Raw genomic sequence first — 44,790 nt, 5'->3', positions numbered from 1 at the left:
ACTACGGTGAAATTGAAAAAGATTTTGGGCGTAGGTTTGGCAGGCCAGATGCCAGATGCCAGATGCCATGCATGGTAGCGCATTTCGATAATCCTGTCAAGTAATTTATTGTTTTATTTTAATTTTTTATAATTATCCGCTCAACTAATGAGCTTTTCCTTGCTTTGAAAGCGCTTAAATTATAACCGATTGATTAATAATGCGCTAGTTTTTTGTTAAATATTTGTAAAGTTTTGCTAAGTTGATAAGGTTGAGCTTTTGGTGGCGTGTTTTGAGAAATGGTTTTGGTGGTGTTTTTGAATAAAAACCACCAAATAAAAACTTTAATAAAATCAATGCCTTTTCTGACAGATTTTTGGGTGGAAAATTAGGTCTTTTTTGTTCTGGTGCATAGAATGAATTAGGTGCAGAGGTTTCGGACGTTTGCCGTTTCGTGTTCAAAACAACTATCTTGACCACGTCCGAAATCTTGCCACATCAAAATAAACCACGAATTTAAACCACAACAACGCATCTGCAATAGTTTGCCCCAACTGCGCAGAGGTGCGGCTTTAATAACTTGGCCAACTATAGTCATATAAACACCACTGCGAACTTAGGATTAACAGCTAACAGTTAAGGAGTAGTACAAACAGCATAAAGCCCGCCGGCAGTAGCGTAAAGGACCGTACCGGTGTTCGCATTGGCAGCAAACAATCGGCCGGTAGCGGCAAAGTCAGGTGTCCAGTAAAAGTAGTTGGCAAAGCCAGCATCAACGTAACCATACATGGATCCCCACTCCGTAAAAAATCCAGCCCCTATTCGTCGTTGGTAATTATTACCAGGTGACGACGGCGTGGCGCTTGGGCAAGCATTACAATTGGCATTAGTCAAGTCCTTGAGCTTAGCAAGACGATAACCCGAGCTACTACTACACCAAGATGATTGGTTAGATGGGAGATCTCTTTTATTCCCTCTATTGACGAACCACTGCTTCAACTGAAATCCATATTTCACAACCACTCTACCACTACTATCCTTACCCTCTAATTCAAAGGTCTGCGGTAAAGATGGCGCACTTAAACTAGAACTACTTGAATTTATCTGATTATCATTTGCCCTTGGACCATTTAGCGTTACCCGAGTTACATATTGGGATTTATCACTAATCCAACTATCGGCCTCCATGGAACTTCCATTTGGGGGGGTGAATGTATCGGAGCGTGGCCTTGTCCAATTCACTGTAGCCGTTATTCCACCGCGAGAAACAGAAGACCACCTCAACTGACTTCCATCCACACCACCTATATCTAAATCAAAATACAAACCATCTGAACCTGTAGTGGGAAAATTAAGGCCGTAAGATGACGGATTTGTTGACTGAACCAAAAAGCCTTTATCAAGATTCCATATATCTGCTGGGGCACCTGAATTTTGAGCAAGATTTGGCCTTGCATAACAAGTCATAGCTTCAGTTGAATTCGGATTGATATAATACTCCACCGAATTACCACCGAAATTACTACTATTAGGAACACCATATTGTGTAATTAAACTACCACCGGTGCTACTTAATTTCACTTTATAAGGTGCTTTACAGATGTCTAATCTATCGTTACGACTTACTGTATTCCCATTCTTATCAGTAAAACTCACCGATAAGCTTCCTGTTGCCGTTATACCATTAGCTCCTACACCATCCCCATCATCATCATCCCAAAAGTAATAACGATGCACTAAATCATCTAGACTCACCGAAGTCACTGATGGTGGAATTATCATGCCTATATCACTAAGCGTACTTCCATTTATTAACTTTATTGGATTTGTGGCACTTGATGTATTGGTTGACGATGTGATGATTCTACCATCAGGCAATTTAATAGCCAATAACATGTCAGTAGTTGTCAACTTAGTTCGACCTCCATCAAATGTTAAATACGGAGCAGAACCTTCAATCACTCTTGAGGTATAAGCAGACAACGCCTGAGAACCTTGCGAATAAGACAATAATAACAATGGAACAAACACCAAGCACAACATCAATAAGAACTTCGGCTTCGATGACAACCTTGTCGATGAACGTGATGATAAAAATGAGAATTGAGTCTGTTTTAGACTACGGTGAAACTTAAAAAGATTTAGGGCGTAGGTTTGGCAGGCCAGATGCCAGATGCCAGATGCCAATTATGATAGCGCATTTCGATTAACCTGTCAAGTAATATTTTGTTTTATTTGAATTTTTATAATTATCCGCTCAGTTAATGAGCGTTCCCTTTGCTTTGAAAGCGGTGAAATTATAACCGGTTGATTAATAATGCGCTAGTTTTTTTGTTAAAATTTTTAAAGTTTTGTTAAAACCGGAGTCAACCTACGTTGGCGTACTTTGGTGAATGCTTTTTGCTGGTTGTTTTTTTAGTGCCTTTAAAAGTGCCGACAACTAAGTAAGGTTAGCACGTCAAAAAGGGATTTGTGGCTTGGCTTTATAGGATTTCGCATAAAAATCCTTGAACTCAGGCGTTGGCATAAATGCCATTTTTTAAAAGGCCAAAACGTCCTAAACCAAACCACTCCTAGCTATTCTATACTTTATATATGATAGTAGATATTAAAATGTTTTTACTATAATTTATCTAATTTGTTCAATATACCCTTTTACAATATTGACACTTTTTTCAAAGAGTTGTTTTTCATTTTCGGTAAAGTCAAGCTTGATCACTTTTTTGATTCCATGCTGATCTAAAATTGCAGGGACACCAATAGCAACATTTTTATAGCCATACTCTCCGTCTAAAATACAACTGAGCGCTAATGCTCGGTGGCTGTTGGTGAATATATGTTGGCATATTTCGGTGATAGTGCTGGCAATACCGTATTCGGTGCAGTGTTTTCGATTCGCTATTTCAAAGCCCATTTTTCGAGCTTGGCTACCCACTTCATCAAAATCTATTTTGTTTTTTTCTAAATCATTTAAATTAATACCATAGACTGATGAATGAGACCAAACTGGAAACTGCGAATCACCATGTTCGCCCACAATGAAGGCGTCAATGCTTTGTGGGCCTATGTCCATTTTTTCGCCTAACAATCGACGTAATCGTACCGTATCAAGCCATACCCCTGTACCAATTACGCGGTGACGAGGTAGCTTTGATAGTTTCCAGACTTGATATGTGATGGCGTCACAAGGGTTGGTTGCAATTAAGAAGATGCCTTTAAATCCATTACTCATCATGTTAGGTACAATGCTAGCAACAATTTTGGATGTGCCAGCAAGTTCTTCGGCTCGGCTTTTTTGGGCAATGCCTGATGTGACGGTGATAATGGCAATATCTATGTCTGCACAGTCAGTTGATTCACGCAAGCTAACTTTGACCATGTTTTGCCGATAAGCCGCAGCATCTAATAAATCTTGCGCATGTCCATAGGCTAGCTCTTTATTGAGGTCAACAAGTGCGATTTCTTCACAAATGCCTCGGTTAACCAATGTATAAGCTGTTGTTGATCCAACATTACCCACGCCAATAATCATCACTTTTCGTAATTTCATGTTAAGCCTCGCTTGATTTAAGAAATAGGTAAAACAGTAAAGATTATTTCAATAATATACCTTTAGTTATTATCAATAAAGGGACATTATTGCAACTCGGTTAATTGTTTGTTTTGTGCTAACTATTAGTTAAATAGACGGAATTACCTACTATTTAATTGAGTTTTATATACAATAAATTCAGGCTATCGTTATAGCAATAATGAAGCAAGAAACAGCAAGTTTTAAAAAGGATTTGACTTTATTGCATCAAATGATAACAATTCTCATTAATATTTAGTTTTATTGCTGTTCAACCGGTAATACTGTTTCATTATTATAACTAATTAAATAAAAGATATTTGCTAAATTGGTGTATCGTTATCACTGAATTTTGTTATTTGATTGTGTGTTGTTTGCAAGGAGTCGCTAATGAAGTTCATTTTTTTTAAAAACCGCAAAACGTTATTAAAGGTTATTTTAACTTCGTTAATTATTTTGGCGGGTCTTTCTGAATCTGCCCATGCGGTAGAAAAAAAATTTAAAGTGGTTACCACCTTTACCATTATTCAAGATATTGCGCAAAATGTTGCTGGTGATGCTGCTGAGGTTGAGTCAATTACCAAAGTCGGGGCTGAAATTCATGAGTACGATCCCACGCCGAAAGATATTACTAAAGTGCATTCAGCCGATTTGGTATTATGGAATGGCCTTAATTTAGAGCTTTGGTTTAAACGTTTTTTTGAAGACGTTAAAGATGTACCTTCGGTTGTGGTGACAGAGGGTATTGAGCCGATGCCAATTCAAGAAGGCAGCTATAAAGGTAACCCGAATCCGCATGCTTGGATGTCGCCAACGTTGGCTTTAACTTATGTTGAAAATATCCGTGCAGCGTTTGTCAAATATGATCCGCAAAATGCCGCGATTTATAATAAAAATGCAGCCGATTATATTGCTAAAATCAAAGCACTTGATGCACCATTACGTGAGCGTTTAGCTAAAATTCCTGAAGCCAAGCGTTGGTTAGTCACCAGTGAGGGCGCGTTTAGTTATTTGGCTCGTGACTATAATTTGAAAGAAGCTTATCTTTGGCCAATCAATGCCGAGCAACAAGGCACCCCTCAGCAAGTTAGGCATTTAATTGACTTAGTTAGAGCAAATGATATTCCTGTTATTTTTAGTGAGAGTACTATTTCAGATAAGCCCGCTAAACAAGTTAGTAAAGAAACCGATATTAAATATGGTGGCGTTTTATATGTCGATTCACTTTCAACTAAAGATGGCCCTGTACCCACTTATATTGATCTACTCAAAGTGACCGTCGAAACTATCGCTAAAGGATTTGAAAAATAATGACTCAAATTTGCTTGAATGTTGATGATATCACCGTGACTTATAATAATGGTCATACCGCAATTTATGATGCTAGCTTTCGATTAAATGGTGGCACTATTTGCGCATTAGTCGGCGTTAATGGTAGCGGTAAATCGACGTTATTTAAGAGCATTATGGGGATGGTTCGTCCAACTCGTGGTCATGTCACATTTAATGATATGTCAGTTAAGCAGACCTTAAAACAAAATATCATTGCCTATGTGCCACAAACCGAAGAAGTCGATTGGGATTTTCCTGTGCTCGTGTCAGATGTGGTCATGATGGGGCGATATGGGCATATGTCTTTTTTACGTATTCCAAGTAAAGAAGATAAAAAACAGGTCGATCTTGCCCTTGAACGCGTTAATATGCTCGATTTTAAGCATCGTCAAATTGGTGAACTGTCAGGTGGGCAAAAAAAACGGGTATTTTTAGCTCGAGCGTTAGCTCAGCAAGGTAAAGTGCTGTTGTTAGATGAACCCTTTACTGGGGTTGATGTTAAAACTGAAAATGCCATTATTGATCTGTTGAAAGATCTGCGTAAAGAAGGCCATTTAATTTTAGTTTCAACTCATAACTTAGGTAGTGTGCCTGAATTTTGCGATCAAGTGGTATTAATTAATCAAACTGTTTTGGCCTTTGGTCCAACTAAAACAACCTTTACACCACAAAATTTAATGACTACCTTTGGTGGTGCTCTGCGTTATCTGAGTTTGTCGGGCGAACAATTGCATGATGATGAAGATCCTCGTAAAGTATCGATCTTAACCGATGATGAACGTGCTGCAATTTTTTATGGGGAAGGTAAGCATGACTCACCTCATCGAGATTTGCTAGTTAACCATCACGATAATGAACCAAAAGGGTAATAATAAATGGAACTGTTACTTGAACCATTCACCTACGGTTTTATGTTAAAAGCAATTTGGGTAAGTAGTATTGTGGGTGCTGCCTGTGCTTTTTTATCGGCTTTTTTAATGTTAAAAGGTTGGTCACTCATGGGCGATGCGCTTTCGCATTCTGTTGTGCCGGGAGTTGCAGGAGCTTATGCGTTGGGGGTGCCTTATTCTGTTGGTGCTTTTTTTACCGGATTACTCGCTGCACTGGCAATTACGCTCGTACGTGCCTTTACGCGATTAAAAGCAGATGCCATTATCGGTTTTATCTTTTCAACCTTTTTTGCTGTCGGTTTGTTAATTATTTCGCTCAATCCAACATCAATCAATGCGCAAACCATTATATTTGGTAATATTCTAGGGATTGATGATAGTGATATGTGGCAAGTGCAAATCATTATTTTGGTGTCATTTATATTACTTTTCTTTTTTTGGAAGGATTTGTTAGTCGTTTTTTTTGATGAAACCCATGCCCGATCCATTGGATTAAAACCACTACCATTAAAAATCCTATTTTTTACCATTTTAAGCGCCTGTACTGTTGCGGCGCTGCAAACTGTTGGTGCTATTTTAGTAATTGCTATGGTTGTTACACCTGGTGCAACCGCTTACTTATTGACTAACCGATTTTCGCACTTATTGATTATTTCGGTGCTAATTGGCGCTATAACAAGTGCTATTGGCGCTTGGATCAGTTACTTTTTAAATGGTGAAACCGGTGGCGTTATTGTGACGTTGCAAACGCTAATATTTATTGCGGCATTCTTATTTGCTCCACAGCAAGGGTTAATTATAAATCGCCTTAGGATCCGCCAAAGCCGTTTAAATAAAGGGAGGCAGGTATGACAGAGTTTTGGGAATATATCTATTATCCGCTTACTCTTCCTCTTATTCAGCGCGCAATTTTAGCTTCGTTAGCAACCGGTATTGTGTGTGCCCTACTATCTTGTTTTTTAGTGTTAAAAGGCTGGTCGTTAATGGGCGATGCGATCTCGCATGCAGTTTTACCCGGCATTGTGCTGGCATATGTAGCAGGTATCCCGATTATCATTGGTGCTTTTGCTTCAGGTCTATTTTGCTCGGTTGCAACAGGTTATATTAAAGAAAACAGTCGCATTAAAGAAGATACGGTCATGGGGATTGTGTTTTCTGGGATGTTTGCTTTCGGTTTAGTATTATTTTCTAAGGTGGATACGTCGCAACATTTAAATCATATTCTATTTGGTAGTGTGCTTGGCACCAGTTATGACGATCTCAAACAGATCATATTCATTGCTATAATTGTGTCGCTTTTAATTATTATTAAACGCCGTGATCTGATGCTCTATTGCTTCGATCCTGTGCAGGCTAAAGTTGTAGGACTACCTGTTAAGTTACTACATTACGGTTTGTTGAGTGTTTTGGCTTTAACTATTGTAGGATCATTAAAAGTCGCTGGGATGATTTTAGTTATTGCGATGTTGATAGCACCGGGCATCACTGCTTTTTCGTTAAGCAAACGCTTTGAATGGATGTTGGTGATTGCCGTATTGGTTTCGACATTTTCAACGGTGATGGGAACCTTGATAAGTTATTATATAGATGCGTCAACCAGCTCCTGTATCGTTATTTTACAAGCAACTCTTTTTTTATTTGCCCAGACTTATCAGTTTGTTGCTCACAAAAAAGTGCACCGTTAAAGTGATTTTTGAAACTACTACTGTTGAAACCGCTTTTAAAACGACTTTTTAATGGCGATAAAAAAACAGCGTAAATAGAGTTATATCCCTATTTACGCTGTATCGATAATTATTATTTTTTACTCATCATCAAGAAATTTACTGTTATCTGCATAGTTATCAAAACGTGAAAACTGACCTTGGAATTTTAATCGTACTTTACCAATTGGACCGTTTCGTTGTTTTCCTAAAATAATTTCGGCAATACCTTTATGTTCAGAGGCTTCGTTATACACCTCGTCACGATAGATAAACATAATCACATCGGCATCTTGTTCGATAGATCCCGATTCACGTAAATCTGAGTTAACCGGTCTTTTATCAGCACGTTGCTCTAAGCTACGGTTAAGCTGTGAAAGTGCAACAACAGGAATTTGTAACTCTTTCGCCAAGGCTTTTAGTGATCGTGATATTTCGGCAATTTCTAATGTTCGGTTTTCAGAGATATTCGGCACCCGCATTAATTGTAAGTAATCGACCATAATCATACTTAACCCTTTATGCTCACGATAAATACGTCGGGCCCTTGAGCGTAACTCCATTGGCGTTAAGCCTGATGAATCATCAATATAGATATTTTTCTTTTCCAACAATAAGCCCATAGTGCTTGAAATTCTTGCCCAATCATCGTCTTGTAGTTGCCCTGTTCTAATTCGGGTTTGGTCAACACGCGAAAGTGACGCTAACATACGCATCATAATTTGTTCTGATGGCATTTCTAAGCTGAATATTAATACTGGCTTTTCTTGCTCTAGGGCAGCATTTTCACACAAATTCATGGCAAATGTGGTTTTACCCATTGATGGCCTTGCTGCAATAATAATTAAATCAGAACGCTGTAAACCAGCCGTTTTTTTATCTAAATCAATATAACCGGTTGAAACCCCTGTCACACCATCATGCGGGCGTTGGAACAATTCTTCAATCTTAGCTACCGTTGCTTCTAACACTTCGGTTATACTTTTTGGGCCTTCGCCTTGTTTAGTCCGGCTTTCAGCAATTTGGAAGATTTTACTTTCCGCCAAGTCTAAAATTTCGGTACTATCGCGCCCTTCGGTGGCATAACAGTTATCAGCAATATCATTTGATGCGCTAATTAATTCGCGCAAAATTGCTTGTTGGCGAATAATATCGCTATATGCAACAACATTAATCGCACTTGGCGTGTTTTTAGAAAGCTCCGCCAAATAAGCAAAACCACCTACATCGGCTAATAGGTCTTTACTTTCAAGACTTTCAGAAAGGGTAATTAAATCAATTGGTGTCCCTTTGCTGACCAAAGTATGCATTTCAGAAAAAATCAATTGATGATGACGAGAGTAAAAATCCCGCTCAGTGATCATTTCAGATACCGCATCCCAACGTTGATTATCAAGCATCAAGCTACCCAGCACTGCTTGTTCAGCTTCGATTGAGTGCGGTGGAAGCTTGATATTGTGCAGATTTGATTTTTCTGCTTCTTGATTTTTAGAATCTTTGTTTGCTCTTGTTCGATCAGTATTCATTACATTCATCTTTTGTTCTAAATTGAATTTATTGCTAAGCTATGTTGCTTATTTTAAAAATAATGGACCTAAACTAGGATCGGGTATTTGGTATTCAGATGGATAATCCACCTGAACTAAATATAATCCTTCCGGTTTTGCTGTTGCGGCGGCTTGCGTTCTGTCCTTAGCTTGCAAAAGTTCATAAATCCACTCTGGACGCTGATTACCCGCACCAACTTCAAGTAAACTGCCCACAATATTGCGTACCATATGGTGCACAAATGCATTGGCTTTAATATCAACAATAATATATGCACCTTGCCTTGTCACTTCAATATGATGAATATTACGCCAAGGCGTTCTTGATTGACATTGAGCTGCTCGAAATGATGAAAAGTCGTTTTCACCTAATAAATACTGCGCAGCTTGGTGCATTAATATTTCGTTTAATGGCACATAATAATGTGACACCCCTTTAGCTAAAATCGCAGGGCGATAGCGATGATTATAGATCACATAACGGTAACGTCGAGCTGTCGCACTAAACCTTGCATGAAAACTATCCTCAACTATTTGTGACCAGCGCACTGCAATATTATCAGGTAAATGCGAATTAACCCCCATTGTCCAAGCACTCGGTGAGCGCGCAGCTTGGGTTTCAAAATGCACTACTTGTCCTGTCGCATGCACGCCAGCATCGGTTCGACCTGCGCAAAATACGTTGATTGGCTCATTAGCAATAATGGATAAGGCAGATTCTAGCCGCTCTTGAATAGAATCGACAGATTGCTGGCGTTGCCAGCCAAAATAACCACTGCCATCATATTCAATACCTAGGGCAATTTTACAGGTAGTCATTAATCAGGATCTCAAGCGTCTCAATTAACATCAATGCCCCTAAATAACGGATATTATCGGCCACTGACCAAAATTGAATTTGTTCATAATGACCATAACTGTGTCTTAAATTCGCCAACTTTATAACCAAATTGTGTTCTGATTCAGTACTAACTTCGGTCACTGGCGTTGGCAAGTTATCGCCTTGCACTTCAACACCAAATTCACCAAAGCGTGCCATATCTAATTCAATTGGCAAACTACTTGATACATTAATGGCTTGTGACACGCCATAAAACACGGGCACAATCACTGACTCGATAGAAACTGGAAGTTCATAATTACTCAATACTTTACGGATTTGATCAACTTGGGATTTTTCTCCGAGTATTGCATCGTGATGTTCGTGCGATACCGGTAATAGATTAAAAGCTAATTGCTTATCAAACAGTTGATTATCAACCGGCATACCATTTAACAAGCAAGCACTTTGCCCTGCCAGTTCATCCACGCCAGATTTGCCATACAATGATGCTGGGATAAAACTAGTCGCATGTAAATTTGTTAATAATTCCATATCAGTTAACGAAGCAACACAACGCAACAACTGACATACAGTGGCACTAGCAACGGCGATAATGTTTTCATTACGGTATTCGGTCAATACGCTATTATTCACTTTAGGTACCACTAATGGAATATGATCTTGCTGAGCAAAATAACCACTTGCATCAATCACTATACACCCCGATTGTGCTGCGACTTGCGCATACTTTTCACTGGTTTTAGCACCAGCGACAAAAAAAGCAAAATGGCACTCGCTCCAATCCATTTGTGTACTGTCAATCACCGTTAAATTTTTGCCAGCAAAGCGAACTATTTCGCCAGCACTATTGTCGCTACCGACTAAATAAAGATTTTCAATTTTTAGACTACTGTCTTGTAAACTACGTTGCTGTAGCAACTCAACTAGCGCAGAACCAACTTGGCCTGTCGCTCCTACAATAGCAATATTCCATGCAGACATATTTATAAACCCAATAAAAAATTTAGCGGTAATTATATCACTATATTGTCAAAGATAGCGGAAAAAGATACATGACAATAGCATTAGATGAATAGATTTCAATTGACTGTGATTCTGAACATTAAAACGATAAGCCATCATTAAGATGGCTTTGTTGATACTGAGCTTTTGATAATACTCGAAAATGAATTTAGCAGTTTACTTTTTCACAGGTTATTTGACTATTCAAACAAATAAGATGATTTTTTAGTCTTCACCAATAATGAATTATCTTTTACTAATAAAATTTATACTTACTTATTATATTGATTGCTAAATAATACTAATTGGCTAACTCATCTTCCACGTGTTTGATTGCCTGCCGATGTTGATCAATTAAGCAAGTCAAAAGTTTATCTAAATAAGGTTCAATATCACTTTCATAAATCGGAGCTGGTGTAATTAAACACGCTGTATTTATATTTTTTCCCAATGCTAGCAATGAATCTTGCTGTGGTTTTTTATTATCAAGCTGCTTTACTTTCTCTTTTAGCTGATCTTGATAATAACGATAGATTCTAAAATCAAGACTATAATCAGAAGATCCATTTTTAGCTGATTGATTAAACAGTGCAATGGACTCTTCTAATGTTAAACCATACTCAACAGCGCCTTCGTGAAATTTAGTATTAAATTGGTTAGGATAGATAATTTGATAAGTTGCTTCTGGCATATTAATTTGCATCTCTTTAAGCCCAAATTTCATATTACTTGTGTCAATATTGTAATGCTTCCATAATGTAGGAAAAGTCCCAGACTCATCCTCAATTGGTTCTGATTTTATTGTCAATAATGTGTAAATATCGCCACTTGGAGCAATATAGTAATGCTGATAGCCATTCCAAAGGGTAGGATTATTAGAAAAAGAGTTATTTGCTAAAAAAAGCTTATCAATTACCTGATTTTTGCTAATTAAAAATAACGTAATATCTCGCCCAGAATTAGGTATATCTTTCTCGTTTTTGTTATTAGGATTAATTGGGTTAATGCTTAATTTTAGTTGAAAATCATTACCATTATAGACAATAGGATCATTATCGATTAATTTATCTAACTGTTTAAAATCAAATTTCAAATTGTTGAGTGGGCAACGGCTATCATATTTTATCTTTTCTTTTTTATCTAGTTGATTATATTCATCTTCGTTTCTAGCGCAATCTTGTTGCAATTGATGCATATCAACACTCATAAAAAATGGTTCACCACGATATTTAGAGTTAATATCAAGTAATTGACCACAGACACAATAACTAAACATAAATAAAATTGCGCCCAATAAAGGTTTTAGTTTCATATCAAATTCCTTTTGTTTACCTCATGTTAGCATACTTCCATTCTATTTTTTCTAATAGAAGAAAATACGAACTTTTATCTAAGTTTTTAATAATAATTTTTTCATTCAAGTATATTTTTCACATTATATATAACATGGTTATATTACTTATTCCATATTTTTGATAAAGCATACCTGTTTAAGCTGCTTAGATATCTGTGATAGATATTTTGGGACACAGATCGACAAAACAAAATTCTATCCCTTACAAAACAACTCAATATCAGTAAAGTGATAAGCCATTTTAATTAGTTTTATGCATTATTATGACAAAAATCACCCTATCAACAATTGCCAAAAAAGCCAACACGTCAGTCGCTTCAGTATCTAGAGTGTTAAAAAAACCACATTTGACATCCTCTCAAATACAACTACGCGTTTATAAAGCTATTGAGGAATTAAATATGGACACATCAAAAAATTTCAAACCCTATAAACCAATACATAACAGCGGCAAGATATTAATTATTGATAACCAACTTTTTTCAAAGAGCTTAATCAATATTGGTGTCGAGCAAGAACTAAAAGAAAAGCAGTATCAAGTGTTTTATTTGCAGTTTCCTTATAATAATAAAAGTGATATCCATCATATTATTCGTTATGTTGCTCAAAATGCCTTTGACGGAATTATCATTATTAATGATGCTCCCTATTTAAAAACGTTGGTTGCTTATAAAAATACATTACCACCTATTGTATTAGTTAATCACTTTTCGCTTGATTTTGTTTGCGTGCATTTTGATCATTTGTTGATTGGACATCAAATAACAAAATATTTGATTGATAAATCACATAGCAAAATTGCTATTTTGCTTAACGATGAAACACTAACCAGCTCCACGCTTCTGCTACAAGGTTATAAACAGGCTTTACTGCGCGCCAATATTGCTATTGAACCCCGATATATTATTCACGGCTGCTTTACCTATCAACATGCTAGATCGGCAGTAAATAAACTAATAAACAGTACCAAATCACCTACTGCAATTATTTGCACCGATCATTTTAGTTTAAATTGCTTGAATAAAAATAATTATAAAGAACAACACCACCAATCACCCGATAGCATGATTCTCGGCGCGTTGCACCAAGCCAATGAAAATAAAGCAAAACTGACTAAACCACTTACAATATCGTATTTTAGTGCCTCTAAGGAACTTAAATACAATGAATTAGATAGCCTGTACAGAATAAATAAACCATTGTTTAAAATGGGGCAAAAATCGGCGGCTTTACTTTGTGAGCTTATAGAAAACACAATAAAACCCATTAAGCGCTGTACAATCATTAGTGCTGAATCGATGTTTTATTAATGTTTGAGATGCTCGGTTTTTACTAAACTTATTTTGATTACGTCGATTGTGGAACTTACCTGGTACATTTACACTATGCAATTGAGCATGATTAACGTTTCATCCCCATTTTACTCACTAAATGCGTTTGATCGTCTTCACTGCAAATAACAATCGTGTCTTTTGATACCACATGTAAAAATAATTCAGGATTCTATACCGTTAAAATAAAAAATATTTATTTTTAAATGATTTATTGGTTGGATATGCAAAAGGAATGCAATTAATATCAGTATGAGGTTTTATGTTGTCGGTTACATAGCTCAGGAGAACAATCCTATCCCTAAACTACAATCGACTATAACAGGGTATGACTTACGAGTTTTTAAAGTGATAGATAAGATCTATAATGGTTGATAGGAAGAATAAAGGATATAAAACATGAACAATCAATTAAATAAAACGAGTAAATTTTTAAGTTATATTTTAAGACATCAACCAGAAGCTATCGGTATAACCTTAGATACTGAAGGATGGATCGATATTAATATATTGATCCTACAAGCTAATCGACATGGCGAATCACTTACCAAAGAGTTAATCAAAAAAGTTGTCAAAACAAGCGATAAAAGACGTTTTACTATTTCAGAAGATGGTTTAAAAATACGCGCAGCACAAGGACATTCAACTCAACAAGTTAAAATTAAGTATGTTGAACAGGTACCACCCGAATTTTTATATCATGGTACAGCAACGCGCTTTATTGATTCAATAAAAAAACAAGGATTAATTGCCGGTGATCGCCATTATGTCCATTTATCTATTGATGAACAGACAGCTAATGCGGTAGGGAAACGCTACGGTAAACCTATTGTATTAAAGGTAAAAGCCTTACTAATGCATCAACAAGGCTTTAAATTTTATCTAGCTGATAATGGAGTTTGGTTAACCAATAATGTTCATACTGACTTTTTAATATTTGACTAAACCTAATTTAGCCCTCTCAGCTTTATATTGGGCTAATTCTATTTTGGCTAGTTCTAGCTAAGTTAAAAAATTGTCTAAATGATATCGGTTTTCCCAAGAAGGTTCTTCCCCACTATAACCATAATCATGAAAATACACCTTCGGTCTCCACTTGTATCATTTCCATCAAAGCAGGCTAAAATAATGTATCCATCATTAAAAAACTCGATTGATCGTTAGCAATATCAAAAGGTATTAAAGGATGATTTGTATATTTTATTAGCATTGAGCTGTAACTATCCCCTAAAATACTACAAGAAGCAGAAGCCGACATTTCTGTTAAAGAGCTTTGCCATAAATAAAGTATGGGCAACTCCACTTTTTATAAATAGCGAGAGAAATAGGGTGGTATGGAAAGCTCAGATATAAAACGTCTAAAAGAACTAAAGATGGAAAGCGCTACAAGCGACTCATGCCATTCGTTTTCAGCCCAGTTTGTTTTTGTATTGCTGTAAACTTCTTTTCTGACACTTCCACAATACATTCAGCCACTTTTGTATCCTCTTTTACATGGATGATAGACACTCTTAAGTAATTACCAAAATCGGTTTTTAATAAACTCTCATAATAAATACCGACGCACTGATTATAAGGCCACTTGTCACCATTTTTACATCGTTCAGCAATACTTTCTCTTAGTTCTGATGCATCAAAATCAGGTTCTTCTACCACATTTGCTTGACATTGATTTGAGATGTATGTTGTTTTTGAAATTGAATAATACTATCACTAATATGGGATTTTACCTCACTTTTCATTCCTCTCTAGAATAGGTATAACATATAGTTGGTCATAATATTTACCATATCTGGTTCCATCAACAGGATCTGTATAGATAATGCTATAATCCTTATCATTGAGTAAATTGATATAAGGATATTCTGGAACAAAATATTCTTCATAGTTATCTAATCCTCCGCCAAACCAAGGATTAATATATGAGGGATTACCTTTTTGGGTAGCCAGCGCATAACTTAGTATGCTGTTATCTGGATTTTGGCAGCTTAAAATAATATACATTTGGTCGTTGGTAACAAAAGAGTGTTTAAATTTATAACAAATTGGTTTGTCATAATTGGCTTCGTAATAATAAAATTTTTTATCGGTTGTTGCATAGCCTTCAGCGAAATTCTCTCTTAGATTTTGAATCCGTCTTTCATCTGATGTCCCGGTATCTTGATAGAAAGGTTTTAAAGTATCACCAAGTAGTTTCTCTTTAAGAGTTTTTTTTTGCCGCAAATAATTTTGCGTTTTATTTTCTATGATTGAGTTATTTACCGGGATAAAAAAGATAATCACAAATAACATTGTAATTGTTATATAGTCACCTTTCTTTTTGTTGGATTTGATTAGTAAGTAACATACACCGACAAGAGAATTAAAAATAAATAAAACAATAATTAGAAACGTTGTTAATTTTTGATCACTAAGTATAAGATTACTATCTTGACCAAGTCGAGAAAAAATAATAAGGCATTCAATTGTGAGTAAAATCGTAACAAAAATTCGCATATTCTAATTTGTTTCAGCTATTACATATTTCCACACATTATAATGAAGATAATGATATTCACAAAATATAATGGAGTAACCGTAAAAATTGTGGTTAAACAAGGCACATTTTCTAAACTAGAAGAAATAGATACTGCAGCAAATTCTGCGGCAACAAAAATATTTCCTAATATGTCGATTAAAACTGAAAAATGGATGAAAACAAATACACGTTTTCAAGTTGAAGGATGGCAAATGACAACCCAACTTGAACAAAGCAAAGGAATAGATATTTTGAATGAAAATATTGCTCATTTTGAAAAAGTAAATGTAACTATCCTCTAAAATAGTACAGCAAAAAGTAGCAAATTCGCTTTGGTAAAAATAACTGAGTACCAAATCGTATTTATATTAAAATTATAGTTTAGGCAGAGATTTTCTGAACCTAGTTTACAATCACAACTTCTGCTGTACTATTTGCCCATTTCTTACATTGGTATTGCTTATTACTTGTAAAAAAGATTCAGGAGTCTATACCGTTTCATATCTAAACAAGTCGTTAAAAACCACTAGCTTGAAAAGCTTGTTTTTTTCAGCGGGATTTAAACCAAGCAAGACTAGTTGATGAATGTTGATATTAATCGTTTTGGCGATAATTTGTTACTTTGCATCACGCCGGCGCCAATAAATTGCTTGCCTTGATAAATTCGCACCAAGGTTTCAACTTGTGCAGCGCTTTCAAATTCAATGGTTCGCCCTAACAATATATCTTTACCTTGTGCATCAGTCAGCGTTATTTTTGGACGATCTTGTAACGGGCTATCAACAGGCATTAACAGTTCATCCTTTTCGGTCCTATTTTGTAATGCATCTAAACTGATCATTTTATCAATCGGATAATTAGATACTTGCAAACGCCTTAAATAAATAACATGTGCCCCACAACCCAGTAATTCGCCTAAATCATCAATAATAGTTCGAATATAGGTGCCTTTAGAGCAGTGTATTTCTAGCGTTAATTCGTTTTTTATAGCATCAAATTGGATAAATTGATTTTCGTAAACGGTAATAGGCCTAGCTTCACGTTCAATGACAATACCTTGGCGAGCATATTCGTAAAGTGGTTTACCTTGATATTTTAAAGCCGAAAACATGGTCGGTACTTGTAAAATATCACCTCGAAAATGCATTAAAGCTTGGTTAATTTGCGATTCGCTCACTTTAACAAGTTTGGTACAAATAATTTGGCCATCCGCATCTGAGGTATCTGTACGCTCACCAAGTTTGGCGATCACTCGATAACGTTTGTCTGAATCTAATAAATACTGTGAAAATTTGGTCGCTTCACCAAAACAGATAGGTAGCATACCTGTCGCTAATGGATCAAGTGCCCCTGTGTGCCCCGCTTTTTTAGCATTAAATAACCATTTCACTTTTTGCAGAGCATCGTTGGATGTCATGCCTTGTGGTTTGTCTAGTAACAAAACGCCGTGAAGATCACGGCGAGTTCTTTTTATATTCATCATTTATTTTATATTGAAATGCATAGTTATCTGAAATTTTTACAAAATTCAGGACTATTTTTTAATATTAATCTTTATGACGCTCGTTATCATGCTTGATAACATCCGCCACCAAGCTCGACATTTGCATACCTTTAACAAGCGACTCATCGTAAAAAAATTTGATCTCAGGAATGATTCGCAAACGCATAGCTTTACCAATCAAAGTGCGAATATAGCCTTTAGCATCATTAAGTACTGCTAAACCTTGTTCAATCACTTGCGGATCATCGTCATTTAAAAAAGTGACAAACACTTTAGCATAGGCAAGATCGCGCGAAATATCAACACCCGAAACAGTGACCATGCCAAGACGAGGATCTTTAATTTCTCGTTGTAAGATAATTGCAATTTCTTTTTGTAATTCATGCCCAACTCGAGATGAACGATTAAATGCTTTTGCCATATCTATTTTCCTTAAAAAATGAATAAGCAAGGCTAAACCTTGCTTATAACATTAATACGTTGTAATTAGATCGTACGTTTGATTTCGATAGTTTCAAAGACTTCAATCGTATCGCCAACACGAACATCGTTGTAGTTACGCACACCAATACCACATTCGGTTCCATTACGCACTTCGTTAACATCATCTTTAAAGCGACGTAATGATTCAAGTTCACCTTCATAGATAACTACGTTATCACGTAGAACACGAATTGGGTTGTGACGTTTAACCACACCTTCGGTTACCATACAACCAGCAATTGCACCAAATTTAGGTGATTTAAATACATCACGCACTTCAGCAAGACCAATGATTTCTTGTTTGTATTCTGGTGCAAGCATACCACTCATGGCTTGTTTAACTTCATCAATTAAGTCATAAATAACAGAATAGTAACGTAGATCTAAGTTTTCTGATTCGATCACTTTACGTGCTGATGCATCGGCACGAACGTTGAAACCTAAAATAATCGCATTCGATGCAGCTGCCAGTGATGCGTCAGTTTCAGTGATACCACCCACGCCTGATCCAATAATTTTAACTTTAACTTCGTCTGTTGACAGTTTAAGTAATGAATCAGAGATCGCTTCAGCCGAACCTTGAACATCCGCTTTTAATACGATATTAAGCTCAGAAACATCGCCTTCTGTCATATTAGTAAACATGTTTTCAAGTTTCGCTTTTTGCTGACGAGCAAGTTTCACATCACGGAATTTACCTTGTCGATAAAGGGCAACTTCACGCGCTTTCTTTTCATCACGCACAACAGTTGCTTCATCACCTGCTGATGGCACACCCGATAAGCCAAGGATTTCAACTGGTATAGAAGGACCCGCTTCTGTAACTTCTTTACCTAGTTCGTTACGCATTGCGCGAATACGTCCATATTCAAATCCACAAAGAACAATGTCGCCTTTACGCAGTGTACCTGATTGCACAAGAACAGTAGCTACCGAACCACGACCTTTATCAAGGAATGATTCAATCACCACACCACTTGCCATACCGGTTTCGTATGCGGTAAGTTCAAGCACTTCCGCTTGTAATAAAATAGCTTCAAGCAGTTGATCAATACCGGTTCCTGCTTTAGCCGAAACATGAACAAACTGTGTATCACCACCCCAATCTTCTGACATTACACCATATTGAGCAAGTTCACCTTTTACACGCTCAGGATCGGCTTCTGGTTTATCAATTTTGTTCACAGCAACAACAATTGGCACGTTTGCTGCTTTAGCATGTTGAATTGCTTCAATGGTTTGTGGCATCACACCATCATCGGCAGCGACTACAAGTACCACAATATCTGTTGCTTTAGCACCACGCGCACGCATTGAAGTAAATGCCGCATGACCCGGAGTATCTAAGAATGTAATTTCACCGCTTGCGGTTTTAACATGATAAGCACCGATGTGCTGGGTAATACCACCAGCTTCACCTGATGCCACTTTCGCTTTACGGATATAGTCAAGTAATGAGGTTTTACCATGGTCAACATGCCCCATAATGGTGACAACTGGAGCGCGTGCAACTTTTTCTGCACCAGTATCACGGTCGCTCATGAGTGATTCTTCAAGCTCATTTTCGCGGCGTAATACCACTTTATGTCCCATTTCTTCAGCAACAAGTTGCGCAGTTTCTTGGTCAATAACCTGATTGATGGTTGCCATTGCGCCCATTTTCATCATGGTTTTGATGACTTCAGATCCTTTTACTGCCATTTTGTTAGCAAGTTCAGCAACAGTAATGGTTTCACCAATCACAACGTCACGGTTGACTGCTTGTACTGGTTTGTTAAAGCCCTGTTGTAATGTGCTTTTACCTTTCTTTTTATGACCACTGCGAGTCACTGCACGTGCTTCTTCACGCTCAGCTTTACCTTCGGATAATTTGCTACCCTTTTTCTGCTTAGTTTGTTTACCACTCCGACCTCGACCACGTGCACTTTCAACTTCACGATCGGTGTCGTCTTCAGCTGCGCGCGCATATTTAGAAGTTGTGACATGGTAATCTTCGTCTTCGGTAGTGTCTTTTTCGTCGATATTACTATATTGTTCAGCTAATTTGCGCGCTTCTTCAGCCATGCGTTTAGCGTCTTCTTCTAGTTTACGACGATTTTCTTCTTCGGCTTTGCGTTTAATTTCGTTAGCTTCTGCTTCTAATCGTGCTTTTTCTTCTTGCGCTTTTTTCACTTTTGGATCGCTGGATTGTTCTTGCGCTGCTTTTGCTTTTTCTTCTTGTGCACGTTTTTTAGCTTGTGCTTCTTCGCGTTTTTTCGCCTCTTGTGCGACTAGTTTTTCTTTTTCTTCCGCCTCTTTTTTGGCTTTTTGTTCAGCTTCAAGGCGTGCCTTTTCTTGCTCAGCAGCAATTTCGGCTGGATCACGTTTAACAAAAGTGCGTTTTTTACGCACTTCTACTTTAATTTCTTTACTTTTACCACCACCGCTAGACACATTCAAGGTTGAGTGCGTTTTACGTTGCAATGTCAATTTTGTTGGGCCTTGCTGAGGTTTTAAGTGGGCAAGCAAAGCTTCTTTTTCCTTTTGTGTGACAGTATCAGACGCAGTTTTATTCATACCTGCATCGGCAAACTGTTGCAAAAGTGTTTGCACTGGAGTGTTGATTTCTTGAGCCAGTGTTTCTATTGATACTTTGGTCATGTATTACTTTTCCTCAATTATTCATCTGCAAACCAACAAATATTACGTGCAGCCATAATAAAATCGCCAGCTTGTTTGCTTGTTAAGCCTTCAATATCGGCTAGATCTTCGGTACCTTGTTCTGCTAAATCTTCCAAAGTAATGATGTCATGTTGCACTAATTGATAAGCTAACTCTTGTGTCATACCTGGCAGATTAAGTAAATCTTGAGCAGGTTGTTTGTCGCCACTATTTGCTAGTGCAAGTGTTGTTAATGCATCTTTTGCTCGGTTTCTTAATGCTTCAACTAGTTCTTCATCAAGGTCTTCGATTTCAAGCAATTCATCAACAGGTACATAGGCAAGTTCCTCAAGCGAGGTAAAGCCTTCTTCAACTAATAGCTGTGCAAGCCCTTCATCAATATCAAGATGTTTAATTAGATTATTGATTGCTGCAAAAGATTCTGCATGGTGTTTTTCTTGCAAATCTTCGGTACTCATTACGTTTAATGTCCAACCAGTAAGTTGAGACGCTAAACGGATATTTTGACCATTTCGACCAATGGCTTGTGGTAAGGTGTCTGCATTTACCGCGACGTCCATGGTATGTTTATCTTCATCAACAACGATCGAAACCACATCAGCTGGTGCCATGGCATTGATGACATATTGTGCAGGGTTATCGTCCCATAAAACAATGTCAATACGTTCTCCACCAAATTCATTCGATACAGCTTGAACACGCGCTCCACGCATACCGACACAAGCCCCAACAGGGTCTATACGACGGTCATTACTGCTAACAGCAATTTTAGCACGTGAACCAGGATCTCGAGCTGCACCTTTGATGTCGATCATCTCTTCACCGATTTCAGGCACTTCAATGCGGAATAATTCTTCCATCATTTCGGGATTTGAACGGCTAATGCAAAGTTGTGCAGGTTTATTATTCTGTTCTACAAGATATAAAATCCCTCGAACACGATCGCCAATACGGAAATTTTCACGCGGTAGCATATCATGGCGTGACATCATAGCGTCAGCATTGTTGCCTAAGTCAAGAATCACGCTGTCACGATTGGTTTTTTTGACAATACCTGTCACAATGTCGCCAATACGATGTCTAAACATGTCAATCACCATGGCACGTTCTGCTTCGCGCACTTTTTGTACAATCACTTGTTTAGCCGTTTGCGTGGTGATACGGTCAAAAGCAACTGACTCAATTTGCTCTTCAACATAATCACCTAGTTGCACTGATGGATCTTCGTATTGTGCTGCATCTAATGTAATTTCTTTCGTTGGTTGGGTCACTTCGTTAACGACTTGCCAACGACGGAAGGTGTCATAATCGCCAGTTTTATGGTCAATTTTTACAACAACATCAATATCAACAGCATGTTTCTTTTTAGTGGCCGTTGCTAATGCAGTTTCTAACGCTTCGAAAATTTTGTCGCGCGTAAGCGCTTTTTCGTTTGATACCGCTTCAACAACAGCTAAAATTTCTTTATTCATCCTTTACATCCGTACTCTATTTAAGGTTAAAATTAGGTACAATGTTTGCTTTTTGTATATTGCTAAAAGCAAACACTTCATCATTATCGTCGACAGTTAATGTAATCATTCCACTATCGATAGACTTAATTCGTCCTTTCCATTTGCGACGGTTAGCAACAGGAATACGCAAACTCACTGTGACCTCTTCGCCAACAAAACGCAGGTAATGTTCAAGCGTAAACAAAGGCCTGTCCATTCCCGGCGATGAAACTTCAAGATTGTAAGCATCTTTGATAGGGTCTTCGACATCCAGTACTGCACTAATTTGTCGGCTAACATCAGCACAATCATCAACCGTTATACCATTTTCACTATCGATATAGACTCGTAGTACAGGGTAACGACCACGAATATACTCAACCCCGACTAATTCAAAACCAAGCGCATTAACTGGCTCTTGGATAATGTTGGTTAATTGCTGTTCTATATTAGCCAAACAAACCTCCACTGCAAAAAATAAAAAAGGGCATAAAGCCCAACATTTCTTTTAAACTTACGTTTAAATCATAACACAAAAAAAACCTCGACATGCGAGGCTTACATTTAAATACTAACTATAATGAAGCCACTTCATTCGAACTTTCACACAATAACAGGATAGATTGGTATGAATGAAAATTTAAGTGGTTGCGGGGGCTGGATTTGAACCAACGACCTTCGGGTTATGAGCCCGACGAGCTACCAAGCTGCTCCACCCCGCGATAGATGAATGAGAATTATACGTTATTTTGAATAAAATGCAACTGCAAATCACTGTAGTTTTATTCATATGCTTAAAATCATGAAAAAACATTACACGCTAATTTTAGCGTGTTTAATAATAAAACAAGGCATAACCGATAAATTTATATTAGCACAATAATTCGCATTTCAATGCAACTATTTATGCTAATAATTCAGTTCGATAAATTACTTATGAGTTGCCTTTTTCATAGTTTTAACAAAATTCGCTAACTGGTTAAGCATTTGTTCTGGATTATTAAGGTTTTCCTCAATAATTTTAACAGTTGCAGATCCACTAATTGCTCCTGCCGCACCTGATTTAATCGCTTCGCTTACTTGATCAGGTTCAGAAATACCAAATCCTTGAATCGCAGGTGGCGCGCCAAATTTGGTTAATTTTTGTAATAAATGAGTAAGTGGTTTATTCGCGCGATTTTCAGCACCAGTAACACCTGCACGTGAGACCAAATAGGTATAACCTTTACCATGCTTAGCAATATTCTTAATGACTTCATCATCAGCATTAGGTGGACAAATAAAAATTGGCGCTATATTGTATTTTTCTGCTGCCCCTGTAAATTCTTTTGCATATTCAACAGGTAAATCGGCAATCAACACCGAATCAACTCCCGCTTTGGCGCACTTGGCATAAAAATTGTCGATACCTTTTTTGAAAACTAAATTAGCATAAATAAGTAACCCTATTGGGATATTAGCATGTTGCGCTCTCACATTAGCTAAAATATCAAAACACTTTTCAACGGTTATTCCACCTTTGAATGCACGAATATTAGCATTTTGGATGGTCGGACCATCGGCCATCGGATCTGAAAATGGGATCCCAAGCTCTAACGCATCGGCGCCAGATTCGATTAATGTTTGAATAATGTTAAACGATAGATCTGGCGTAGGATCCCCAACGGGAACAAAAGGAACAAAAGCACCTCGATTTTCAGCGGTTAACTGAGTAAACAGTTTTTGATAACGGTTCATTCCACTTCTCCTTTTGCTTTTAAAATATCGTATACGGTAAAGATATCTTTATCGCCTCGCCCTGAGAGATTAACAATTAATAGCTGTTCTTTCGTTGGGTTTTCTTTAATCATTTTCATGGCATAGGCTAATGCATGAGACGATTCTAATGCAGGAATAATACCTTCACTACGCGACAAAGCTTTAAAAGCGTCCAACGCTTCATCATCGGTAATTGAAACATAATCAGCGCGCCCAATGCTATCTAAATAAGCGTGCTGAGGCCCAACCGATGGGAAGTCAAGTCCTGCTGATATTGAATATGATTCTTCAATTTGCCCTTCGTCTGTTTGCATCATTGGCGATTTCATACCAAAATAAATCCCCAATTTACCATGTTTAAGCGAAGCTCCATGTTCACCAGACTCGATACCATGACCACCGGGCTCAACACCTATTAATCTGACCGATTTATCGTCAATGAAATTAGCAAACATACCAATGGCATTTGAACCACCGCCAACACAAGCAATCACCGCATCTGGCAAACGCCCTTCTTTTTCAAGAATTTGCTGTTTTGCTTCACGGCTGATCATTTGCTGAAATTCACGCACAATGGTTGGAAAAGGATGCGGACCCGCTGCTGTACCGAGCATATAATGGGCTTTTTCATAACTTCCAGACCAATCACGCAATGCTTCGTTACAGGCATCTTTTAAGGTTGCAGATCCTGTTTCAACGGGGATCACTGTTGCCCCCATGAGTCGCATTCTAAAGACATTAGGTGCTTGGCGTTTAACATCTTTCGCACCCATATAAATTCGGCATTTTAAACCCAGTAATGCACAAGCTAAAGCTGATGCAACTCCATGTTGACCCGCCCCCGTTTCAGCAATAATTTCGGTTTTGCCCATTCTTTTAGCAAGCAACGCTTGTCCTAAAACTTGGTTCGTTTTGTGCGCACCGCCATGTACCAAATCTTCCCGTTTTAAATAAAGCTTGGTTTTCGTGCCAGCGGTTAGATTTTTACATAAAGTTAATGCAGTTGGTCTGCCAGCATAGTTGACTAATAAATCGTTAAATTCTTTTTGAAAGTTAGGATCATTGATTGCCGAAATAAAGGCGTCCTCAAGTTGCTCAAGTACTGGCATTAATATTTGGGGAACATATTGTCCACCAAATTCGCCAAAATAAGGGTTTAATTTAGACATAACCATTCCTTTTTTAAATTAAAATTTGTTCAAATGCAGCTTGAATTTTCTGTTTATCTTTAATTCCTGGTGAAACCTCAATCCCTGAATTAAGGTCAACCCCCATCACGCCTGTTGCTAAAGCTGCCTTTATATTTTGTGGGTTAATACCACCAGCTAAAATGACATTATTTAAATTGTGATCAGCAAGCATTGTCCAATCAAAACATTTACCCGTGCCTCCAACTCCATTATCAAATAGATAGCGTGAAACTAATGGATTGTTATGTTTGGGGATGGTGCTTCCAATACTTAATGCCTTCCAAATTTGGCAAGTTTTAGGTAATTCTTGTCGCAACGTTTCGATATAGTTTTCATCTTCATCACCATGCAGTTGGACTGCATACAAGGATAACTGTTTTGCTATTTGGCATACGGTTTCAATCTCTTCATTTCGAAAAACACCAACCCAATTCAGTGGTGCAGAGGCAATAACAGATCGTGCCTTAATTGGCTGTATATAACGCGCTGAATTTGGCACAAAAATCAAACCACCATAGACAGCACCAACTTGATAAACATTTACTGCGTCTTCGGCGCGTGTTAAGCCACAGACTTTATTTTCACCTAATATTACTTTGCGAATTGCCAACGTTAAGTTTGGTTCAGACATTAACGCACTACCAATTAAAAATCCATGAGCGTAATGGCTTAATTCTTTAACTTGATTATGAGTATAAATACCTGACTCACTAATAATAATGCGATCGTCAGGAATTGATTTAGATAAAACTTTTACCCGATTTAGATCAACCGTTAGATCCCTTAAATTACGATTATTAATACCAATCACTTTAGCACCAAGCTTGATTGCACGTTCAACTTCCGCATCGGTACTTGCTTCAGTCAGTATACCCATATTAAGTTGATGAGCAATTTTACTTAAATGATCATATTCATCATCGTTCAATACAGATAGCATTAATAGTATTGCGTCTGCTTGATAATAACGCGCTAAATAGATTTGATATTCATCAATAATAAAGTCCTTACAAAGCACAGGTTGTGTCACTTCATTACGAACTATTGGCAAAAATTCAAAACTACCTTGAAAATATTTTTCGTCAGTCAGCACCGAAATAGCCGAGGCATAATCTTTATAAACCTTAGCAATACTAGCGGGATTAAAGTCATCCCGAATTAATCCTTTTGACGGTGATGCTTTTTTACACTCTAAAATAAAGACAGTTTCAGATTGATTTAGCGCTTGATAAAAATTGCGATCACTTGGGGATATCACTGATTTAAAGGTATTAAGTGGCTTTACTGCTTGCTGCTCAGTTAACCAAATTTGTTTATCCTCAATGATCTTTTTCAATACTGTTGCCATTTCAACATTTTTTGCTAATGCTGCAATTACCATATTATTCTCCACTCATTATCTTGCTGCTAATTGTTGTAATAGCGTATAAGCTTTTCCGCTGTGCATCATTTCTATTGCACGCTGCGCATTTTGTTTTAAGTCTTCTTCACCAAACAAACTCATTAGCATCGCGACATTAACAGCAATGGCTGCCTCGTGAGCAGGTTTACCATGACCTTGTAAAATGGCAATCAACATATCACGATTCTGTTCTGGTGTCCCGCCTTCAATATCTTTTAAGGTAAATGTTGGCAAGCCAAAATCATCTGGTGTAATTGTGAAATAATGGATTTCACCATTTTTAACTTCAGCTACTTGAGTTGCTCCATGAATGGCAACTTCGTCCATTCCTGCACCATGCACCACATAAGCATGGGTATAGTTCAACATTTTTAATGTTTCGGCAATCGGTTTAATTAAATCAGGATGATACACACCCAATAAAATACGTTTAGGACGAGACGGGTTTATCAATGGTCCTAATACATTAAAAATAGTACGTGTTTTTAACTGTTGTCGAATAGGAGCCGCATGACGGAAGCCTGAATGATATTGCTGGGCAAACAAAAAGCAAACCCCTAGTTCATCTAACGCTTGACGTGACGCTTCGGCAGACATATTTAATCGAATCCCCAAAGCCGATAACACATCTGAAGATCCCGATTTACTTGATACGCCACGGTTACCATGTTTTGCCACTTTATACCCCAATGCCGCTGTCACAAAGGCACTGGCAGTTGAGATATTAATACTATTAGTGCCATCCCCGCCAGTTCCGACAATATCGGTAAAATCGTAATCGGGAATATCAAAAGCATCAGCATTTTCAAGTAAAGCCTGAGCGGCACCAGCAATCTCATCAGGTTTTTCGCCTCGAACTTTCATACTAATAATTGCACTCGCCAATATCGTTGGTTCAATTTTTCCTTGAATAATTAAATTAAATAATACTTTGCTTTCTTCTTGGCTTAATGTTTGTCCTAAATACAATTTATTAAGTGTTGGTTGAATATTGTACTCTTGCTTGTCTACAATAGCTTCTTGCTTTGGTTTTTCCTTTTTTTGTTTTGGGTTAAGTGCCCATTTAATGGTTTGCTCTAATAATTTTACCCCTTGGATGGTTAAAATCGATTCAGGGTGAAACTGAAACCCACAAACGCGATCTTCATCATTACGCACCGCCATAACAACATTGTTACAAAGTGCATTAATAGTGAGTGTTTTGGGAATGTTTTCCCCTTTTAAGGAGTGATAACGTGCAACAGGTAGTGGATTTGGTAATCCTTTAAACATCGCCTGCTCATCGTGTTCCATCAACGATGCTTTACCATGTAATATATCACCGGCTGGCACAATACTACCGCCATAAGATTCAACAATTGCTTGATGTCCAAGGCAAATACCGATTATCGGCAATTTTCCTTTTAAACGTTTAAGCAGTTCAGGCATACAGCCAGCTTCGCTCGGAGCTCCAGGACCAGGGGATAACATTAGAATAGGATTTTGCATTTGTGACAATTTTTCAATAATTACATCAGTTGCAATCGTGTTTCGATAAATGGTCACACAATGTTTGTTATTACGTAATTGATCAACTAAGTTATATGTAAAAGAATCAACATTATCAATAAATAAGATATTAGCCATTAGAATTCACCTTCTACATGATGTGCTGCCATAATCGCGTGGATGACGGCTCGCGCTTTATTACGCGATTCATCAGATTCAGATTGTGGATCTGAATCCAAAACCACACCAGCACCAGCTTGTATTGTTGCAACACCTTCTTCTACGTACGCACTACGAATCACAATACAAGTATCCAAATCACCATTAGCAGTAAAATAACCGATCGCACCACCATAACTACCACGTTTGACTTTTTCAGACTCAGCAATTAATTGCATTGCCCTAATTTTTGGCGCACCCGTTAATGTCCCCATATTCATAGTAGCTTGATAAGCATAAAGCGCATCTAAATCATCACGCAATTGTCCAACAACCCGCGAAACTAAATGCATAACAAACGAATAACGGTCCACTTTTAATAACTCTTTGGTGTAACGAGTACCTGGTTTACAAATGCGGGCTAAATCGTTACGCGCTAAATCCACTAACATCAAGTGTTCAGCCAGCTCTTTTTTATCTGTACGCATTTCAAGCTCTAACCGGCTATCTAAGTCATAATCAATCTCGCCATTAACGGTTAATCCTCGTGGACGAGTGCCCGCAATAGGGTAGATTTCAACCTGATTGGTTGCTTTAGTGTATTTAAGTGCACTTTCAGGCGATGCGCCAAATAATATAAAATCATTATCTTGCATATAAAACATATATGGGCTTGGGTTGTTATTTTTTAATACCCGATAAGCCGATAACGGTTCTGGACAAGGTAAAGTAAAACGCCGTGAAGGCACAGCTTGGAAAATTTCTCCCTGCTGAATCGCATCTTGCATCTTTTTGACAATCGTATTGAAATCATCATCACTTTTATTACAAGTCACTTCAATATCCGTCAACGACTGAGTACGAATCGGTTTTATCGGCTTATTTAATGTTTTTTGTAAATTTTCTAATTGTTGAGTTAATCGAGAAATCTCAACAGAATCATCCGTAAAAGCTGTCGCTTTTAAAATTGACTCATGATCTTGATGATTAATTTCTAATAGTGTTTCTGCCAAATAAAAACAGAAATCTTGGCAACGTTGATCTGTAGGTAAACTAGGTAAGTTCTCAAATCCAGAAACGAGATCATAACCAAATAGGCCACCGACAAAAACTGCATCTTGACCGTATTGTTCTGGAATATCCACAATAGTTAATAATGTTCGTAAGGAGTCAAAAACAGATAATGACTTTAACCGTGAGTCTTCATCTTGCATACTATCAATAGCAGGGAAAACCAATTTAAGTGTTTTTTCATCCATTTGAACATTGACTGGTTTATCCGAAAAAGAGTGTTGCAATAAAGGTAATAGCTTTTCACCATTTGTAGTCAATGCCTTAAAAGTGACTTCATTGTTTATTGCCGAAATGCGTAATGCACTGTCGATAATCATAACACTTTTAATACCTTGCTTATTATCAATTTCAGCTGATTCAAGCAACAATGTTGCCGGTTTGTTATTACATAATTGACAAAACACTTGAGTCGGATCTTGATAATAACCAATGGTTTTGGTTATCTGTGTTAATGTTGGCTTATTCATTGGTTGACTCTCTACATTTAAATTTTATTCAGATTTATGTGATATTGGCAAGAAGCTATAAAACCCGCCTTTAGTGGGCTTTGTAAAATAAGACAGTCTTATTACATCATCCTCAAAAATCACGCCCCAACAGCCAAAACGAGTTATTTTATTTATATTTAAGTGATGTTCTTGATGTTGCATAATTTTATTTATTTGAGTTACTTATTAAGTTTGTACTATTAAACTAGTTCAGTGATGCAATGTCAAGTGAATATTTTGTGCTCAGAAATAAAATTGGTATGGGAGGATAATAGCGATTTTTTATAAAGGACTCGATAAGGAATACATCATTAGAATAAAAGAGATCTATGCATAATTTATTATAAAAAAAATCTATTGAATTGTTGTTTATCTTTTGTGTTTTCATAATATCATTCAAGTCATATTAAGAAAAATTGAAATCATAAATTAACACATTCACTTCGCAATATTTTATATAATATTAATTAAAACTGGTCAAAAAATTCAATAACCTATAAAATGGTTGATTCATTTTTATTATAAATAATTATAAGGATTTTTGAATTATGCCAGTATTTTATATCGTCATTGGTGTTATTGTTTTACTCGCTTTAATTACGGTCTTAAAAGCAATTACCATTGTTCCCCAAGGTTACCAATATACCATTGAGCGTTTTGGTAAATATACTCATACTCTTGAACCCGGTTTAAATATCATTATTCCATTTATGGATGGTGTTGGTCGTAAAATTAATATGATGGAACAAGTGCTCGACATTCCGTCACAAGAAGTTATTTCAAAAGATAATGCGAATGTACAAATTGATGCAGTTTGTTTTATTCAAGTACAAGAAGCTGCAAGAGCTGCATACCAAGTTAATCAGCTTGAACGTGCTGTAATTAATTTAATGATGACTAATATCCGTACTGTACTTGGTAGCATGGAGTTGGACGAAATGTTATCACAACGTGATCATATAAACTCTAAATTGTTAAGTATTGTTGATGATGCAACTAGCCCATGGGGAATTAAAATTACTCGTATTGAAATCCGAGACGTTCGCCCACCAGCAGAACTTATTGCAGCAATGAACGCGCAAATGAAAGCCGAACGTAATAAACGTGCTGAAATCCTTGAAGCAGAAGGTGTTCGTCAAGCAGCAATTTTACGTTCAGAAGGTGAAAAACAATCTGAAATCTTAAAAGCAGAAGGTGAAAGACAATCTGCCTTTTTACAAGCCGAAGCGCGTGAACGTGCAGCCGAAGCAGAAGCTAGAGCAACTCAAATGGTATCTGATGCTATTGCTGCGGGTAATATCAATGCGATTAACTACTTTGTTGCGCAAAAATATACTGAAGCGCTACAACAAATTGGCTCTGCGGATAACAGTAAAGTTATTATGATGCCACTTGATGCGTCAAGTTTAATGGGCAGCATTGGTGGTATTGCTGAATTGATAAAAAATACTAAATAAAATCGATTCTTATACTTAGATATTTTTATACTTAAACATAGTTTTCCAACACTTTTGATAGGCATGGTCAATTCTATGTTTAAGTTTTTCCTGAATGGATTTTAAAGGTAATTGATAATGACTGATTTTTTTATGGTTATTTATAATTCTCCCCACTGGGTGTTTATTGCTTTAGGCGGTTTGCTGCTGATTGCAGAATTACTTGGCACTGGTGGCTATGGGCTTTGGAGCGGAATTGCAGCTATTATTGTTGGTCTAATTGCTTGGGTTTTACCACTTTGTTGGCCAATTTTGTGGATTTTATTTTCAATCCTAACGCTTATATCTGCCTACATTTGGTGGCTTTGGCTTCGAAAACAAGGGAAAGATAAATCTAGTAAAGGGGAAATCAATCAACCCCAACAAGATTTAATTGGAATTAAGACTGTTGTGACAGATGCAATTGTTAATGGTTCAGGACGAATAAAAATCAAAGATGGAACATGGTCAGCAAGATGCGATCAAGATCTTAAAATTGGTCAACGTGTTGAAGTTATCTCTGTTGATGGTTTGATTTTAAATGTACTTCCTATAAATCATTAATAACATGAATTAATTCTATTTAATTGTCAGAATAAAAATACGCACTAATAGTGCGTATTTTTTTGTTATAAAAGCGAGAAATGAATAACGAAAAAATGTTTTTCATTTGGATAAATATCAGAAATCACCTTTTTCAAATCACTTAACATCATATTCTCTTGTTTTGCATGTTCTTCCGTTAACTGTTCAAGAGTAACTGGTGTAACACTGATTATTTTTATAGTACAAAAATACTCGTCAGTTTCAAAAATGCCAACACGAAGCTTATCGCCTGCTTTAAAATGTGACTCTTTATTATCGCGGATAGTAATCACTTTTAAACCAGCTAAAATATCGGACTTAAAACGTTGATAAAAAGTAATATCATTTTGCATAGTAATTATCCTGCATAAGTAATCAGCCAATTTACTTATTGGCTGATTACTTATAATTATAAATTAACGAATAATGAGTATTAAGGTTCGATGCCGATGACTTTCCAATTATGATTAGACTCATCAGTAATTTTTCCTTTTTTCACTTCGATTATATATTTTATTGTCATATTACGTATAGTACCGTCTTCATCACCAAAAGCAGTACGAGAGTTCCAAATTGATTCAACTCTGCGTCCTTCTAATGGTCCCCCTTTTTTAACTAGCATTTCATAACGGTAAGCATTCATGCCAAGTTTGATTTTCATATCATCAGTAACAGGTTTACCATTAAGTAATGTTAAATCTTTAATTCTTTGCCCAACAGGTTGTCTTAGATCAATGATATACTTTACACCACCAAACATATCATAAGTCATATACTTTGATGCGCCGCGAATAGGATCATATTGGTAATTATTATCCGTCGGTTTTACTTGAGCAAAATAAGCCGCAGACCATTCCATATAATCTTTTAGATCTCTGCCAGTAACTTCAAAAATACTCGTTTCACCAGCTGTGTATTGATAATTATTGGCAATATCTTTACGCGCTATTTTACCCTTATTGAGCATAGCTTTTTTATTATCAACTAACACCGATGTCACATCAGCACCGCTATAATAAAGTTGCACTGAGTTCAACAAATTCGTTAATCCTGATTCTTCTAAATAAATTGCTGGAATGCCGTGAATCAATTGTTGTGGAACTAAATCGCGATCAGTTTCACCAATAACTTGATTCGAAATTTCTCTTAGCTGTTGGTGATACGGCGCATATATTTCTTCAATTACCGGATCGGCCGGGTAGGTTTTAACCGGCAAAGTTTCTGATTTTTTATGCTCTAGCGTTTTTCTATCTGCTTGAATATCAAAAGTTAGATCCACAACCGACACCACTGTTCCATAACGATGAGGTTCAGTAATTACAACATTATTAATTACTTCTTCACTAATATTTTGATGATTATGCCCGGCAATAATTACATCGATATCCGGCACTTGTTTTGCTATATCAGCAACACCAGTACCGGGTTTATTATTTTCATTATCTAATCCCATATGAGCAATTAGAACAATTGCATCAACAGATTGTTGTTTTAATTGATCAACCTGCTTTTTAATTTCTGGAATGGGCATTGTAAATTCCATCTGTTCAACATAACCTGTTTTATTTTCATATTCAGGTACGAATGGCGTAGTGGCACCAATAAACCCAATTTTAATACCCTCTTTTTCAATAATCGTTGAGGCCGGAAGGTAAGGCTTTCCTGAATTTTTGTAAAAAATATTGGCGGCTAGCGTTTTACCATTGAACTGCGAAATAATTTTATCAACAACTGGCATCCCAAAATTAAATTCATGATTACCTAAGACCATAATGTCATAGTTCATTGCATTTAGAGCAGCCATGGCAGGGTGCTTTTTAACATCGTAAAAACGTTCGATTTGATTATCTTGAATAATATCCCCCGCATCAACCAAAATAACATTAGAATGGGTATTGCGATACTCTTTAATAAACGATGAGATTTGTGCATAAGAACCCGAAGTATCAGTTTTATCTGTACCATAATTCCAAGGTACCATTCGACCGTGAACATCAGATGTAGCTAAAATGGATACATTAACTTCTTTAGCCAGAGCTTGAAATGAACAACTTAACACTAAAATGTTACATAATGACAATAATTTTTTGGTAATGGGCATCTTTATCTCCTATAAAAATGACACGAATTTTTTATTTTAATAAATAAACAAAAGTAATAATGTGATTTTTTTCACATTTAAGTTAAGTTACATTATCAAGCTAACTGTGAGATATTTACTGTTAAAACAAAGTATCGTTTATAAAAATGCCCAACAATATGAATATTGTTGGGCAAGCAATAATTTGATTAAAAGCTAATAAAGATAATAAGATGCTGAACTAACACAGCACCCTATTACTTAAAACCTAGTGCGACATCGATGTTTTTACACCGCCCTCAGGAATTGGCACATAAGCTGTTTCTTTATCTGTTCTGTGTTTATTATTACGTACTTTTAGTGCCGTTTTAATACCAAAGAAGATAATACCGTAAACAACCAGTAGGAATAAGATACTTAAGCCAGCATTGGTATAGTTATTAATAACAATGTGGTGCATATTATCGATTTGTTGCGCGGTTAAATCACTCCCTTCTGCAATGCGACGATTATATTCATTCGCTAAATAGAAGAAGCCTTCTAATTGAGGATCTTGACTAAATAACTTCAATGCTAATGCCCAAGTTGTACAAATTAACAACCATATAGCTGGAATGATCGTTACCCAAACATATTGAGCACGTTTCATTTTGATTAATACAACTGTTGCTAATATTAACGCAACCGCCGCTAGCATTTGGTTAGAAATACCGAATAATGGCCATAAGCTCTTAACACCGCCTAGTGGATCAACAACACCTTGATAGAGTAAGTAGCCCCATAAACCAACGCAACCAATTGTGCCAATAAAGCCGGCAACAAGTGAATCTGTTTTTTTCAAAAATGGAACAAAATTACCCAATAAATCTTGTAGCATAAAGCGACCAGATCGAGTACCAGCATCAAGTGCGGTTAAAATAAATAACGCTTCAAATAAAATACCAAAGTGGTACCAAAAGCCCATATTTGCGCCAGGTAGAATTTGATGGAATACATGCGCAATTCCTACGGCTAATGTTGGTGCACCGCCGGCACGATTTAACACTGAAGGTTCACCGATGTCTTTTGCAGTTTGGATAATTTGCTCAGGCGAAATAACAAATCCCCAAGAACTAACTGTTGCCGCTGCATGCGCTGTCACATCTTGTAATTGAGCCATGATCATCGGAGCATCGGCAGTACCAAGCTTATGCAGATCTGGCATAGTAATACCTAATGCTGCTGGCGGCGTATTCATTGCAAAATAAAGACCTGGTTCAATAATTGATGCAGCAACTAAAGCCATCATCGCAACAAATGATTCCATCAGCATTGCACCATAACCAATAAAACGCGCATCGTTTTCATTGGCAAGTAATTTAGGTGTAGTACCTGACGAAATTAATGCGTGGAAACCAGAAACAGCACCACAAGCAATAGTGATAAATAAGAATGGGAATAATGCCCCTTTCCAAACTGGCCCTGTACCATCAACGTATTGTGTAATAGCAGGCATTTTTAAATCAGGATTTAAAATAACAATACCAATGGCTAAACCTACAATTACACCGATTTTTAGGAAAGTCGCTAAATAATCCCGTGGTGCTAAAATTAACCATACAGGTAACATTGCAGAAATTAATGCATAACCAACCAATACATAAGTAATCGTTGTTGCTTTAAAGGTTAAAGCTGGGCCCCAATATGCATCATGAGCAATAACGCCACCAAACCAGATGGATAAAACAAGTAGTACAATACCAATAACTGATACTTCTGCTACTCTACCCGGTCGAATAAACCGCATATAGATCCCCATAAATAGGGCAATTGGTACAGTTGAACAAACAGTAAAGACACCCCATGGACTTTCTGCCAAGGCTTTAACTACAATCAGTGCTAATACCGCTAAAATGATCAACATAATTAAGAAACAACCGAATAACGCAATAGTTCCCGGTATTGGCCCCATTTCTTCTTTAACCATTTCTCCTAAAGATGAACCGTTACGGCGAGAGGATAAAAACAGTACCATAAAATCTTGCACAGCACCGGCAAAAACCACACCAGCAAGTAGCCAAAGTGTACCCGGTAAATAACCGACTTGTGCTGCAAGCACTGGGCCAACTAAAGGACCTGCACCAGCAATGGCAGCAAAATGGTGCCCAAAAAGTACATATTTATTTGTTGGGACATAATTTAAACCATCATTGTTAATGACAGCTGGCGTAGCACGAGTTGGATCTAATTGCATTACTTTTTTAGCAATATACAGACTATAGTATCGATATGCGACTAAATAAATCGAAACTGCCGCCGCTACAATCCAAAGTGCACTAATATGTTCACCTCGCCGTAATGCAACAACACCTAAACAGCATGCACCTACTAAAGCAAGGATGAACCATGGAATATGCTTAAAAACTTTATTATTCATAATGATTCTCTTTGTGATTTATAAGATTAATTAGTTCATTACTTAATACCATAATGCGTATAAAAAAATGCCGCGATAATATAGAACAAGTATTTTTTATATAAACAAAAGTAACAAGTAATATCTAAAGACCTTTTTGTGTTCGAGTGTATAGTAATTTTTTGCTCTTAAGAATGATAACCTTATTTGGGTTACAGGTTAGATTAAGAGTATGAGTGGTTAAAATTAGCAACTTAGCGGTAAAAGAAATAGTAATAAAGTAAAAAGATATTGAGATTATTGCAATCCCAATACCTCTTTAAGTGGTTTTAAATAACGACGGCTCACTGGCACCGAAACATCATTAATAAAAATAATATCAACACCACCTGTTTGATTAAAGCGAATTTCTTTAAGTTTTTTTAGATTAATCAGATATTGTCGATGGCACCTAACAAGATCGGTTTTATCTTCGAGTGTTTTTAGTGTTAATTCAGTTAGGTACTCATTATTTTCTTGATTAAATACATAAATACCACTCATTTTAGAGGAGATATAAAACACATCATCAAAATTCAATAAATAAATTCGGTTATACCCAACACATGGGACATATTTCAACTTTTGATTAACGCCATCTAATTGATTAATATTCCCAGAAAAACAATGATTATGCAGACGATATAAGGTTTTATTTAACCGTTCTTGTTCAATAGGCTTAAGCAAATAATCAAAAGCTTGTTCTTCAAAGGCTTTAACCGCAAATTCACTGTAAGCCGTTAAAAAGACAATCCTTGGCATAGTTTCAGGATCAAGCATTGATAACATTTCAATACCGTTTATTTTAGGCAATTGAATATCTAAAAATACAACATCAGGTTGAAGTCGATGAATCTCTCGAATCGCCTCAATGGCATTATTACATTCCGCAACGATGTTAATTTCGGAATCGCTTTCAAGCAAGCAGCGTAAATTTTCACGAGCTGGTAATTCATCATCAACAATAATAACATTTAACATTGAGTACTTGCATCCTCTTGCAAAGGTAATATCAGCATGACTTTAGTATATTCATCGGGTTTACATGCTATTTTTATACCATATTTTTCACCATAACGAATCTTAATTCTTTTATCAACTAAATTAAGCCCCAAGCCTTTAGTGTCTTTCTTATTTTCACGATAATGACCTGCGCTATCAATTACCTCCAAAACCAACGACTGTTCTAACTTATAAGCACTGATAGTCACGTTACCATGACCAAGCAATTGGGATGTGCCATGTTTAATAGCGTTTTCAACAATCGGTTGTAACGAAAAGGCAGGTAGTTGTGCATATTCTAATTTTTGGGGAATATCGATTTTTATAGTCAACTGATCCATAAAACGCATTTTCTCTATTTGCAAGTAGGCATTAACGTGCTCTATTTCATCTTTTAATGTAACGATTTCTTCCGTTCGCTTTAAATTTTTTCGGAAAAAGGTAGATAAGTTTTGCACGAGTTGCGATGCCTGTGTTTTATCACGACGAATAACAGCCAGCAATGTATTTAAGGCATTAAATAAGAAGTGAGGATTAACTTGCGCATGTAGCAATTTAATTTCAGTTTTAGATAATAGTTGCCTATAGTGCTCATTTTGCCCAGCTAAAATCTGTGCAGATAATAAACTGGCAATCCCCTCGCCGAGGGTTCGATTAATTGAACTAAATAATGTGTTTTTTGCTTCATAAAGCTTGATCGTGCCCATTACCGTATTGTTTTCCCCCCTTAGAGGAATAACTAGTGTCGATCCTAAACGGCAATTTTTATTTATTGAGCATTTGTAAGGCTCATGAGCCCCATCAAGGTATTGTACTTCATTCTTTTCGATCGCTTCTAAGGTACTATTAGATGTGATTAGTGTTCCTGGTAAATGATGATCATCACCAACACCTATAAAAGCCAATATTTTTTCTCTATCGGTAATTGCAACAGCGCCAATATCGAGTTCTTGATAAATAATTTCAGCTACTTTAGTGCTATTTTGCTGATTAAAACCGTCACGCAACAAACCTTCTGTACTAACAGCGATTTTTAATGCTTTGGCTGAAAAGGCTGAAGTATAACGCTCAAAAATCGCCCGCCTATCAAGCAAAATCCGCATAAACATCGCAGAACCAATGCTATTGGCAACAATCATGGGCGCGGCAATGCTCCTAACAGCATGCAGCACTACGTCAAAAGGTCGTGAGATAAGTAACACCAAAATCATTTCGAGTGATTCAACTAATAAACCTAATACACCAACTAGCAAAGGATTATAAATTAGATCAACTCGTCCCTTTTTCATTAACACATAATGTAGTAATCCACTAATTAGTCCAATTAAAATGGTAGATAACATACAACTTTCAGCGGTAATGCCACCTAAAGTATAACGATGAATACCGCCTGTTATCCCAACTAGCAGTCCAACGATGGGGCCACCAAGTAACCCTCCTAAAATGGCACCAATAGCTCGTGTGTTGGCAATAGTGTCCTCAATATGCAAGCCGAAATAACTTCCCATAATACAAAATAACGAAAAGATGCAATAACAAACTAATTTATGAGGCAAATGTACTGTCACTTGCATAAGAGGAATCACGATCGGCGTTTTACTTAGTAAATAAGCAATCACTAAATAAACACACATTTGTTGAAGAAGCTGTAGGACAAGATCAAATTCAAACATAATACTGATCACATAATAAAACCGTCGACCAATGCCGACGGAAAATTAAAAATTTATTTATCAAGCAAAGTGAAAGTTTTCTTATCTTGTGTTGTTGAATCGGAACCAATAAACACATTAAATTTGCCAGGTTCTGCAACATATTGCATTTTGTCATTCCAGAATTTCAACATATCATATTTAATAACAAATTTTACTTCGCCTTTTTCATGCGGTTTTAAAGTAATATTTTCAAAACCAATCAACTCTTTAACAGGACGACTCACTGATGCGGTCACATCTTGCAAATAGAGCTGAACCGTTTGCATACCTTCTTTATTGCCGATATTTTCAACATTGACATTAACAACAATTTCGCTATTTTTATTCATTTCAGAACTAGATAAAGAAAAGTCCATCGCAAAATTGGTATAACTTAAACCAAAACCAAATGGGAATAATGGTTCATTTGGACTATCAAAATACGAAGTCGTATATTTTCCCATATTTTCAGTACCGCGTGGACGCCCTGTATTTAAATGGCTGTAATAAACGGGAATTTGCCCAACATTATCAGGAAAAGACATCGGCAACTTCCCAGAAGGGTTATAATCACCAAATAACACATCGGCAATAGCATTACCACCTTCTGTTCCTAAAAACCAAGTTTCAAGCATAGCATCAGCTTGCGTATATTCTTCAGATAATGTTAATGGACGGCCATTCATTAAGACAATAACCAATGGTTTGCCGGTTTTTTTAAGCGCGCTAAGCAACTTTTTTTGGCTTGCTTGTAAAGAGAGATCTGTTCGACTTGATGATTCATGCGCCATGCCTTCGGCTTCACCCACAAAAGCAACAACGACATCCGCTTTTTTAGCGATACCAACTGCTTCAGCAATCATTTTATCCGCTGGTCTATGATCAAATTTAGTGGTCTCTTCATATAAATTTAAAAAACGATATAAATTTGCATCATCAGAAAGGTTAGCACCAAATGCATAACTAACGGATTTTGAATTATTAACGGCTCTTTTAATGCCTTCTAATGGCGTTACTGCCAAATTAGCACGACCGGCTCCCGACCAACTACCTAAAATATCGCGTTTTGAATCAGATAATGGACCAATAACTGCAATTTTTTTATTTTTAGCTAGAGGTAGGATTTCATTGGTATTTTTTAATAACACAATACTACGACGTGCCACATCACGGGCTTCTTCACGATGTAAACGATCATCAGCAAACATGGTTTCGATATCTAATTTTGGATCTAAATTACGATAAGGATCACTAAATAATCCCATATCGTATTTAAGTTCAAGCACATGGCGACATGCTTGATTAATTTCCTCTTCTGTAAGAGCACCCTCTTTAACCAATTCAGGAACAAATTGTAAAAAGTATTCATCATTCATACTAATATCGATGCCCGCTTTAATCGCAACACGTACAGCATCTTTAGGATCGCTAGCTACACCATGGTTGATCAATTCACGAATCGCACCATGATCACTCACCACAACACCATCAAAATGCCACTGATTGCGTAATACTTCGGTTAATAACCAATGATTCGCGGTAGCAGGAATACCATTAACACTCACGAGCGAAACCATCACCGAACGACTACCCGCATCAATTGCCGCTTTATAAGGCACAAGATATTCTTGGAACATTTTACGTTCGCTCATGTCCGTACTGTTATATTCACGCCCGCCTTCAACTGCACCATAAAGTGCAAAATGCTTAACGGTAGTAACTAATGATTTTTTATCAGAAAGAGATTGTTTTTGCATTTTTTCAACAAAAATACGTCCAGCCTCTGAAGAAAGATAAGGATCTTCACCAAATCCTTCTGACACACGCCCCCACCTTGGATCGCGCGTAATATCAACCATCGGTGCCCAAGTAATATTCAATCCATCCGAGGTTGCTTCGTCTGCCGAAACTTCAGCAGCTTTAGCTATCGCACTACGATCCCAAGTTGATGCAATACCTAAATTAATCGGAAACACTGTTCTATGACCATGAATAACATCAAACCCAAAATAAATAGGAATCTTATTAGGGGATTTTAAAGCACGTTCTTGCATTTGAGAAAGGTCAGGTTCAACTACAGTATTAAAAATACCGCCAATTTCACCTGCTTCGATTTGATCAAGTGCTTTACTCAATGTTAGATCACCGCCAACACTGACTAAACGCAGTTGTCCCACTTTTTCTTGGAGTGTCATTTTTGATAATAGATTATCAATAAAAACTCTCTTTTCAGCCTTTGTTTTACTATCAGGCTCTTGCGCAAACAAATGCATAGAAAAGATAAGAAAAAATAAAAACAGAGCTAATTTTTTCATCATAATAAGTATTGTTCTAATTAAGAAAATAGACATGTAAATAGCATAACGTATCCGTACAAAAAAATCTCGCTTTTTACACTACTTATATTTATGTTTTAAAGTATTATAGCCTTTATTTTATAAACAACGATGCAAAAACAAGAAATAAACTTAAACTTTCTTAAGATTGTTTAAATTTCTTTACAAAATACAGGTAAATAGCTATTTGGAATAGGATAATATTGCCGACAAATATCGGCAATATAAATTGAAAAGAAGATCAATCTCTAAAATTAGTAAACTGGAATGGTTGACCAAATTCGCCATTTTTGACTAAAGCCATAGTCGCTTGTAAATCATCGCGTGATTTACCTGTCACCCGAACCTGTTCACCTTGCACTTGAGCTTGCACTTTAATTTTACTGTCCTTGATAGCTTTCACGATTTTTTTAGCTAACTCTTTATCGATACCCTGCTTAAGTTTAACCGTAATGCTATAGAACTTACCACTGTGTTCCATTTCTTCAGGAATTTCAAGTGCACCACCATCAATACCTCGTTTAGCAAGTTTATCACGCAGAATATCGAGTAATTGTTGTACTTGGAAATCAGATTGGCTGGTTGCTTTGATCGTTTCATTCTTTTCATTTAACTCAAACGATGCTTCAACATTTTTAAAATCCCAACGGGTGGCTAACTCTCGAGTTGCATTTTCAACACCATTTTTAACTTCTGGCATTTGGATTTCTGAAACGATATCAAAAGAAGGCATAAATTCTCCTCTTCTTCTAATGGTTATAAACTTAGTGGTTATAAACAAAAATTAACAAGTTAATAAATAAAATCATAACCGCCTAACAAGCTAGGCGATTTTAAAACATAAATATAAAATTAATCAATCGTACGCAGTAATTCGTTAATGCCTACTTTACCTAAAGTCTTAGCATCTACTTTTTTCACAATAACTGCACAATAAAGGCTATATTTACCATCTTTCGTTGGCAAGTTACCAGAAACAACCACAGAGCCTGCTGGTACACGGCCGTAATGAACTTCACCAGTTGCACGATCATAAATTTTAGTACTTTGACCAATAAACACACCCATTGAAATGACGCTACCTTCTTCAACAATAACGCCTTCAACAATTTCACTACGTGCACCAATAAAACAGTTATCTTCAATAATCGTTGGATTAGCTTGTAACGGCTCTAAAACACCTCCAATCCCCACGCCACCTGATAAATGAACATTTTTACCAATTTGCGCACAAGAACCAACAGTCACCCATGTATCAACCATTGTCCCTTCATCAACATAAGCACCAATATTGACATAAGATGGCATTAACACAGTATTGCGAGCAACATAAGCCCCTTTACGCGCTATAGCAGAAGGAACAACGCGAAAACCTTCTTGTTGGAATCTTGCTTCATCATATTCAGCAAATTTTAATGGTACTTTGTCATAATAGTTAGTCGCGCCACCATTAATCAATTGGTTTTCGTTAATACGGAAAGAGAGCAAAACAGCTTTTTTCAACCATTGGTGAGTCACCCAATCGCCATTGATTTTTTCTGCGACACGCATTTTACCGCTGTCTAATAAAGCGATACATTGGTTGATTGCATCACGAGTTACAGTATCGACATTTGATGGTGTAATTTCAGCACGACGTTCAAATGCTGCTTCAATAATAGTTTGTAATTGTTGCATCTCTAATTTCCTTTAACTTATAAATCCGTTGGCAAATAATAAATGAGTAAACAGTATAATATAATATTCCTCGCTTTTTAAGTGGTTTAATCAAAACACCACAATCAATATCCAAGCAATCAAAAACAATCAAAATTTTAGTAAAGTCATAGGAAATCACAAAAAATAGAAAATAAAAACTTTAATAAAATCAATACCTTTCCTGACCGATTTTTGGCGGAAAATCAGGCCTTTTTGTTTTGGTAAATAGAATGAATTGGGTGCGGTGGTTTCGGACGTTTTGACCTTGGGTGAATAAAATAGCTCTCGTGACCACGTCCGAGCTAAGGGAATTAAAGCGAATTCCCTTAGCAATCCCGCGCTTGGCTGCAGAATGTGGCCTGCGGCTGCCCGACGCCGCCGCTCGGTCTTAACGCACCGGCTATTATCCGTTCCAGACGGAGAATAGCCTCGCCAAACATCCTTGTTTGGCGTGCTAACCTCGCTCTGTTGTCGGCACATTCTGACGCCGGAATAAGACAAACAACATAACCATCGTTTTTGGAATGTGTTGTTGTGTTTTTATAATTATATCATTGATTTTATTTAATTTTAAGTTGTCGTTAAAAAAAGGGTTTGGAGTGGTTAAATTGCTGTTATTAGGGTGCTATTCGTGGTTTTGTTGATTTGTTGTATGTCGGCGCTTTGCTTAGGTTGTGTAAGCCGTTGATTTTCCTTGAAAATACAAAAAATAAAAACTTCAATAAAATCAATACCTTTCCTGACCACTTTTGGGATGCTATTTCATTGCTTTTTTACACAAAAACAACTCACAAAAAAAACACCAAAGGTTATGCTGTTTGTCTTGTTCCGGCGTCAGAATGTGCCAACAACAGAGCAAAGTTAGCACGCCAAACAAGGATGTTTGGCGAGTTTGTGCTGCATCGGACAAATTTGAACACCTGAGCATAGCGAAGGTGGCCTCGTAGAGGCGAGTATCAGGATGATACGAGTAATCCCACAAACGGTGCGTTCAGACCGAGCGGCGGCGTCGGACAAATTTGTCTGGAACAAATTTGAACATCTGAGCACAGCGAAGATGGTCTCGTAGAGGCGAGTATCAGGATGATACGAGTAGTGCCGTAGGCCACATTCTGTAGCCAAAGCGTGGGATTGCAAAGGGAATTCGCTTTAATTCCCTTTGCTCGGACGTGGTCACTGTAGCTATTTTATTCACCCAAGTCAAAACGTCCGAAACCTTGCCGTACTATAAGGACTAAGATATAAAAGCTAAGGTGTGGTACAAACAGCATAGTAGCTGTAGCCGGCAAAGAAGTAGTCGACCTTACCGAAGGTCGTGCCGACATGGAAGAAGCGATTACCACTAAAAGCGTCGCTCGTCCAATAGGCGTAGTCGATGAAGCCCAAATCAGCGTAGCGGCTCATGCTGCCCCACTCAGAGAAAAAACCAGCCCCCATGTGACGCATGTAATGATCATCAAATGAGGTTGGTAAGGCGCCATCTATGCCATTTACACATGGGAAAAAAGGAAGCGCACCACACATCGCGTTAGTTAAATCCTTAATCTGTGGCAATCGATAACCCAAACTTCTACACCAAGTGGATTGGTTAGACAAGGTATCCCGTTTATTACCCCGATTGACGAACCACTGCTTTAACACAAATCCATACCGAACCTCATTACCTCGACCATCCCTACCGACCAACTCAAATGTCTGTGGCAAAGGTAGTACAC

At 37.0% G+C, this 44,790-nt stretch carries 35 protein-coding genes, 1 tRNA gene and 2 pseudogenes; 10 read left to right on the top strand and 28 right to left on the bottom strand.

Annotated elements, in window-relative coordinates; all coding sequences use genetic code 11:
• Positions 1-615: 615 nt before the first annotated feature.
• Both ACYIAJ_RS09650 and ACYIAJ_RS09645 read right to left on the bottom strand, forming a co-directional pair.
• The gene (locus tag ACYIAJ_RS09650; RefSeq protein WP_483564706.1) at positions 616-2,166 is read right to left on the bottom strand and encodes a hypothetical protein; all 1,551 of its coding nucleotides are present in this window, start codon (positions 2,164-2,166) and stop codon (positions 616-618) included.
• Positions 2,167-2,608: 442 nt separating this feature from the next.
• Positions 2,609-3,529, bottom strand: a complete 921-nt coding sequence (locus tag ACYIAJ_RS09645) for an L-lactate dehydrogenase (protein ID WP_483564705.1) — start codon at positions 3,527-3,529, stop codon at positions 2,609-2,611.
• Between the two features lie 411 nt (positions 3,530-3,940).
• Here ACYIAJ_RS09645 and ACYIAJ_RS09640 point away from each other — a divergent pair, with 411 nt between their 5' ends.
• The 4 genes from ACYIAJ_RS09640 to ACYIAJ_RS09625 are packed head-to-tail and all read left to right on the top strand — an operon-like array spanning position 3,941 to position 7,457.
• Entirely contained in the window at positions 3,941-4,861 is a 921-nt protein-coding gene (locus tag ACYIAJ_RS09640) for a metal ABC transporter substrate-binding protein (protein ID WP_483558908.1), read from the top strand.
• Positions 4,861-5,751, top strand: a complete 891-nt coding sequence (locus tag ACYIAJ_RS09635) for a manganese/iron ABC transporter ATP-binding protein (protein WP_174797629.1) — start codon at positions 4,861-4,863, stop codon at positions 5,749-5,751. Before ACYIAJ_RS09640 ends, ACYIAJ_RS09635 begins: the two co-directional genes overlap by 1 nt.
• 6 nt (positions 5,752-5,757) lie before the next feature.
• Entirely contained in the window at positions 5,758-6,624 is an 867-nt protein-coding gene (locus tag ACYIAJ_RS09630) for a metal ABC transporter permease (RefSeq protein ID WP_483564704.1), read from the top strand.
• Positions 6,621-7,457, top strand: coding sequence for a metal ABC transporter permease (locus ACYIAJ_RS09625; RefSeq protein ID WP_483564703.1), 837 nt, complete (start codon positions 6,621-6,623; stop codon positions 7,455-7,457). The genes ACYIAJ_RS09630 and ACYIAJ_RS09625 overlap by 4 nt, the downstream gene beginning before the upstream one ends.
• Before the next feature lie 119 nt (positions 7,458-7,576).
• Here ACYIAJ_RS09625 and dnaB read toward each other — a convergent pair whose 3' ends face one another.
• From dnaB to ACYIAJ_RS09605, 4 genes are all read right to left on the bottom strand, one after another.
• Positions 7,577-9,001 (bottom strand): replicative DNA helicase, encoded by a 1,425-nt coding sequence (gene dnaB / locus ACYIAJ_RS09620; RefSeq protein WP_483564702.1) that lies wholly within the window; start codon positions 8,999-9,001, stop codon positions 7,577-7,579.
• 48 nt (positions 9,002-9,049) lie between these two features.
• On the bottom strand, positions 9,050-9,841 hold the full coding sequence (gene truA, locus ACYIAJ_RS09615; RefSeq protein ID WP_483564701.1) for a tRNA pseudouridine(38-40) synthase TruA: 792 nt from the start codon (positions 9,839-9,841) through the stop codon (positions 9,050-9,052).
• Positions 9,828-10,847, bottom strand: a complete 1,020-nt coding sequence (locus ACYIAJ_RS09610; RefSeq protein ID WP_483564700.1) for an aspartate-semialdehyde dehydrogenase — start codon at positions 10,845-10,847, stop codon at positions 9,828-9,830. The genes truA and ACYIAJ_RS09610 overlap by 14 nt, the downstream gene beginning before the upstream one ends.
• 322 nt (positions 10,848-11,169) lie before the next feature.
• On the bottom strand, positions 11,170-12,180 hold the full coding sequence (locus tag ACYIAJ_RS09605) for a hypothetical protein (RefSeq protein WP_483564699.1): 1,011 nt from the start codon (positions 12,178-12,180) through the stop codon (positions 11,170-11,172).
• 305 nt (positions 12,181-12,485) lie between these two features.
• Between ACYIAJ_RS09605 and ACYIAJ_RS09600 the strand changes: the two are divergent.
• The 3 genes and pseudogenes from ACYIAJ_RS09600 to kptA all read left to right on the top strand — a co-directional run.
• A pseudogene (locus tag ACYIAJ_RS09600) lies at positions 12,486-12,611 on the top strand (LacI family DNA-binding transcriptional regulator); the annotation flags it as partial.
• A 12-nt stretch (positions 12,612-12,623) separates the two neighbouring features.
• Positions 12,624-13,532 carry a substrate-binding domain-containing protein gene (locus ACYIAJ_RS09595; RefSeq protein WP_483564707.1) on the top strand — a complete coding sequence of 303 codons (909 nt, stop codon included), beginning with the start codon at positions 12,624-12,626 and terminating at the stop codon, positions 13,530-13,532.
• Positions 13,533-13,952: 420 nt separating this feature from the next.
• On the top strand, positions 13,953-14,498 hold the full coding sequence (gene kptA / locus ACYIAJ_RS09590) for an RNA 2'-phosphotransferase (protein ID WP_483564698.1): 546 nt from the start codon (positions 13,953-13,955) through the stop codon (positions 14,496-14,498).
• Between the two features lie 438 nt (positions 14,499-14,936).
• Here kptA and ACYIAJ_RS09585 read toward each other — a convergent pair whose 3' ends face one another.
• Both ACYIAJ_RS09585 and ACYIAJ_RS09580 read right to left on the bottom strand, forming a co-directional pair.
• Entirely contained in the window at positions 14,937-15,209 is a 273-nt protein-coding gene (locus tag ACYIAJ_RS09585) for a hypothetical protein (protein WP_483564697.1), read from the bottom strand.
• 75 nt (positions 15,210-15,284) lie between these two features.
• The gene (locus tag ACYIAJ_RS09580) at positions 15,285-16,049 is read right to left on the bottom strand and encodes a hypothetical protein (protein WP_483564696.1); all 765 of its coding nucleotides are present in this window, start codon (positions 16,047-16,049) and stop codon (positions 15,285-15,287) included.
• A 51-nt stretch (positions 16,050-16,100) separates the two neighbouring features.
• On the opposite strand from ACYIAJ_RS09580, the gene ACYIAJ_RS09575 reads away from it, so the two are divergent.
• On the top strand, positions 16,101-16,373 hold the full coding sequence (locus ACYIAJ_RS09575) for a hypothetical protein (protein WP_483564695.1): 273 nt from the start codon (positions 16,101-16,103) through the stop codon (positions 16,371-16,373).
• Positions 16,374-16,645: 272 nt separating this feature from the next.
• On the opposite strand, the gene truB is transcribed toward ACYIAJ_RS09575, so the two are convergent.
• The 11 genes from truB to ACYIAJ_RS09520 all read right to left on the bottom strand — a co-directional run bounded on the left by truB (position 16,646) and on the right by ACYIAJ_RS09520 (position 29,750).
• Positions 16,646-17,554 (bottom strand): tRNA pseudouridine(55) synthase TruB, encoded by a 909-nt coding sequence (truB, locus tag ACYIAJ_RS09570; RefSeq protein ID WP_483564694.1) that lies wholly within the window; start codon positions 17,552-17,554, stop codon positions 16,646-16,648.
• Positions 17,555-17,618: 64 nt separating this feature from the next.
• Positions 17,619-17,996, bottom strand: coding sequence for a 30S ribosome-binding factor RbfA (gene rbfA / locus ACYIAJ_RS09565; RefSeq protein ID WP_065586528.1), 378 nt, complete (start codon positions 17,994-17,996; stop codon positions 17,619-17,621).
• A 65-nt stretch (positions 17,997-18,061) separates the two neighbouring features.
• Positions 18,062-20,698, bottom strand: coding sequence for a translation initiation factor IF-2 (infB, locus tag ACYIAJ_RS09560; RefSeq protein WP_483558925.1), 2,637 nt, complete (start codon positions 20,696-20,698; stop codon positions 18,062-18,064).
• Positions 20,699-20,715: 17 nt separating this feature from the next.
• Positions 20,716-22,191 carry a transcription termination factor NusA gene (nusA, locus tag ACYIAJ_RS09555; protein ID WP_483558927.1) on the bottom strand — a complete coding sequence of 492 codons (1,476 nt, stop codon included), beginning with the start codon at positions 22,189-22,191 and terminating at the stop codon, positions 20,716-20,718.
• Positions 22,192-22,207: 16 nt separating this feature from the next.
• Positions 22,208-22,669 (bottom strand): ribosome maturation factor RimP, encoded by a 462-nt coding sequence (rimP, locus tag ACYIAJ_RS09550; protein ID WP_091345968.1) that lies wholly within the window; start codon positions 22,667-22,669, stop codon positions 22,208-22,210.
• Between the two features lie 188 nt (positions 22,670-22,857).
• Positions 22,858-22,934, bottom strand: a tRNA-Met gene (locus ACYIAJ_RS09545).
• Positions 22,935-23,142: 208 nt separating this feature from the next.
• Positions 23,143-23,949, bottom strand: a complete 807-nt coding sequence (trpA, locus tag ACYIAJ_RS09540; protein WP_483564693.1) for a tryptophan synthase subunit alpha — start codon at positions 23,947-23,949, stop codon at positions 23,143-23,145.
• The gene (gene trpB, locus ACYIAJ_RS09535) at positions 23,946-25,139 is read right to left on the bottom strand and encodes a tryptophan synthase subunit beta (protein WP_483558931.1); all 1,194 of its coding nucleotides are present in this window, start codon (positions 25,137-25,139) and stop codon (positions 23,946-23,948) included. Before trpB ends, trpA begins: the two co-directional genes overlap by 4 nt.
• Before the next feature lie 13 nt (positions 25,140-25,152).
• Positions 25,153-26,541: a bifunctional indole-3-glycerol-phosphate synthase TrpC/phosphoribosylanthranilate isomerase TrpF gene (trpCF, locus tag ACYIAJ_RS09530; RefSeq protein ID WP_483558933.1), complete on the bottom strand. Its 1,389-nt coding sequence runs from the start codon at positions 26,539-26,541 to the stop codon at positions 25,153-25,155.
• 15 nt (positions 26,542-26,556) lie between these two features.
• Positions 26,557-28,188 (bottom strand): bifunctional anthranilate synthase glutamate amidotransferase component TrpG/anthranilate phosphoribosyltransferase TrpD, encoded by a 1,632-nt coding sequence (gene trpD / locus ACYIAJ_RS09525; protein WP_483558934.1) that lies wholly within the window; start codon positions 28,186-28,188, stop codon positions 26,557-26,559.
• Positions 28,188-29,750 (bottom strand): anthranilate synthase component 1, encoded by a 1,563-nt coding sequence (locus tag ACYIAJ_RS09520; protein ID WP_483558936.1) that lies wholly within the window; start codon positions 29,748-29,750, stop codon positions 28,188-28,190. The genes trpD and ACYIAJ_RS09520 overlap by 1 nt, the downstream gene beginning before the upstream one ends.
• Before the next feature lie 569 nt (positions 29,751-30,319).
• Between ACYIAJ_RS09520 and ACYIAJ_RS09515 the strand changes: the two genes are divergently transcribed.
• Both ACYIAJ_RS09515 and ACYIAJ_RS09510 read left to right on the top strand, forming a co-directional pair.
• Positions 30,320-31,228, top strand: a complete 909-nt coding sequence (locus ACYIAJ_RS09515; RefSeq protein WP_483558938.1) for an SPFH domain-containing protein — start codon at positions 30,320-30,322, stop codon at positions 31,226-31,228.
• Positions 31,229-31,345: 117 nt separating this feature from the next.
• Positions 31,346-31,810 (top strand): NfeD family protein, encoded by a 465-nt coding sequence (locus ACYIAJ_RS09510; protein WP_483558940.1) that lies wholly within the window; start codon positions 31,346-31,348, stop codon positions 31,808-31,810.
• 65 nt (positions 31,811-31,875) lie between these two features.
• Here ACYIAJ_RS09510 and yqfB read toward each other — a convergent pair whose 3' ends face one another.
• The 9 genes and pseudogenes from yqfB to ACYIAJ_RS09465 form a co-directional block, all read right to left on the bottom strand.
• A complete protein-coding gene (yqfB, locus tag ACYIAJ_RS09505; RefSeq protein ID WP_483558942.1) occupies positions 31,876-32,184 on the bottom strand; it encodes a N(4)-acetylcytidine aminohydrolase in 309 nt (102 codons plus the stop codon).
• An 80-nt stretch (positions 32,185-32,264) separates the two neighbouring features.
• Complete coding sequence (locus ACYIAJ_RS09500) at positions 32,265-33,932, bottom strand: bifunctional metallophosphatase/5'-nucleotidase (protein ID WP_483558943.1); 1,668 nt, start codon at positions 33,930-33,932, stop codon at positions 32,265-32,267.
• Positions 33,933-34,179: 247 nt separating this feature from the next.
• Positions 34,180-36,327: a carbon starvation CstA family protein gene (locus ACYIAJ_RS09495; RefSeq protein WP_483558944.1), complete on the bottom strand. Its 2,148-nt coding sequence runs from the start codon at positions 36,325-36,327 to the stop codon at positions 34,180-34,182.
• A gap of 276 nt (positions 36,328-36,603) precedes the next feature.
• A complete protein-coding gene (btsR, locus tag ACYIAJ_RS09490; RefSeq protein ID WP_483558946.1) occupies positions 36,604-37,326 on the bottom strand; it encodes a two-component system response regulator BtsR in 723 nt (240 codons plus the stop codon).
• On the bottom strand, positions 37,320-39,020 hold the full coding sequence (locus ACYIAJ_RS09485; RefSeq protein WP_483558948.1) for a LytS/YhcK type 5TM receptor domain-containing protein: 1,701 nt from the start codon (positions 39,018-39,020) through the stop codon (positions 37,320-37,322). Before ACYIAJ_RS09485 ends, btsR begins: the two co-directional genes overlap by 7 nt.
• 53 nt (positions 39,021-39,073) lie before the next feature.
• Entirely contained in the window at positions 39,074-41,356 is a 2,283-nt protein-coding gene (bglX, locus tag ACYIAJ_RS09480; protein ID WP_483559010.1) for a beta-glucosidase BglX, read from the bottom strand.
• 262 nt (positions 41,357-41,618) lie between these two features.
• Positions 41,619-42,110 carry a YajQ family cyclic di-GMP-binding protein gene (locus ACYIAJ_RS09475; RefSeq protein WP_091346008.1) on the bottom strand — a complete coding sequence of 164 codons (492 nt, stop codon included), beginning with the start codon at positions 42,108-42,110 and terminating at the stop codon, positions 41,619-41,621.
• 119 nt (positions 42,111-42,229) lie between these two features.
• Entirely contained in the window at positions 42,230-43,054 is an 825-nt protein-coding gene (gene dapD / locus ACYIAJ_RS09470) for a 2,3,4,5-tetrahydropyridine-2,6-dicarboxylate N-succinyltransferase (protein ID WP_091346009.1), read from the bottom strand.
• A gap of 1,269 nt (positions 43,055-44,323) precedes the next feature.
• Positions 44,324-44,790: pseudogene (locus ACYIAJ_RS09465) on the bottom strand (hypothetical protein); the annotation flags it as partial.

The sequence above is a fragment of the Gilliamella sp. X-46 genome (genome assembly GCF_057063525.1).
The sequence above is the reverse complement of the archived record's forward strand: the minus strand, read 5'-3'. Positions and strand labels throughout refer to the sequence as shown.

Coding starts and splice junctions, on each gene's coding strand:
- ACYIAJ_RS09645 (WP_483564705.1), bottom strand. CDS start 3,529: ATGAAATTACGAAAAGTGATGATTATTGGCGTGGGTAATGTTGGATCA.
- ACYIAJ_RS09640 (WP_483558908.1), top strand. CDS start 3,941: ATGAAGTTCATTTTTTTTAAAAACCGCAAAACGTTATTAAAGGTTATT.
- ACYIAJ_RS09635 (WP_174797629.1), top strand. CDS start 4,861: ATGACTCAAATTTGCTTGAATGTTGATGATATCACCGTGACTTATAAT.
- ACYIAJ_RS09630 (WP_483564704.1), top strand. CDS start 5,758: ATGGAACTGTTACTTGAACCATTCACCTACGGTTTTATGTTAAAAGCA.
- ACYIAJ_RS09625 (WP_483564703.1), top strand. CDS start 6,621: ATGACAGAGTTTTGGGAATATATCTATTATCCGCTTACTCTTCCTCTT.
- dnaB (WP_483564702.1), bottom strand. CDS start 9,001: ATGAATACTGATCGAACAAGAGCAAACAAAGATTCTAAAAATCAAGAA.
- truA (WP_483564701.1), bottom strand. CDS start 9,841: ATGACTACCTGTAAAATTGCCCTAGGTATTGAATATGATGGCAGTGGT.
- ACYIAJ_RS09610 (WP_483564700.1), bottom strand. CDS start 10,847: ATGTCTGCATGGAATATTGCTATTGTAGGAGCGACAGGCCAAGTTGGT.
- ACYIAJ_RS09605 (WP_483564699.1), bottom strand. CDS start 12,180: ATGAAACTAAAACCTTTATTGGGCGCAATTTTATTTATGTTTAGTTAT.
- ACYIAJ_RS09595 (WP_483564707.1), top strand. CDS start 12,624: ATGGACACATCAAAAAATTTCAAACCCTATAAACCAATACATAACAGC.
- kptA (WP_483564698.1), top strand. CDS start 13,953: ATGAACAATCAATTAAATAAAACGAGTAAATTTTTAAGTTATATTTTA.
- ACYIAJ_RS09580 (WP_483564696.1), bottom strand. CDS start 16,049: ATGCGAATTTTTGTTACGATTTTACTCACAATTGAATGCCTTATTATT.
- ACYIAJ_RS09575 (WP_483564695.1), top strand. CDS start 16,101: ATGATATTCACAAAATATAATGGAGTAACCGTAAAAATTGTGGTTAAA.
- truB (WP_483564694.1), bottom strand. CDS start 17,554: ATGATGAATATAAAAAGAACTCGCCGTGATCTTCACGGCGTTTTGTTA.
- rbfA (WP_065586528.1), bottom strand. CDS start 17,996: ATGGCAAAAGCATTTAATCGTTCATCTCGAGTTGGGCATGAATTACAA.
- infB (WP_483558925.1), bottom strand. CDS start 20,698: ATGACCAAAGTATCAATAGAAACACTGGCTCAAGAAATCAACACTCCA.
- nusA (WP_483558927.1), bottom strand. CDS start 22,191: ATGAATAAAGAAATTTTAGCTGTTGTTGAAGCGGTATCAAACGAAAAA.
- trpA (WP_483564693.1), bottom strand. CDS start 23,949: ATGAACCGTTATCAAAAACTGTTTACTCAGTTAACCGCTGAAAATCGA.
- trpB (WP_483558931.1), bottom strand. CDS start 25,139: ATGTCTAAATTAAACCCTTATTTTGGCGAATTTGGTGGACAATATGTT.
- trpCF (WP_483558933.1), bottom strand. CDS start 26,541: ATGGTAATTGCAGCATTAGCAAAAAATGTTGAAATGGCAACAGTATTG.
- trpD (WP_483558934.1), bottom strand. CDS start 28,188: ATGGCTAATATCTTATTTATTGATAATGTTGATTCTTTTACATATAAC.
- ACYIAJ_RS09520 (WP_483558936.1), bottom strand. CDS start 29,750: ATGAATAAGCCAACATTAACACAGATAACCAAAACCATTGGTTATTAT.
- ACYIAJ_RS09515 (WP_483558938.1), top strand. CDS start 30,320: ATGCCAGTATTTTATATCGTCATTGGTGTTATTGTTTTACTCGCTTTA.
- ACYIAJ_RS09510 (WP_483558940.1), top strand. CDS start 31,346: ATGACTGATTTTTTTATGGTTATTTATAATTCTCCCCACTGGGTGTTT.
- yqfB (WP_483558942.1), bottom strand. CDS start 32,184: ATGCAAAATGATATTACTTTTTATCAACGTTTTAAGTCCGATATTTTA.
- ACYIAJ_RS09500 (WP_483558943.1), bottom strand. CDS start 33,932: ATGCCCATTACCAAAAAATTATTGTCATTATGTAACATTTTAGTGTTA.
- ACYIAJ_RS09495 (WP_483558944.1), bottom strand. CDS start 36,327: ATGAATAATAAAGTTTTTAAGCATATTCCATGGTTCATCCTTGCTTTA.
- btsR (WP_483558946.1), bottom strand. CDS start 37,326: ATGTTAAATGTTATTATTGTTGATGATGAATTACCAGCTCGTGAAAAT.
- ACYIAJ_RS09485 (WP_483558948.1), bottom strand. CDS start 39,020: ATGTTTGAATTTGATCTTGTCCTACAGCTTCTTCAACAAATGTGTGTT.
- bglX (WP_483559010.1), bottom strand. CDS start 41,356: ATGAAAAAATTAGCTCTGTTTTTATTTTTTCTTATCTTTTCTATGCAT.
- ACYIAJ_RS09475 (WP_091346008.1), bottom strand. CDS start 42,110: ATGCCTTCTTTTGATATCGTTTCAGAAATCCAAATGCCAGAAGTTAAA.
- dapD (WP_091346009.1), bottom strand. CDS start 43,054: ATGCAACAATTACAAACTATTATTGAAGCAGCATTTGAACGTCGTGCT.